Annotated in this window: 54 protein-coding genes, 1 pseudogene and 1 other annotated feature (1 of these 56 running past the window's edge); of the genes and pseudogenes, 43 read left to right on the top strand and 12 right to left on the bottom strand. The window is 50.1% G+C overall.

Annotated features, from left to right (window positions below; genetic code table 11):
* Positions 1 to 177 precede the first annotated feature (177 nt).
* A complete protein-coding gene (locus HMPREF1508_RS00115; RefSeq protein ID WP_044958324.1) occupies positions 178 to 876 on the bottom strand; it encodes an MIP/aquaporin family protein in 699 nt (232 codons plus the stop codon).
* A 200-nt stretch (positions 877 to 1,076) separates the two neighbouring features.
* On the opposite strand from HMPREF1508_RS00115, the gene rlmD reads away from it, so the two are divergent.
* The 16 genes from rlmD (at position 1,077) to rpsI (ending at position 15,006) form a co-directional block, all read left to right on the top strand.
* On the top strand, positions 1,077 to 2,261 hold the full coding sequence (rlmD, locus tag HMPREF1508_RS00120; protein WP_044958326.1) for a 23S rRNA (uracil(1939)-C(5))-methyltransferase RlmD: 1,185 nt from the start codon (positions 1,077 to 1,079) through the stop codon (positions 2,259 to 2,261).
* A gap of 111 nt (positions 2,262 to 2,372) precedes the next feature.
* Positions 2,373 to 4,718: an HAD-IC family P-type ATPase gene (locus HMPREF1508_RS00125; protein ID WP_044958327.1), complete on the top strand. Its 2,346-nt coding sequence runs from the start codon at positions 2,373 to 2,375 to the stop codon at positions 4,716 to 4,718.
* A gap of 10 nt (positions 4,719 to 4,728) precedes the next feature.
* Positions 4,729 to 5,298, top strand: coding sequence for an HdeD family acid-resistance protein (locus HMPREF1508_RS00130; RefSeq protein WP_006907281.1), 570 nt, complete (start codon positions 4,729 to 4,731; stop codon positions 5,296 to 5,298).
* Complete coding sequence (locus HMPREF1508_RS00135) at positions 5,295 to 5,534, top strand: hypothetical protein (RefSeq protein ID WP_006907282.1); 240 nt, start codon at positions 5,295 to 5,297, stop codon at positions 5,532 to 5,534. The genes HMPREF1508_RS00130 and HMPREF1508_RS00135 overlap by 4 nt, the downstream gene beginning before the upstream one ends.
* Position 5,535: 1 nt before the next feature.
* Positions 5,536 to 6,108, top strand: coding sequence for a TetR/AcrR family transcriptional regulator C-terminal domain-containing protein (locus HMPREF1508_RS00140; protein WP_044958329.1), 573 nt, complete (start codon positions 5,536 to 5,538; stop codon positions 6,106 to 6,108).
* Positions 6,109 to 6,305: 197 nt separating this feature from the next.
* Positions 6,306 to 6,896, top strand: coding sequence for a manganese efflux pump (locus tag HMPREF1508_RS00145; protein ID WP_006907284.1), 591 nt, complete (start codon positions 6,306 to 6,308; stop codon positions 6,894 to 6,896).
* A 250-nt stretch (positions 6,897 to 7,146) separates the two neighbouring features.
* Positions 7,147 to 8,154: an AIR synthase family protein gene (locus HMPREF1508_RS00150; RefSeq protein WP_044958330.1), complete on the top strand. Its 1,008-nt coding sequence runs from the start codon at positions 7,147 to 7,149 to the stop codon at positions 8,152 to 8,154.
* Between the two features lies 1 nt (position 8,155).
* Positions 8,156 to 8,638, top strand: coding sequence for an Lrp/AsnC ligand binding domain-containing protein (locus HMPREF1508_RS00155; protein ID WP_044958396.1), 483 nt, complete (start codon positions 8,156 to 8,158; stop codon positions 8,636 to 8,638).
* Positions 8,635 to 9,804, top strand: coding sequence for a pyridoxal phosphate-dependent aminotransferase (locus HMPREF1508_RS00160; RefSeq protein WP_044958333.1), 1,170 nt, complete (start codon positions 8,635 to 8,637; stop codon positions 9,802 to 9,804). Before HMPREF1508_RS00155 ends, HMPREF1508_RS00160 begins: the two co-directional genes overlap by 4 nt.
* Positions 9,805 to 10,314, top strand: coding sequence for a tRNA (cytidine(34)-2'-O)-methyltransferase (locus tag HMPREF1508_RS00165; RefSeq protein WP_044958334.1), 510 nt, complete (start codon positions 9,805 to 9,807; stop codon positions 10,312 to 10,314).
* The gene (locus tag HMPREF1508_RS00170; RefSeq protein ID WP_044958335.1) at positions 10,315 to 11,268 is read left to right on the top strand and encodes an energy-coupling factor transporter ATPase; all 954 of its coding nucleotides are present in this window, start codon (positions 10,315 to 10,317) and stop codon (positions 11,266 to 11,268) included. It abuts the gene before it with no gap.
* A gap of 17 nt (positions 11,269 to 11,285) precedes the next feature.
* Positions 11,286 to 12,164: an energy-coupling factor transporter ATPase gene (locus HMPREF1508_RS00175; RefSeq protein ID WP_044958336.1), complete on the top strand. Its 879-nt coding sequence runs from the start codon at positions 11,286 to 11,288 to the stop codon at positions 12,162 to 12,164.
* The gene (locus HMPREF1508_RS00180; protein ID WP_044958337.1) at positions 12,149 to 12,961 is read left to right on the top strand and encodes an energy-coupling factor transporter transmembrane component T family protein; all 813 of its coding nucleotides are present in this window, start codon (positions 12,149 to 12,151) and stop codon (positions 12,959 to 12,961) included. Before HMPREF1508_RS00175 ends, HMPREF1508_RS00180 begins: the two co-directional genes overlap by 16 nt.
* Positions 12,962 to 13,208: 247 nt before the next feature.
* A complete protein-coding gene (gene truA / locus HMPREF1508_RS00185) occupies positions 13,209 to 14,021 on the top strand; it encodes a tRNA pseudouridine(38-40) synthase TruA (RefSeq protein WP_044958338.1) in 813 nt (270 codons plus the stop codon).
* Between the two features lie 143 nt (positions 14,022 to 14,164).
* Positions 14,165 to 14,593 (top strand): 50S ribosomal protein L13, encoded by a 429-nt coding sequence (rplM, locus tag HMPREF1508_RS00190; RefSeq protein WP_044958339.1) that lies wholly within the window; start codon positions 14,165 to 14,167, stop codon positions 14,591 to 14,593.
* A gap of 20 nt (positions 14,594 to 14,613) precedes the next feature.
* Positions 14,614 to 15,006, top strand: a complete 393-nt coding sequence (rpsI, locus tag HMPREF1508_RS00195; protein ID WP_006907294.1) for a 30S ribosomal protein S9 — start codon at positions 14,614 to 14,616, stop codon at positions 15,004 to 15,006.
* 126 nt (positions 15,007 to 15,132) lie between these two features.
* Here rpsI and HMPREF1508_RS00200 read toward each other — a convergent pair whose 3' ends face one another.
* Positions 15,133 to 15,402, bottom strand: a complete 270-nt coding sequence (locus HMPREF1508_RS00200) for a hypothetical protein (protein WP_156923140.1) — start codon at positions 15,400 to 15,402, stop codon at positions 15,133 to 15,135.
* A 323-nt stretch (positions 15,403 to 15,725) separates the two neighbouring features.
* Between HMPREF1508_RS00200 and HMPREF1508_RS00205 the strand changes: the two genes are divergently transcribed.
* The 4 genes from HMPREF1508_RS00205 to HMPREF1508_RS00220 all read left to right on the top strand — a co-directional run bounded on the left by HMPREF1508_RS00205 (position 15,726) and on the right by HMPREF1508_RS00220 (position 19,985).
* A complete protein-coding gene (locus HMPREF1508_RS00205; RefSeq protein WP_044958341.1) occupies positions 15,726 to 16,613 on the top strand; it encodes an ABC transporter ATP-binding protein in 888 nt (295 codons plus the stop codon).
* A complete protein-coding gene (locus HMPREF1508_RS00210) occupies positions 16,564 to 17,277 on the top strand; it encodes a hypothetical protein (protein WP_156923141.1) in 714 nt (237 codons plus the stop codon). The genes HMPREF1508_RS00205 and HMPREF1508_RS00210 overlap by 50 nt, the downstream gene beginning before the upstream one ends.
* A 395-nt stretch (positions 17,278 to 17,672) precedes the next feature.
* A complete protein-coding gene (locus tag HMPREF1508_RS00215) occupies positions 17,673 to 17,900 on the top strand; it encodes a helix-turn-helix domain-containing protein (RefSeq protein WP_049906763.1) in 228 nt (75 codons plus the stop codon).
* A 267-nt stretch (positions 17,901 to 18,167) separates the two neighbouring features.
* Positions 18,168 to 18,415 (top strand) — a binding site (T-box leader).
* A gap of 193 nt (positions 18,416 to 18,608) precedes the next feature.
* Positions 18,609 to 19,985, top strand: a complete 1,377-nt coding sequence (locus HMPREF1508_RS00220) for a TrpB-like pyridoxal phosphate-dependent enzyme (RefSeq protein ID WP_044958344.1) — start codon at positions 18,609 to 18,611, stop codon at positions 19,983 to 19,985.
* A 6-nt stretch (positions 19,986 to 19,991) separates the two neighbouring features.
* Here HMPREF1508_RS00220 and HMPREF1508_RS00225 read toward each other — a convergent pair whose 3' ends face one another.
* Positions 19,992 to 21,311 (bottom strand): helix-turn-helix transcriptional regulator, encoded by a 1,320-nt coding sequence (locus tag HMPREF1508_RS00225; protein WP_044958346.1) that lies wholly within the window; start codon positions 21,309 to 21,311, stop codon positions 19,992 to 19,994.
* A 217-nt stretch (positions 21,312 to 21,528) separates the two neighbouring features.
* Between HMPREF1508_RS00225 and HMPREF1508_RS00230 the strand changes: the two genes are divergently transcribed.
* The 5 genes from HMPREF1508_RS00230 (at position 21,529) to HMPREF1508_RS00250 (ending at position 30,119) form a co-directional block, all read left to right on the top strand.
* Positions 21,529 to 23,022, top strand: coding sequence for an MFS transporter (locus tag HMPREF1508_RS00230; RefSeq protein WP_044958347.1), 1,494 nt, complete (start codon positions 21,529 to 21,531; stop codon positions 23,020 to 23,022).
* A gap of 1 nt (position 23,023) precedes the next feature.
* Entirely contained in the window at positions 23,024 to 25,324 is a 2,301-nt protein-coding gene (locus HMPREF1508_RS00235; RefSeq protein ID WP_044958348.1) for a glycoside hydrolase family 2 protein, read from the top strand.
* Positions 25,325 to 25,340: 16 nt separating this feature from the next.
* The gene (locus HMPREF1508_RS00240) at positions 25,341 to 26,267 is read left to right on the top strand and encodes a sugar phosphate isomerase/epimerase family protein (protein WP_044958349.1); all 927 of its coding nucleotides are present in this window, start codon (positions 25,341 to 25,343) and stop codon (positions 26,265 to 26,267) included.
* Positions 26,264 to 28,636 (top strand): alpha-L-rhamnosidase, encoded by a 2,373-nt coding sequence (locus HMPREF1508_RS00245; RefSeq protein ID WP_044958350.1) that lies wholly within the window; start codon positions 26,264 to 26,266, stop codon positions 28,634 to 28,636. Before HMPREF1508_RS00240 ends, HMPREF1508_RS00245 begins: the two co-directional genes overlap by 4 nt.
* Before the next feature lie 172 nt (positions 28,637 to 28,808).
* Entirely contained in the window at positions 28,809 to 30,119 is a 1,311-nt protein-coding gene (locus HMPREF1508_RS00250; RefSeq protein ID WP_044958398.1) for a glycoside hydrolase family 1 protein, read from the top strand.
* A gap of 410 nt (positions 30,120 to 30,529) precedes the next feature.
* On the opposite strand, the gene HMPREF1508_RS00255 is transcribed toward HMPREF1508_RS00250, so the two are convergent.
* The 7 genes and pseudogenes from HMPREF1508_RS00255 to HMPREF1508_RS09785 all read right to left on the bottom strand — a co-directional run bounded on the left by HMPREF1508_RS00255 (position 30,530) and on the right by HMPREF1508_RS09785 (position 36,264).
* Complete coding sequence (locus HMPREF1508_RS00255) at positions 30,530 to 30,694, bottom strand: transposon-encoded TnpW family protein (RefSeq protein WP_006906070.1); 165 nt, start codon at positions 30,692 to 30,694, stop codon at positions 30,530 to 30,532.
* A 109-nt stretch (positions 30,695 to 30,803) separates the two neighbouring features.
* Positions 30,804 to 31,421, bottom strand: a complete 618-nt coding sequence (locus tag HMPREF1508_RS00260) for an SAP domain-containing protein (protein ID WP_044958351.1) — start codon at positions 31,419 to 31,421, stop codon at positions 30,804 to 30,806.
* Positions 31,422 to 31,433: 12 nt separating this feature from the next.
* Positions 31,434 to 31,853, bottom strand: a complete 420-nt coding sequence (locus tag HMPREF1508_RS00265) for a nuclear transport factor 2 family protein (protein ID WP_044958353.1) — start codon at positions 31,851 to 31,853, stop codon at positions 31,434 to 31,436.
* Between the two features lie 61 nt (positions 31,854 to 31,914).
* Positions 31,915 to 33,375, bottom strand: coding sequence for a MobQ family relaxase (gene mobQ / locus HMPREF1508_RS00270; protein ID WP_044958354.1), 1,461 nt, complete (start codon positions 33,373 to 33,375; stop codon positions 31,915 to 31,917).
* A 239-nt stretch (positions 33,376 to 33,614) separates the two neighbouring features.
* Positions 33,615 to 33,935 carry a DUF3847 domain-containing protein gene (locus tag HMPREF1508_RS00275; RefSeq protein WP_044958356.1) on the bottom strand — a complete coding sequence of 107 codons (321 nt, stop codon included), beginning with the start codon at positions 33,933 to 33,935 and terminating at the stop codon, positions 33,615 to 33,617.
* Positions 33,936 to 34,117: 182 nt separating this feature from the next.
* Positions 34,118 to 34,486, bottom strand: a complete 369-nt coding sequence (locus HMPREF1508_RS00280; RefSeq protein WP_044958359.1) for an EXLDI protein — start codon at positions 34,484 to 34,486, stop codon at positions 34,118 to 34,120.
* Between the two features lie 107 nt (positions 34,487 to 34,593).
* Positions 34,594 to 36,264, bottom strand: a pseudogene (locus HMPREF1508_RS09785) (recombinase family protein).
* A 241-nt stretch (positions 36,265 to 36,505) separates the two neighbouring features.
* Here HMPREF1508_RS09785 and HMPREF1508_RS00295 point away from each other — a divergent pair.
* The 13 genes from HMPREF1508_RS00295 (at position 36,506) to HMPREF1508_RS09525 (ending at position 50,413) form a co-directional block, all read left to right on the top strand.
* Positions 36,506 to 37,588, top strand: coding sequence for a Cna B-type domain-containing protein (locus HMPREF1508_RS00295; RefSeq protein WP_044958364.1), 1,083 nt, complete (start codon positions 36,506 to 36,508; stop codon positions 37,586 to 37,588).
* Between the two features lie 443 nt (positions 37,589 to 38,031).
* Entirely contained in the window at positions 38,032 to 38,253 is a 222-nt protein-coding gene (locus HMPREF1508_RS00300; RefSeq protein ID WP_049906773.1) for an acyl carrier protein, read from the top strand.
* Positions 38,254 to 38,257: 4 nt separating this feature from the next.
* Positions 38,258 to 39,202 (top strand): enoyl-[acyl-carrier-protein] reductase FabK, encoded by a 945-nt coding sequence (gene fabK / locus HMPREF1508_RS00305; protein ID WP_006905353.1) that lies wholly within the window; start codon positions 38,258 to 38,260, stop codon positions 39,200 to 39,202.
* A complete protein-coding gene (locus HMPREF1508_RS00310) occupies positions 39,190 to 40,188 on the top strand; it encodes an ACP S-malonyltransferase (RefSeq protein ID WP_044958370.1) in 999 nt (332 codons plus the stop codon). The genes fabK and HMPREF1508_RS00310 overlap by 13 nt, the downstream gene beginning before the upstream one ends.
* Positions 40,185 to 40,913, top strand: coding sequence for a beta-ketoacyl-ACP reductase (locus HMPREF1508_RS00315; RefSeq protein ID WP_044958372.1), 729 nt, complete (start codon positions 40,185 to 40,187; stop codon positions 40,911 to 40,913). Before HMPREF1508_RS00310 ends, HMPREF1508_RS00315 begins: the two co-directional genes overlap by 4 nt.
* Before the next feature lie 378 nt (positions 40,914 to 41,291).
* On the top strand, positions 41,292 to 42,533 hold the full coding sequence (fabF, locus tag HMPREF1508_RS00320; protein ID WP_044958374.1) for a beta-ketoacyl-ACP synthase II: 1,242 nt from the start codon (positions 41,292 to 41,294) through the stop codon (positions 42,531 to 42,533).
* A gap of 1 nt (position 42,534) precedes the next feature.
* A complete protein-coding gene (gene accB / locus HMPREF1508_RS00325) occupies positions 42,535 to 42,981 on the top strand; it encodes an acetyl-CoA carboxylase biotin carboxyl carrier protein (RefSeq protein ID WP_044958376.1) in 447 nt (148 codons plus the stop codon).
* 2 nt (positions 42,982 to 42,983) lie between these two features.
* The gene (locus tag HMPREF1508_RS00330; protein WP_044958377.1) at positions 42,984 to 43,403 is read left to right on the top strand and encodes a 3-hydroxyacyl-ACP dehydratase FabZ family protein; all 420 of its coding nucleotides are present in this window, start codon (positions 42,984 to 42,986) and stop codon (positions 43,401 to 43,403) included.
* Entirely contained in the window at positions 43,403 to 44,710 is a 1,308-nt protein-coding gene (locus tag HMPREF1508_RS00335) for an acetyl-CoA carboxylase biotin carboxylase subunit (protein WP_044958379.1), read from the top strand. The genes HMPREF1508_RS00330 and HMPREF1508_RS00335 overlap by 1 nt, the downstream gene beginning before the upstream one ends.
* Positions 44,711 to 44,868: 158 nt before the next feature.
* Positions 44,869 to 45,771 carry an acetyl-CoA carboxylase, carboxyltransferase subunit beta gene (accD, locus tag HMPREF1508_RS00340; protein ID WP_084640134.1) on the top strand — a complete coding sequence of 301 codons (903 nt, stop codon included), beginning with the start codon at positions 44,869 to 44,871 and terminating at the stop codon, positions 45,769 to 45,771.
* Positions 45,772 to 45,909: 138 nt separating this feature from the next.
* Positions 45,910 to 46,719, top strand: coding sequence for an acetyl-CoA carboxylase carboxyl transferase subunit alpha (gene accA / locus HMPREF1508_RS00345; RefSeq protein WP_044958380.1), 810 nt, complete (start codon positions 45,910 to 45,912; stop codon positions 46,717 to 46,719).
* Positions 46,720 to 47,182: 463 nt separating this feature from the next.
* Positions 47,183 to 49,267 (top strand): hypothetical protein, encoded by a 2,085-nt coding sequence (locus tag HMPREF1508_RS09520; protein ID WP_156923143.1) that lies wholly within the window; start codon positions 47,183 to 47,185, stop codon positions 49,265 to 49,267.
* A 27-nt stretch (positions 49,268 to 49,294) separates the two neighbouring features.
* Positions 49,295 to 50,413, top strand: coding sequence for an alpha/beta hydrolase (locus tag HMPREF1508_RS09525; protein ID WP_049906769.1), 1,119 nt, complete (start codon positions 49,295 to 49,297; stop codon positions 50,411 to 50,413).
* Positions 50,414 to 50,425: 12 nt separating this feature from the next.
* Here HMPREF1508_RS09525 and HMPREF1508_RS00360 read toward each other — a convergent pair whose 3' ends face one another.
* A complete protein-coding gene (locus HMPREF1508_RS00360) occupies positions 50,426 to 51,028 on the bottom strand; it encodes a cytidylate kinase-like family protein (protein WP_044958382.1) in 603 nt (200 codons plus the stop codon).
* 149 nt (positions 51,029 to 51,177) lie between these two features.
* Here HMPREF1508_RS00360 and HMPREF1508_RS09530 point away from each other — a divergent pair, with 149 nt between their 5' ends.
* A complete protein-coding gene (locus tag HMPREF1508_RS09530) occupies positions 51,178 to 52,125 on the top strand; it encodes a hypothetical protein (RefSeq protein WP_049906771.1) in 948 nt (315 codons plus the stop codon).
* Between the two features lie 18 nt (positions 52,126 to 52,143).
* Here HMPREF1508_RS09530 and HMPREF1508_RS00370 read toward each other — a convergent pair whose 3' ends face one another.
* Positions 52,144 to 53,529, bottom strand: a complete 1,386-nt coding sequence (locus HMPREF1508_RS00370) for a uracil-xanthine permease family protein (protein WP_044958385.1) — start codon at positions 53,527 to 53,529, stop codon at positions 52,144 to 52,146.
* A 303-nt stretch (positions 53,530 to 53,832) separates the two neighbouring features.
* Between HMPREF1508_RS00370 and upp the strand changes: the two genes are divergently transcribed.
* The 4 genes in view from upp to HMPREF1508_RS00390 are tightly spaced (at most 14 nt apart) and all read left to right on the top strand, a layout consistent with a single transcriptional unit that may run on beyond the window.
* A complete protein-coding gene (gene upp, locus HMPREF1508_RS00375) occupies positions 53,833 to 54,462 on the top strand; it encodes a uracil phosphoribosyltransferase (protein ID WP_044958410.1) in 630 nt (209 codons plus the stop codon).
* Positions 54,462 to 54,992 (top strand): shikimate kinase, encoded by a 531-nt coding sequence (locus HMPREF1508_RS00380; protein ID WP_044958387.1) that lies wholly within the window; start codon positions 54,462 to 54,464, stop codon positions 54,990 to 54,992. Before upp ends, HMPREF1508_RS00380 begins: the two co-directional genes overlap by 1 nt.
* A 4-nt stretch (positions 54,993 to 54,996) precedes the next feature.
* Positions 54,997 to 56,397, top strand: a complete 1,401-nt coding sequence (gene trkA / locus HMPREF1508_RS00385; RefSeq protein WP_006905334.1) for a Trk system potassium transporter TrkA — start codon at positions 54,997 to 54,999, stop codon at positions 56,395 to 56,397.
* Positions 56,398 to 56,411: 14 nt separating this feature from the next.
* Positions 56,412 to 57,671: the 5' portion of a TrkH family potassium uptake protein gene (locus HMPREF1508_RS00390; RefSeq protein ID WP_044958390.1), read on the top strand. Its footprint extends 225 nt past the window's final position; only the first 1,260 of its 1,485 coding nucleotides appear in the window; the start codon lies at positions 56,412 to 56,414; its stop codon lies beyond the right edge, outside the window.

Here is a 57,671-nt window from a genome sequence, read left to right on the forward strand (position 1 = left end):
AGCTTCTATGATCAATGGGATTAGCTATCAACACGTTTTGTCCTATAACCCTCTGATTTCGAGTCTGCTTGCTTTTTAAAATCATTCATAAAAAGACATTCAGAAAAGATCAGGCGATTTCCCCGTCAAGATGATGAATCGCAAAATCACGATCCGCAAGGGCAAGGCGCCCTCAGTTTACTCGTCATCCTTTCCGGCGAGGCCGCGATAGCAGAGGGCGGCGATGGCTCCCCCTGCAAGAGGGGCGACAATGAAGAGCCAGAGAAGGCTGATGGGCTTGGGATTTCCGTTGATGGCAGCCATCAGGGCCGGTCCGATGGAGCGGGCGGGGTTGACAGAGGTGCCGGTCAGGCCGATGCCGAGGATATGAACAAAGGTCAGGGTCAGACCGATGATCAGCCCTCCAAAGGAACCATGATTGGCCTTCCTGGAGGTGACGCCAAGGACAGTGAGAACGAAGACAAAGGTCAGAACCATCTCAACTAAGAATCCGGCTCCGACGGATCCGTTGACACCGGCCAGACCATTGGTCCCGTAGGCTCCGGTCTGGTCCGTGACATTGCCCAGACTGAAGATGGCGCTCAGTAAGGCGCTTCCGCAGATGGCGCCGAGCACCTGAGCGATCAGGTAGCCGATGAAATCCTTGCCGGACATTCTGCCGCTGAGCAGGACCCCAAGAGATACGGCGGGGTTGACATGGCAGCCGGAAATGTTTCCGATGCAGTAGGCTTCGGCGACAATGGACAGGCCGAAGGCGAGCGCGGTCAGCAGATAGCCGGTTCCGGCCGTGGGATCACATCCCACAAGCATAGCGGTACCGCAGCCGAAAGTGACCAGGACGGCTGTTCCGATAAATTCAGCGAAATACTTTTTCATAACATCCTCCAAATTCCTATATTTGTGAATTTTATTTGAACTACAGCTTGCATTGTAACATATTCAGGAAGCATTCAGGCCGGAAGGAGAAAAAATAAATTTGGGGAAAGAGGTCCGGCGTAGTAAAATAGAAAAAGTTTGAGGAGAATGGCTGGAATGTGATTGGGAGACAGACCCGACGCAGATATAGAGGAGTCAAGATGAGTCGACAGGTCAATGCCCTGGAGCGCTGTCCCTATGAGAAGTGGTGCGGCGGCTGCAGCATGCAGAGCTTACCCTATAAAGAGCAGCTGAAAAGGAAGGAAAAAGAAGTAGCTGATCTTCTGAAAGCCTACGGAAGACCGGAGTCGATTCTGGGAATGAATTTTCCCTATTACTATCGCAACAAAGCCCATGCGGTTCTTGGAGGAAGTCTCAAAGGAAAGATTGTCTGCGGTACTTATGAGAGAGGAAGTCATCGGATTGTCAATATTGACCGCTGCCAGATTGAGGACAGGGAGTGCGATCAGCTGATCGCAAGTGTCAGAGAACTCCTCCCCTCCTTTAAGGTGGAACCCTATAATGAGGATACGGGCAGAGGATGCCTGCGGCACATCATCGCGCGCCGGACTGCGGACGGGGGGCAGATCATGCTGATACTGGTGACGGCTCAGGCGGCTTTTCCCTCCTGCAAGAAATTCGTGTCAGCTCTTCGAAAGGCTCACCCCAATATCACAACGATTCTGCAGAATATCAACGGGCAGAGTACATCTGTCGTTTTGGGGGACCGATACGAGGTTCTCTATGGCCCCGGCTATATTGAGGACCGATTGATGGGAGCCAGATTCCGTATTTCTCCGGGCGCCTTCTATCAGGTCAACAGCCAGCAGACCAAAAAGCTCTATCGACTGGCGGTTGATATGGCAGACCTCAAGGGAAAAGAGAGAGTTTTGGACACCTATTGCGGCACCGGGACCATTGGCATTGCGGCGGCAGTCGATCTGGCCAAAAGGACAAAGGAGCCGATGGAACTGATCGGCGTGGAGTGCAATCCTGCGGCCGTCCGGGATGCCAGAATCAATGCCAGGGTAAATGGCCTCAGGCAGGCGCGCTTTGTTGTCGCGGACGCAGGGGCCTTTATGCTGGCGGAGGCTGAGGCCGGGAGAAGCTGTGATCTGGTTTTTATGGATCCGCCCAGAGCCGGCTCCACGGAGGAATTTCTTCTGGCCTTAAGGCGTCTGGCGCCTGAGAAGATCGTCTATATTTCCTGTGATCCGAAGACCCAGGCCAGAGATCTCAAGTATCTGGACAGCGCATACGCGATCAGGAGGATTGCCCCGGTGGATATGTTCCCCTTCACAGACGGGATTGAGAATGTCGTGCTGCTGGAGAAGATTCACTTCTAAGAGCCGGCGCTTTAAGAAAAAATTCAGAAAAAATAATATTCTCTTCAGGGGCGGCAGGCCTGATTCGTGTTAGGATAAGGGGAAAGTAAGCTGCTGAGAGTAGGAGTCATCATGCAAGAAAACAGGCGAGAGGGTCTGACCAGTGCCCAGGTGGCGGAAAGAGTCCGCCAGGGCAAAGTCAATATCCTTACAAGAGAAGCATCCAAGTCTGCCAAAGAGATCGTCAAAGATAATATCTTCACCTATTTCAACCTGATCTTTTTGATCCTGGCTGTTTTGGTTGTGATCGGCGGCTCCCTTCGCAGCCTGACCTTTCTGCCGGTTATCATCGCCAACACGGTGATCGGTATCGTTCAGCAGCTGCACGCGAAGAGGATTCTGGATCGGCTGGCCGTTCTGGCGGAGTCAAATTATGAGGTCATCCGCGATGGACAGAGGAGAAAAATCCCCATGTCCGAGCTTGTGTCAGACGATCTGATCGTTTTAGAGGCCGGGATGCAGATCCCGGCGGACGCCGTTTTGCTGGATGGCAGGCTCATGGCCAACGAGTCTCTTCTGACAGGAGAATCGGACGAGATTGAGAAACTGTCCGGCAGCGAGCTCAAATCGGGTTCCTTCGTTGTCTCCGGCCAATGTCTGGCCCGTCTGACTCAGGTGGGAGACGAGTCCTATATCTCCCGGCTGACGGCAGAGGCCAAGGAGATCAAAGAGAAACAATCCGAGATGGTCAACAGTATTGAGTGGGTCGTCAAGATCGCCGGAATTGCCATTATCCCGATCGGGATCACGCTCTTTCTGGAGTCATTTATCCTGAATGAAAAGGGCTTTTCGGAATCGATTACATCCATGGTCGCCGCGGTGATCGGTATGATCCCGGAGGGGCTCTATCTTCTGGTGACGATTGCCCTGGCCATGTCGGCAGCCCGCCTCGCGGGGAAAAAGGTCCTCCTTCACGACATGCACTCTACGGAGACTTTGGCCAGAGTCGATGTCCTCTGTGTGGATAAAACGGGTACGATCACAGACAATGAGATGCATGTCATCGACGCCTTCGGCCCTCAGGGGAAGCAGCTTACCGCAGAGGCGGAGCAGAGTCTGTCCGCCTATATTGCGACCAGTACAGACAACAATATTACGATGCAGGCCCTGCGGACTTATTACGAGCACGCTGTGCCTATGCCCGAGGCCAGAGTCACCCCCTTTTCCTCCAAGAACAAGTTCTCCTGCATCGACACTCCGCAGGCTGCCTTCCGCTTTGGGGCTCCGGAGTTTCTTCTGTCAGAGCAGGCCATGGAAGAGAACCGAAAGACCTTAGAAGAGAGAACCAAACAGGGGCAGCGTGTGCTTGCTCTGGTACGGGCACAGCAGGGGAGCGATTCCTTTCAGCCGCTGGCATTTGTCGCGCTGGAAAACGGCCTTCGCCCCAATGTAGAGGACACCTTCGCCTATTTCAGGGAGCAGGAGGTCCAGGTGCGGGTGATCTCAGGGGACAATCCGCAGACGGTCTCTTCCATTGCGCAGGGAGTTGGAATCCCAGACGCGGACCGCTATGTCGATGCCAGCCGACTGAACAGCGCGGAGGACATCCGGGACGCTGTCGAGAAATACCGCGTATTCGGCAGGGTTAAGCCCGAGCAGAAGAAGGCAATTATCATGGCCATCAAGGAGACCGGCAAGAAGGTCGCCATGACCGGAGACGGGGTCAATGACATTCTGGCCATGAAGGAGGCGGACTGCTCTATCGCCATGGGATCGGGCTCTGACGCTGCCCGCCAGGCCGCCCAGGTGGTCCTTCTGGATGATGATTTCTCACACATGCGGGAGATTATTTCAGAGGGAAGGCGGGATATTAACAATATCACCCGGTCCGCGACCCTCTTTTTGTACAAGAATATGTTCTCGGCCATGCTGGCTCTCTGTTCCATTATCCTGGTGTTTGCCTATCCCCTGGAACCGGCGCAGATCTCTTTGGTCTCCGCCTTTAATATAGGTCTTCCGGCCTTCCTTCTGGCCTTCGAGCCCAACACCAAAAAGCAGCATGCGCATTTCTTCCGGTCGACCATGTTTCACGCCTTCCCGGCTTCGCTGACTTCCTTTATCGCCATCGCGGGTCTGGTTGGCTTCGCCGACGTCTTCGGGATACGATCGCAGGATGTGGCCACGGCATCCACCTACCTTCTGTCCATTGCGGGCTTTATGGTTCTCTATCGGATCATACATCCCCTGAATATTTACCGGGCCATTGTCCTTGCGGTCTCTATCGCGGGCTTCATTCTTGGAGGGTACTTTTTCAGCGGCCTCTTTAATCTACAGAAGCTCTCTTTTCCGGGATTGCTTCTGGCCGGCCTTTTCGCCATTGCCCAGGAGTCTGTGGTCCGCAACCTGTACGGCCTCTTTGACTGGGTCAAAGGGATTGTAAAGAAACAGAAGGAACAGCGCGCAAGCAAGCAAGTATAAGGAGAAAAAGATGATTGACACACTGAAAAAACTGCACTTTCACGTGACCGCTCAGGCCCTGCTCTTTTTGATTTTGGGTCTGGTCATGGTCTTCTCCCCCGACAGCGTGACCGCCTTTTTAGTCCGGCTTGTCGCGGTCGTGATTCTTCTGATGGGGGCCTTCGTTCTGCTGGGAGGACTTACAACTGGATCGGCCTTCAGCAGCCTGTCGGGGGGACTTTTGGCCATGATCGGGCTCTGGGCCTTTTCCAGACCGAACACGGTCGCGGCCTTCCTGCCCGCGATCTTCGGGGTCGTCATGCTCTATCACGGCGTGCAGGATATTGGTCTCGCGCTGGAGTCCAAGGGCTACCGGGCTTCTTCCTGGGGAGGGATGATTGTGATCGGAATCATTTCTGTGATTTTGGGTCTGGTCTGCATCTTCGGCGCTTTCGGAGTCCTGAAGCTGGTGACCAGGGTCATTGGAATTATGATCATTGCCGATGCCATCGGTGATATGATTCTGGTGAGGCGTACCAATCAGGCATCCAGGGATATTGTGGATGGAGAGGTCGTCTCCGAGGAGGATATCGGGGAATGAGACAGATGGAGTTCAAGATGGAACGGGCAGAACTCCTAGATACGGTCAAGGAGGGAGAACGGCTCTCGGTCAAGGAGAGCGCCTTGCCCAACTCCTATTACTATACCTTAGAGCATGCCTATGGCATGTCAGCGAACTATGGTGTTCTGGAACGGCTGAAATCGACAGAGGGAGTGGTCAGGGACGTCAAGGAGACGGCCAAAGGCTACTTCGTCACAATGGAATTCGAGGAGTAATATGAGCGTCGAGAGCAGCAACGCAATTGATCTGCTTCTGGCGGAGAGCCTGAAAGCACTGGCGGCCCGCCGCCCGATTGAGAAGATCACGATTCGCGAGATCACAGAGAAGGCGGGGGTGATTCGCCCCACCTTCTACAATCACTTTCAGGATAAATATGAATTGCTGGAATGGATTGTCCGCAGAGACCTGATGGATCCGGTCACGGAAATGCTGGAAGGCGGACAGATCAAGGAAGCGGTGATTCGGGTTCTTGGCAAGATACAGGAGGAGAGAGAATTCTATTTGAACGCCTCGCGGCTGGAAGGACAGAATTCCTTTGGGGAGATTTTGAGCTCCTGTATCGCGGAGCGCATCCTGGCAGGAGCCAAGGTGGAAAATATTCATGCTCATCTGGCATATGACTGGCTGACGCCGGAGCTGATCGCGGATTATTACAGTCAGTCGATGACTTATCTGGTCCTGCGCTGGATCAAAAACGGCATGCGCCTGCCAACGGAGGAGTTCGCCGCGGCAGTCCTTCACATCTGGGAATACTCCGCTGTAGACGTCTTCCGAGATATGCGAACATAGCGGAGAATCCGCCAGGACGAGCGAAACATCCACAGCGTGCTTGCACGCGTGGGAGATGTTTCGTGAGGACTGAAAGGTTTGCGGAGCAAACCGACCGAGGGAACGAAGTTCCCGAGGTGCGGATTCGGAGCGTACAAGCGGGGCATCGAAGGCGTGCAAATAAAACATCGCTGTTATGAAATAGAGGAAAGCAGATCATGAGTTTACTGGAAATTGTACTGATTGTGGCAGGCATCAGTCTGGACATCTTTGCCGCCCTGGAGATTGAGGGCGCCATGCTGGCCAAGATCAACCGCAAAACCTTATTCTATGTCACCGGCCTGGTAGTTCTGATGCAGCAGATCTTTTTCTTCTTTGGTTACCTGGTCAGCAACACCATTGTGCACACGCAGACCTGGCATCTGAAGTCGGACCGGTGGGGAGCCTGGACGGCGGTTATTATCTTTGCCTTTTTGGGATTGCGTCTCCTGATCAAAGCGGTGCGAAGGGAACTGGTGCATGAGTCCCGGAGGGAAATCCGGGTCCAGCAGTATGCCAAGATTATCGCGGTGGCGAGTATTTATACAATACTGGCAGGTCTCGCCTGCGGATTTCTGGGGATACATACACTCACTGTATTCGTTGTAATTTTAATCTCGTCTGTTTTGGCGGCGGTTCTGGGAATCTTCGTCGGCTATCGCTTCGGCTACGAGGGGAAGACCCTGGTCTACGCAGCGGGAGGAATCCTTCTCTGGATCGCCGGGCTGGAAATCCTGCTCAGAAGTATTTTACATCTGATTCATTTTTAGAGGAGGACTTGTCATGAATCATCGTTCCAGGAAACAGAGAATCATCTCCGGAGTGATCATCTTGCTTTTGATCGTCACAATGGTTGTCACTCTGGTTGTTCCCTTTCTTTTGAGCTGACGACAACTCTCGCAGGACAGCTTTTTGTCGAGTCGACAGGCTGTCTATGGACTGCGATCCGCCGAACTGCTAGAATCAAGCGGATAGCAGGTTCTTGATCTGCGAAAAGAGTCGCAAAGGAAAGCAATTGCCATGAAAGTCGGGAAAATACCAGAGAGCATCTTAGAGCGCTCGGTCATCAGACAGATTCACAATAAGAGACCGGAGGTCCTCATGGGAAGCGGTGTGGGAGAGGACTGCGCGGCGATACAGCTGGCAGCAGATGAGGTCTTTGTCCTCTCCACAGATCCCATTACGGGGACAGCCAGGGATATCGGTCACCTGGCCATCCGCGTCACGAACAATGACCTGGCATCCGCCGGGGCGGAACCCGTTGGGGTTCTTCTGACCATTCTGCTGCCTGAGCGCACGACGGAGCCTGAACTGAAAGAAATCATTCTTCAAGCGGAGTCCGCCTGCCGAGAGGATGGCATACAGATTGTGGGAGGCCATACGGAGGTGACAGCGCAGGTGAAGCAGCCGATTGTCTCTGTGACCGGTCTTGGCAAGGTTAAAAAGGGACACCTGGTCAGCACCGGAGGGGCAGAGCCTGGCATGGATTTTGTGATGACCAAGGCAATTGCCCTGGAGGGAACGTCCATTCTGGCCAAGGACCTGGAGGAAGACTTAAAGGGGCATTTCCCGGACTGTCTGGTTGAGAGGGCCGCAGCCTTCGATCAGGAACTGTCTGTACTCCCGGAATCGCGCGTCGCGGCAGCGTTTGGAGTGGCGGCCATGCACGATGTCACCGAGGGGGGGATCTATGGGGCGATCTGGGAGATGTGTCAGGCTTCCGGCGTCGGCTGTCGGATCGATCTCAAGAAGATTGCCATTCGGCAGGAGAGTGTAGAGATCTGTGAGTACCTGGGACTCAATCCATACAAATTGATCTCCTCGGGCTGTATGCTTATGGCGGCGGCGGACGGCAACGGGCTGGTCATGGCTCTGGCCAGGGCCGGGATAGAGGCTTGCGTTATCGGCAAGGCAACAGATTCCAACGACAGGATTCTGTTCCATGGAGAGGAAGAGCGTTTTTTAGAGATGCCGCAGACCGATGAGCTCTATCGGCTGGACAGGAAACAGGAGGTGTCAGATGGGTAAGCTGGAAGAGAAGATCTTAAGCTATATGGAGCACAATGCGAGGATCAGCATCCATGATCTGGCGGCTATGATCGGCGCGGATGAGACCAGTGTCAGAAATGCCATCGAGCAATTGCAGGAGGATCACGTCATCGCGGGCTATCTGACTTTGATCGATTGGGAGAGAGCGGGAAATGAGACGGTCTCAGCCATGATTGAGGTCTCCGTGACTCCCCAGCGGGGCATGGGATTTGATTCTGTGGCAGAGCGCATCTACCGCTATCCCGAGGTGAACTCCGTCTATCTTATGTCCGGCGGTTTTGATCTGATGGTCACGATTGAGGGAAAGACCCTGCGGGAGGTTTCTTCCTTCGTTTCTGATAAGCTGTCCACCCTGGATTCGGTGCTCTCGACCAAGACGAATTTTATCCTGAAGAAGTATAAGGACCACGGGGCCATTCTGTCCGAGGAGTCCCATGACAGCAGAATGAAGGTATCCCTATGAGAGAAGCTCTTTCCAGAACCATTACGACGATTCAGCCATCCGGCATTCGCAAGTTCTTCGACATCGTCTCCGAAATGCGGGATGCCATCTCGCTGGGCGTGGGCGAACCGGATTTTGATACGCCCTGGAGGATCCGGGATGAGGCAATCTACTCTTTGGAACAGGGGCGTACCTTCTATACTTCAAATTCCGGTCTCCTGGAACTGAGAGAGGGAATCTGCGGCTATCTGAAGCGCCGCTATGGTATGGATTATGACGCCAGAAGTGAGATCATGGTGACTGTCGGGGGGTCTGAGGCGATCGACCTTGCCCTGCGCGCCATGCTGGATCCCGGGGATGAGGTTCTGATTCCGACCCCCAGCTATGTCTCCTACAGCCCCTGTACCATTCTGGCAAATGGCAGACCTGTTGAGATCCCCCTTAAGGAGAAAAACCGCTTTCGTCTGACAGCGCGGGAGTTGGAGGACGCGATTACGGATAAGACCAAGGTCCTGATTATGCCTTTTCCCAACAACCCGACCGGGGGCATTATGGAGAGAGAGGATCTGGAGGCAGTCTGCAAGGTAGTCATCGAACACGACCTCTTCGTCCTGAGCGATGAGATCTACTCGGAATTGACCTATGGTCTGGATCACGTCTCCATTGCTTCCCTTCCGGGCATGAAAGAGCGCTGTGTTTTAATCAACGGCTTTTCCAAGGCCTTTGCCATGACCGGCTGGAGGCTGGGATATGCCTGCGCGCCGGAGCATATCCTGTCCCAGATGTTAAAGATTCATCAGTTCGCTATTATGTGCGCCCCCACGACCTCTCAGTATGCCGCCGTCCAGGCCATTAACAACTGCGACGAGGAGGTTGCCGGCATGCGGGAGCAGTATGATGCCCGCCGCAAGTATGTCCTGACCAGGTTTGAGGAGATGGGTTTAAAATGCTTTACACCTGAGGGGGCCTTCTACACCTTCCCCAATATATCGGAGTTCGGGATGACTTCTGAGGATTTCGCCACTCGCTTTTTGAATGAGAAGAAGGTGGCCGTGGTTCCCGGATCCGCCTTTGGGGCCTCTGGGGAGGGCTTTATCCGAATTTCCTACGCCTACTCCATCGATGACCTAAGGGAGGCTCTGGGCCGCCTGGAGGCCTTTGTCAAACAGCTGCGGGAGGACCGCTAGATGTCATTACATATTGTCCTGCATGAGCCGGAAATTCCGTCTAACACGGGAAATATCGGTCGTACTTGCGTCGCCATTGGAGCGACCCTGCATCTGATCGAGCCCCTGGGCTTTGTTATCAATGACAAGAATCTGGCCCGCGCCGGCATGGATTACTGGAAGCAGTTGGATGTGAGAACCTATCTGGACTGGGAGGATTTCTGCGCAAAGAATCCGGACGCCAGGATCTGGATGGCCACGACCAAGGGCCGTCATGTCTACTCAGATGTCTCTTATGGCCCGGATGACTACATTATGTTTGGAAAGGAGTCGGCGGGAATTCCGGAAGAGATTCTCATCAGACAGCCGGAGCGCTGTATCCGTATTCCCATGCAGGGGGAGATCCGATCTCTGAACCTGTCTAATTCTGTCGCCATTGTGGCTTATGAGGCTCTGCGCCAGAACCACTTTGACAAGATGACTACCAAGGGGCAGCTGCACCGCCTGCACTGGGCCCCGGAGGATATGTAAATGCCTGAAATAATTGAGGCAAATGCCCTGCAACATGAATATGTACGCCACAATGAGGAGGGAGAGAAGGTCTCTTCCTTCATGGCTTTGGACGGGGTAGATCTGAGGGTCGAAGAGGGAGCATTTATCTCTATCTTAGGTCACAATGGATCGGGCAAGTCGACTCTGGCCAAGCATCTCAACGCCCTTTTGCTTCCAAGCGGGGGGACGCTCTATGTGGGCGGTTATGATACCTCCGATCCCAGGAACACCTATGACGTGCGCCAGACGGCCGGGATGGTCTTTCAGAATCCGGACAATCAGATTATCGCCTCTGTCGTGGAGGAGGATGTGGGTTTCGGCCCGGAGAACATCGGAGTTCCCACGGAAGAGATCTGGCAGCGGGTGGAAAATGCCCTCCGTTCGGTCGGCATGTGGAAGTATCACAGTCACTCTCCCAACCGCCTGTCGGGAGGACAGAAGCAGAGGGTTGCGATCGCCGGGGTTATGGCCATGGAACCCAGGTGTATCATCTTAGATGAGCCGACGGCCATGCTCGATCCCAAGGGGCGGGAGGAAGTCCTGCGGGCGGTCCATGAGCTCAATCGTAAGAAGAGGGTCACAATCATTCTGATTACTCACTATATGGAAGAGGTGGTGGACTCAGATTATGTGTTCGCCATGGACCGGGGTAAGATTGTTCTGCAGGGGACGCCCAGAGAAGTTTTCTCTCATGTCAGGCGACTGCAGACCTATCGGCTGACCGTGCCCCAGATTACGCTGCTGGCCCATGAGTTAAGAGAGGCCGGTCTGGCAATCCCGGAGGGGATTCTGACCAGACAGGAGCTGGTCTCTGCCCTTCTGCAGCTAAAGAGCTGTGACCTGAGTGGTCAGGGCCATGCCATTAGCGATGTTGAGGAGTCAATCCCAGAAGATGGTGATCCGGGCGGACAGGGTCGGAGCGGCACCCTGTGATCAGATAGGAGCATAGAATGCCTTTACGCTTAGAGCATGTGACATATTCATATAGTCCCGGGACCGCCTATGAGATCAAGGCCTTAGACGATGTGAGTCTGACCATTGATGACGATAGCTTCGTAGGGATCATCGGGCACACGGGATCGGGGAAGTCAACGCTGGTACAGCATCTCAATGGACTCTTAAGGGCAACAGAGGGGAAGATTTACTGGGGAGACCAGGATATTTATGCCACGGATTATCAGCTGCGCAAGCTGCGTCTGGAGATCGGCATGGTCTTTCAGTATCCGGAGCATCAGCTCTTTGAGACGACGGTCTTTGAGGATATCTGCTTCGGGCCCAAGAACCAGGGCCTGTCCTTGGAAGACGCGAAAAAAGCGGCAGAAGAGGCCCTGGAGCTGGTGCATTTTCCCAAGCGCCTCTATGAAAACTCCCCCTTTGATCTGTCCGGGGGGCAGAAGCGCCGGGCTGCTATTGCCGGGGTTCTGGCCATGAGGCCCAGGATTCTGATCCTGGATGAGCCCACAGCCGGTCTGGATCCCAGGGGGCGGGATGAGATCCTCGACCTGGTCAAGGAGCTGCATGAGCAGTCGAAGATCACGGTCATTCTGGTCTCCCACTCTATGGAAGACGTGGCCAACTATGTAGACCGGATCATTGTCATGGATGAGGGCAGGGCCAGGTTTGACGGAAGTCCCAAGGAGGTTTTCGCTCACTACAGGGAGCTGGAGGCTATGGGACTGGCAGCACCGCAGGTAACTTATCTGGTTCATGACCTGGCGGAGGCAGGCTTTGATCTGGCGACAGACGCGACGACAGTGGAAGAGGCCAGGGCAGAAATCCTTAAAAACTTTGCAGGGAAAGATCAGGAGGCGTCATGTTCAGACAAATGACCCTGGGTCAGTACTATCCGGCCGATTCCTTCATTCACAAACTGGATCCCCGGGTAAAGCTCTTTGAGACCCTGGTTTTTATCATTGTCCTTTTTTTGGTCAATCATCCGATTGGCTATATCCTCGTGACGGCATGGACTATCTTTATCATTGCCCTCTCCAAAGTGCCGGTTTCCTTCATGTTACGGGGGCTGCGGGGAATTGTGGTGCTTCTGGTCATCGCCGGTCTCTTTAATCTCTTTCTGACCCCCGGCAATGCCCTTCTGACTCTGGGTCCCCTTGTGATTTCCGACGCCGGTCTGCAAAATGCCATTCTCATGACAGTCCGCATGATCTTTCTGATTGTGGGTTCTTCTGTCATGACTTTGACCACGACGCCCAATCAGCTGACGGACGGCCTGGAGAGCGCCCTCCACCCTCTGAGCAAATTGAAGGTGCCGGTTCATGAGATCGCGATGATGATGTCGATTGCCCTGCGCTTCATTCCCATCCTGATTGAGGAGACGGATAAGATCATGAAGGCGCAGATGGCCCGCGGCGCTGATTTTGAACAGGGAAATATCATCCGCAGGGCAAAAAACATGATCCCTCTTCTGGTTCCCCTTTTTGTCTCCGCCTTTCGCAGGGCCAATGATCTGGCCCTGGCTATGGAGGCCCGCTGTTATAACGGGGGAGAGGGCAGAACCAAGATGAAGCCTCTGGTATATGACAGAAGAGACTATATCTCCTATGTCGTCATCTGTCTCTTTCTGGCAGTCCTGATTGCGGTACATTTTATGCCTGGGATCACTTTCTAAAACAGCGGAAGCGGTAAGGAGAAAAGAGTGATACCGGGAGGAGGGGACATGGCCGAATCGCCGGAGGGATGAAGCAAGCGCGGATGTCTTTGATCCGGGAGGATGGGGCGCAGACAGGACTGAATCGCCGGAGAAATGAAGCCAGCACAGCTGGCTTCATTTCAGGGAGACGCAGATATGGATGAATCTCTATGGGATAGAAGACTTCTTTTTGGATAGATTACAGTGTGGACTGTGAGAGGAGACAATTGTGCGGGTGAGAGCGACCATAGCCTACGATGGGACAGAATACTGCGGCTGGCAGGTTCAGCCCAACGGCATTTCTGTGCAGGAAGTAGTGAATGCCGGGCTCTCGAAACTGCTGAGTGAGGAGATTACCTGTGTCGGAGCCAGCCGGACGGACGCTGGAGTTCACTCGATGGGCAATGAGATTCTCTTTGAGACGAAGACTCGGATTCCGGCGGATAAGATTGCCTACGCTCTCAATCAGTACCTGCCGGAGGATATCGTCTGCCAGGGCTCGTCCCAGGCGGCAGACGACTTTCATCCCCGCTTCTCGGAGTCCTATAAGACCTATGAGTACCGGATCCTAAACCGGCGTTTTCCCATGCCGACCATGCGCAGGGATAGCCTCTTCTATCACTATGATCTAGATGAGAAGCGGATGCAGGAAGCCGCCGACTGTCTGCTTGGGGAGCATGATTTCAGCTCTTTCGCTTCCATTCACGCGCAGTCCAAGACCCGGGTTCGGACTATTTATCAGGCCCTTGTCAGCAGAAATGCCGACGATCTCATCACCATTCGTCTCTGCGGCGACGGCTTTCTCTACAATATGGTGCGCATTATTGCGGGAACCCTGATTGAGGTGGGGGCCGGGATAACCAGTCCCAGGGCATTTCAGCAGATTCTCGAGGGGATGAACCGGGAGCTGGCAGGGCCGACGGCTCCGGCGCATGGCCTGACGCAGGTCGGTCTGCACTATCTGACACCGGAGGAGATTGCCTGCCGTAAGGCAGGGGGCAAATGGCCTTTTCTCATTGACAGTGAGAGGCCACTATAGTATGATGGTACGCGCTGACGTAGTGTAGAAACGTGATTTCAACAGCCCCGAAGTTGCGTTTTGACTATAAACAGCGTGTTATCGGTTTTTCGGACATTTACCCGGTGACATGCGCCAGGACATTATTTAGGAGGATTATCCGGATGAAGACGTATATGCCGAACCCGACCAAGATCGAGAGAAAGTGGTATGTAGTTGACGCAGAGGGACAGACCCTTGGCCGTCTGACTTCTGAGATTGCAAGAGTATTAAGAGGCAAGAACAAGGCCATTTATACCCCCCATGCAGACTGTGGGGACTATGTGATCGTCGTTAATGCCGAGAAGGTCAAGGTTACCGGTCATAAGCTGGATCAGAAGATCTATTACAGACATTCCGAGTATGTTGGCGGATTCAAGGAGATCAGTCTCCGCGAGATGCTCGAGAAGCATCCCGAGAGAGTGATTGAACACGCTGTCAAGGGTATGCTCCCCAAGGGACCGCTTGGTTCTGAGATGTACAAGAAGCTTTTCGTATACGCAGGCCCCGACCACAAGCATGCAGCTCAGAAGCCTGAGACGCTCGCATTTTAATCGATAGGGAGGATAAGACATTGGCTAATACAAAGTATTATGGAACCGGCAGAAGGAAGTCATCTGTAGCGAGAGTTTACCTGACTCCCGGCACCGGCAAGATCACCATCAACAAGACAGATATCGACGAGTACTTCGGTCTTGAGACCCTTAAGGTTGTCGTTCGCCAGCCTCTCAGCGCAACCGAGACTCTGGATAAGTTCGACGTTCAGGTTAATGTCAAGGGCGGCGGTTACACCGGACAGGCCGGAGCCATCCGTCACGGCATCGCCCGTGCCCTGCTCGAGGCTGACGCCGAGTACAGACCCGTACTCAAGGCAGCAGGCTATCTGACCAGAGATCCCCGCATGAAGGAGCGTAAGAAGTACGGCCTTAAGTCCGCACGCCGCGCGCCCCAGTTCTCAAAGAGATAAGAAAACGGCCTTTTCAAAGCCCGTGGATTCAAGGAAAAGCTTGGATTTACGGGCTTTTTTCTTTTGCCCGTTTGCCTCTGATTTGGGCACATAGTAACACGTTAGTAACTTATTAGTAACACAGAATCAGGTGTCTTGTGCAAGACTTTTGTTGTCTTGTGCAAGACACTTTCTGATTTCCAGTTTTGTCCTGCAATGAACGGTTTTTCCATCTTTAAAAAGGACATCATATCCATCATGTGTGTTGCCTTTAATGGCCAAAATCTTTTCCCTGGACTTTTCTGCAAGCTGCATATTATCAAACAGGCCTTCCTGATCTTTATTCACCAGGAACAGAAAATATTTATTCAGGGACATTCCCTTGTCTGCTGCAAGGCCTTTAATGACCTGTTTCATTCCCTTTGGAACTGGGAAATTGATGCTGCCTAAATAAAGTTGACATCTTATTCTCAAGGATTTCATTATAATTAAGAGAATAGCCTGCTAATAAAAGTCAGATGACATATATAGAAAAAATAAGTTTTTTATTGCCTTTGCGGGTATGAGAAATAATATTTTCTTGATTGTCTTTGCTGTTTGCTTATCGATATTTTATACTCAATGGAGTACCTTTGCGATTAGAACAGTCCTCTTGAACGTTCTGATAATTATATTAAATATTATCCCAACAGGAGATTCAGATGGGGAAAAATGTTTAGAAGAGATGAGACGATGGAGAAATGAACGATATCATAAGAATGGAGAATGTTAATTTCTCATATAATAACCGAGAAACAGTGCTTCGCAATATTGATATTAATGTCAAAAAAGGAACTATTTTTGGACTTTTGGGACCATCAGGAGCTGGGAAAACTACAATCATTAGGCTTCTGACAGGGCAATTAAGACACGACGAGGAAAATATAAAGGTATTTGGGAATAAGCCGTTCGGTGATGATTTCTATCGTAAAATTGGGATTGTAATAGATTCGATTGGACTATACGGTAGGCTTAACTGTTATGAGAATTTGCGTGTTGTTGCTAAAATCCACTCGGTAGAGCAGGGAAGAATTGATGATGTCCTAAAAATGGTGGGATTAGAAGAAGTTGCTAAACGAGAGGTATATAAATTGTCGAGCGGGATGCAGCAAAGACTGGTGATTGCCCGTGCTATTTTGCATGAACCGGAACTTCTTTTTCTAGACGAACCAACTCGGGGACTTGATCCGGGAACGGCACATGATATTCAAGATTTGCTGATATTCTTAAAAAAAGAAGGCACAACAATCTTTTTGACTACGCACAATATGCAGGAGGCAGAAAAGATGTGTGACTTGATAGGATTTTTATTCGATGGTGAAATGGTTGAGAGTGGAACAATTGCATCAATAAAGAAAAAATATGATATCAGAGCATATATACAGGTTATCGGAAATGACGGGGTGAAAAGGGAATATCATCAGAATAGAGACAAAGAGGCATTTCTCGAATGCATACGGAATGAAGCGTATTGTTCGATACATACACAAGAACCTTCGCTAGAATCAATATTCATAAACTTAAAAGAGGGAAAAGCAGATGTACAGGATCAAAAAAATAGAGAAGAGGATAAGTGCGGTCTCTTATAAACAGTTTATTGATTTTACAAGAAATAAAAAAATGCTCCTGATATTTTTTATCTTTCCGATTCTCTATATCGTCTTAAAAATAGTTGCGGGCAAGGAATTTGGATCGGATGGTTTATCATTTATATTAATGCACTCCATCCTAGTCCCGCTTCTTATCACGGCGACCATTGTGGCAGAAGAAAAAGAAAAAGGGACATTAAAGCTATTAATCATGTCCGGCGTAAAAGCTTATGAATATTTTATAGGGATCGCTTTCTCCATGATGGGATTCATCATTGCAGGTATGCTTTTATTTGAACTTTCAGGGGCAACATCTTCGTTTGATGCGGTATTTGTGGCTTTGTTTACAATTTTAGCGGATATCATCTCGATGTTTATTGGCGCAGTGATTGGAAGAATAACAGCAAATCAGACCAATGTCGGACCGATTGCAGTACCGGTGACACTTCTGATTTTCTTTGCGCCAATGCTTCAACAAATCAAACCGGAGTTCATCTTCCCGTCAAAATATCTGTACAGTGGGATTCTCCTTAAGATCATGAGCACTTGTACATACTCTCATCGGGACATATTTTGGATGGGAGTAAATTTTGCAATGATCTTTATCCTTTTTCTTCTGGTGTTTAACACAAAAAACTTAATAAAAAGTGTCAGTCATTCCTGATAGATGGATGGCGCAGGTATGAGGAGGTCAAGTCAGATGGGTTTCTTCGATGCGGATTAAATCGAAGTCGGAATCGAAGTCGGACGGGCGTCCTGAATTGCGGATAACGTAAAATAAATTTCGCAAATTACACATAAAATGAAAATTAAACGGTAGATTAAATGTTCCATGAAACGATTGGTGTGACGCATGTGAGTTAGGCTTTTTAAGCAAAAGCAATTTTGCTCGAAATTTTAACGATCGGTAGGCGTGACTTTCCGGGAAGAAGCTAGAGAGAACGGCTGTTTTTGCACTTTGATGCAAGAATGGCCGTTTTCTTTGTCTTTCGTAGCTACGTACACCATTGGTCCGACTGATTTCAGATTTTGAAATTTCAGATCAGAGGAAAAGGAAAAATGTATTATGATGCAAAAGAGTGCGGAAAAAGAATCAAAGAGCAGATCAAAGTTATGGGATACACGCAGGAAGCGTTCGCCGGGAGTGTGAATATAAGTGCTCAACATCTAAGGAACATTCTTGGGGGACACAGGAACTGTCCTCATGAACTATTAGTAGAAACTGCTTGTGTATTGGATATCAGTACGGACTATTTATTGACGGGAAAAAGAGAGGGCGCGAATTGATGTGAGAAATCGGTTGTTGTCTGTAATAGGAGATCTTTCTCAGATTGCAAAAAGGATATAAAACATAATTCATTCTTTACGGAAAAAATAATGTTCCGAAATGTCTCGTAATGTTATTGGGATAGCAAAATAGGCATTTGGGGCTTTTTTGAGGAGACAGTGTACAATATCCATTGAAATTCGTAATGCTTCGCAATGGCAAAAAAGTGATAGGGTTGTATGGATGAATATATGTTGACAATCTCGAGACCAAAGGATATAGTAAGCGACAAACCAGTGAGGAAGAAATAGTAGGAATGCCTCGATTCTTTCAAGAGAGCCGCCGATGGTGTGATGGCGACAGGAATTGTATTCTGAATGGGCTTCTGAGGGCGAGCCGAACGGGCAACTCAGTAGGTGAGACGGAGCAGGATCTCCGTGATCAAAATCCCGCATATGTTCGTATGCATGAGTGGGCGCGAAAGGTTCGCGTCAAATAGGGTGGCACCGCAGGAGTACAGGCTCTTGTCCCTACGTATCGTAGTGGACGAGGGCTTTTTTATAATCATTTGATAGCTGTTGTGTGCTTTGCTCCGCGGAAGACTCATGGTTATAAAATGCCTGTGGATTCTCATCGATCCCCTGCATCCGTCCACGCGGTATGACACAGGTTTGCGGACGTAGATGTCCGGCATTCGATCTGATAGCAGATCGAGGAAAGGAGACGCAATGGCAAGGATCAAGACACCCTACAAGACCTATCTGGAAGAAAATGAGATACCTAAGGCATGGTATAACCTGCGTGCCGACATGAAGAATAAGCCGGCGCCCCTTTTGAATCCGGGCACATTAAAGCCCATGACTGCTGATGAGCTCTCCGGTGTCTTCTGCCGGGAGTTAGCCGAGCAGGAGCTAAATAACACGGATCGAGAGATTGCCATTCCGGATGAAATCTATCATTTTTATAAGATGTATCGCCCGTCGCCGCTGGTTCACGCTGAATTTCTGGAGAAGGCTCTGGATACGCCGGCGCATATTTTCTATAAATTCGAGGGAAACAACACATCCGGCAGTCATAAGCTGAATTCCGCAATCGCCCAGGCCTATTATGCCAAGAAGCAGGGACTGAAAGGGGTTACAACAGAAACCGGAGCGGGTCAGTGGGGGACAGCTCTCTCGATGGCATGCGCTTTCTTTGGGCTTGACTGTAAGGTATATATGGTCAAGGTCTCCTATGAGCAGAAGCCCTTCCGAAGAGAGGTCATGCGGACCTATGGTGCAAGCGTTATACCATCCCCCTCTGATCTGACGGAAGTAGGGAGGAAGATCCTTGCAGATCATCCGGGGACAAGCGGCTCTCTTGGCTGCGCAATTTCTGAAGCTGTTGAGGTTGCGGTTCAGTCTGAGGGTTATCGCTATGTGCTGGGATCTGTCTTAAATCAGGTCGTGCTTCATCAGAGTATCATTGGTCTGGAGACCAAGGCGGCACTGGACAAGTTGGGTGTCAAGCCGGATGTGATCATTGGCTGCGCGGGCGGCGGATCGAACCTGGGCGGATTGATTGCTCCCTTTGCGGGAGAGAAGCTGCGAGGAGAGGCGGATTATGATATTGTCGCAGTCGAGCCGGCTTCCTGTCCGTCGCTGACCCGGGGCAGATATGTCTATGATTTCTGTGACACCGGTATGGTGACACCGATTGCCAAGATGTATACTTTGGGGCATGATTTCATTCCATCCCCCAATCATGCGGGGGGCCTGCGCTATCATGGAATGAGTCCCGTTCTGTCTCAGATCTATCATGACGGATATATGAGGGCGGTCTCTGTTGAGCAGACTTCTGTATTTGAGGCCGCAGAGCTCTTTGCCCGTACGGAGGGAATCCTTCCGGCGCCGGAGTCCAGCCATGCCATCCGTGCGGCGATCAATGAGGCGCTTCGCTGCAAAGAGACAGGAGAGGAGAAAAATATTGTATTTGGTCTGACAGGCACCGGTTATTTTGATATGAAGGCATACGAATCCTATAATGACGGGAAGATGGCAGACTATATTCCGACCGATGAGGATCTGCAGAGAGGTTTCGCGTCGATTCCGGCATTTGACCTGTAAGATCCCTTATCTTGTTTTTCGATAGTGAGCCGGTGATATCCCATACTTTCGCTTGAAAGAAACAGAAAAATAGCTTCGGCTTTCCATTCCGACCGCTGCCGCCACTTCTGTGACGGCGGCGGTTGTTTCTTTGAGCATACGGGCGGCTCTTGCCAGTCTTTTCTCACGGATATAGGCACTCAGAGGGATCTTCATTTCCCGCTGGAATTTATCGGAGAAATAGTAAGGGCTGTAGCCGGATATGGGGGCAAGATTCGCAGCAGTCAGGACAGATGAGAGATGGGCTTCAATATAATGACATACTTCCAGGATTTCATGGGAGATCCCGGCAGAGTTTCGGATCAGATAGATTCGCTGCACAAAGTCATCCAGGAAATCGGAGATCGCCGCCTGAACTTCTTCAATATCCTGGCTTTGTTCCAGACTGTCCAGATAACGGTCATTCATATCGTAGGCAATATCTGCCGGGAGTCCACCCTCAATTGCGGCCCGGCTGACCAGAGCCAACAGGGTGATCCCGCTGTCTTGCGCAAGCCGTAAGGGAGGAACATTCATGGATTTGATCCCGCTGCTGAGGCGCATACAGTGGGACAGAAGCTGCTTGTAATCAAGATTCCCGTTTCGAATGCTGTCCAGCAGAAGAAGCTCACTCTGGCGGATTCCGCTGTGACTGGTCTGATAGGAGGATCTGGCCTCTCCCAGAACCATTTGTGTCAGGAGTTCCTTCTCAGAAGCCTTCCGGGAAGCTTCAGGAGAATATTGCTTGCCGGCAGACAGGATGCGGATAGAAGTGGGGGGAAGAGTCTGATGCGTCAGGAGATGGTGAAGCTGGATGGCTAGGGTAAAGAGGGCATCCTGGGAGACGGAGGGAATCTCATCGAAGGCAGTCAGCATCTGTCGCTGGATATGGGGAGACAGGTCATAGGACTGGAGTCCTTTACGCAGGAGCTGCGTCGAGAGATTCCCGCCGAGATAAGGACCTAGAAACCAAATGCGGTTGACGGCGGTCTGTGAAGAGGGGGAGGAGGAGCCCGTCTGCATCCCCGTTGGATTCTCCGGTGCAGGTGAAAGCGGCTCAAAGGCGGCGATCCATCGAATGCCGACGCGGTACTCCAGGATCAGGGGGGACAGCTGTCCCTGGCTTTTGCGAAGAAGGAACTGACTGAGAATGTACTCGTCTGAGAAATAGCGGGGACGGAGAACAGCGTCCGGTGTGAGGGCATTTTCTTCTTCCAGCTGATCGTCATAAGACCAGAGAGAAGCGGGATAACTTGCCTGAACCATATCGTTGAAGAAGGAAATTTTTGCCAGAAGGGGATCATTCATGATTGCCTCCGAACCAGACAGAATATACAAAAAACAGAGCTGAGTTTTGGATAAACCGCCAAATTGATTTTGACGAATATAATAACATTATAGCGAATTTTAGAACGTAGTCTATGAATTGCCTTTCTATAATCTATTTGAAGATGACATCGAGCCGTCCGCAGGGATGCTCCTGATGAGAGCAAAGATACTTTCAAGAAATGAGGGAGGAAAAGCAATGAGTGAAGTATTACAGGCAGAAGGAGAAAAGAGGCCGGTCTATCGAAGGGCCAGGACAGCACAGGTGATTTTGTTTGCCATGAATGCCCTGATGAGTATGGGGATCTATTCCCTGGTCGGACTGGCCAGTTATTCCGCCAACATCGGCTATGGAATTGCAACGCTGACGGTTGGCTATATTCTGACCTTCACCCGTATTTTTGACGCGATTACAGATCCGCTTATGGCATTTGTCTATGACCGGGTCAATACCAGGTACGGGAAGATCCGTGTGCTTGTTATCTGCGGTTGGTGTATTGAGGCTTTTGCCCTGCTTTTTCTGTTCAACTTTGCATCCGGCAAAGGTCATGGAATCCCAATTTTTATTCTTTTGTATATGCTCTATGTAGTCGGCTATACCTGCGTCAACATGACAGTGCAGACCATACCGGCTCTGCTCTCCAATGACCCCAAACAGCGGCCCATGATCGGCGTCTGGCAGGCGGCCTTCCAGTATGTGGTGCCCATGGCTCTGATGGTGGTCTTAAATGTTGTTCTCCTGCCAAGATTTGGAGGAAAATACAATCAGGCTTTCCTGGCGGCAGCCTGCTATGTGTGCCTGGCGGTTACCTTTCTTGGGATGGTGGCGGTTTGCCTCTCGGTTCGCAAGATTGATATCCCGGAGAATTTCGCCGGGCTGACAGAGAAGAGAGAGAAGCTGAAGCTTCGCGACATGGCTGAGGTTTTAGCTCATAACAATCCGCTCAAATGCTATATTGCGGCGGCAGCGTCCGATAAGATCGCCCAGCAGACTTCCTCGCAGGCGATTGTCAGCACGCTGATGTTCGGTATTGTGATTGGCAATATGAGCATGTCCACCATGCTGGGAGTTGTCAGTATGCTCCCCTCTATTATCTTTGGATTCTTCGGGGCCAAATATGCGGGCAAGCATGGCAATAAGGAGGCAACCGTCACCTGGACCAAGATCTGCCTGGCGGTGACGGCTCTGATGATTGTTTTTCTTGCGCTGAGCGATACGCGCCGGATTGCTGTCATGATGAGCATTCCGATGATTCTGTATCTTGCTCTGGATCTGCTGGGAAATGGGTCTAAGATGTGTGTTACGATGGCCAATACGGCATTTATGGCAGATATCATTGACTATGAACTGAATCGCAGCGGCAAGTATATTCCAGCGGTTGTGACAGGAACATACAGTCTGATTGACAAGATCGTATCTTCCTTCAGCGCTGCGATTGCGGCAGGCGGAGTAGCCGTGATCGGGTATACGACTGCAATGCCTCAGCCGGGAGATAAACTGACCTCTTCTGTTTTGTGGATGTGTATTATCCTTCGCTATGGTCTGTCGATGCTTGGTTGGGTCTGCACTTTGATCGCCATGCATTTCTGCAAGCTGGACAAGGCTTCTATGGTTCAGATTCAGAAGGATATTGCAGATAAGAGAGCGGCGCTGGCTAAAAGAAACGCAGTGGGAGCAGCAGGGAGGAATTGATATGTCATCTGTAGAGATTTGTGAGAATTGGAAATTCATTAAGTTCGCTTCCTCAGCACAGGATGCGGCGATCAGAGCAGTCACGCCAGAGGCTGAGACGGTCAGCCTTCCGCATACCTGGAATGCGGTTGACGGACAGGATGGCGGCAATGATTATTATCGCGGCAAGTGCTGGTACGTGCGCGCCCTGCAGGCTGAAGAAATACCGTTATACGAGAATGGCCGCGTCTACCTGGAATTTGAGGGGGCGGCCTATACGGCGGAGGTCTATGTCAATGGGGCGTGCAAATGCCATCATGAGAATGGCTTTTCGACTTTTCGAATTGATATCACGGAGGAGCTTCTGAAGACAGAGACACTGGAAATCGTTGTTTCCTGCGAGAATGGGGACAGTGACCGCGTCTATCCGCAGAAGGCTGATTTTACTTTCTACGGCGGTCTCTATCGGGCAGTGAGGGTTCTTAGCCTGCCTCTGGTTCACTTCGACCGGGACTATTTCGGCTCCTGCGGATTGAAGGTCACTCCCCTGCTGGATCTGGACCTGGGATACGCGGATGTGACTCTGGAGACCTGGGTTAAACAGGGAACATCTGCGGCTTTTGGTCAGAAAGTCTGCTTTCAGATTATGGATGGAGAGGGACAGGCGATTCTGAAAGAGGAAGTCAGAACGGATGAGAGCGGACACGCGATCTGCACGGTGAGGATTGAAAATGCCCGTCGCTGGGAAGGAATCAAAGATCCCTATTTATATACGGTTGTGGCGGCTCTTGCAGATGAGACCCTTTCTGAAAAGTTCGGCTGCCGAACTTTCGATATTGATCCGCAGAAGGGCTTTCTCTTAAATGGCCATCCCTATCCACTGCGAGGTGTCTCTATGCATCAGGACGTCAAGGGAATGGGCAATGCCATTACAAAAGCAGTCCTGGATCAGAATATGGCCTTCGTCAGGGAGATTGGAGCCAATACCCTGCGGCTGGCTCACTATCAGCACGCCCAGTACTTCTATGACCTGTGCGACCGTGAGGGAATTGTGGTCTGGGCTGAGATTCCTTTTATTACCATGTTTATGCCAGAGGGCCGGGAGTGTACCCTGCAGATGATGCGGGAACTGATCGCTCAGAACTACAATCACGCCTCCATTGCTGTCTGGGGTCTGTCCAATGAGATAACGGCGGCAAGTGCCGTGAATGAAGAACTGCTGGACAATCACAGGGCCTTAAATAACCTGGCCCATGCCATGGATCCGACCAGAAAGACGACGATGGCTAATGTCTTCATGTTAGAGACCGATTCTCCCCTGCTTGAGGTGCCGGATGTCAACAGCTACAATCTTTACTTCGGCTGGTACGTGGGAGAGATGGAAGAGGCGGATCATTTCTTCGATGCATTTCACCAGGACCATCCGCAGATGGCGATCGGATATTCCGAGTACGGCGCGGATGCCAACCCGGCCTACCAGGCGGAAGATCCCGTCAGAAGCGATTATACGGAGGGATATCAGGCTCTCTATCACGAACACAACCTGGCGATGATCCAGGCACGTCCCTGGCTCTGGGCGACCCATGTCTGGAACCTCTTTGACTTTGCCGCCGATGGACGTGATGAGGGCGGCAGGCACGGAGAGAACCAGAAGGGGCTGGTGACCTTTGACCGAAGCTATCGAAAGGATGCCTTCTACCTCTACAAGGCAGCCTGGAACAAGAGGGAACCTTTTGTGCATCTCTGTGGCAAAAAATACGAGAATCGCGAGAGCGATGAGACGAAGATTACGGTTTATTCCAACCAACCCCGGGTTGCGCTCTATGTGAATGGGAACAAGGTCGCTGAGCAAAGGGGAAATACTGTTTTTCACTTTGTTATCCCCAATGTCGGGAGTCAGTGGATTGCAGCCAGAGGATTCGGAGACATTGAAGGCGGAGCAGCTTGTGGCCAGCCGACGGTAGACGGGATGCGGATTCATAAGGTGGATGGGAAGGATGCAGACTATATCTTCAATTCTTCTCTCGGATCGGTTGATAACTGGTTTGATACGGAAGAAATCGATCCGGATTTCTGGTCCGTTTGGGATAAGCTGGGTGAGATCCGCGAGGATCCGCAGGCGGGGGCTGCCGTCAATACTATGATGGAGCAGGCCTCTGCCAGCCGGGGAGATGTGGCGGACAGTGTCAAGGATAACCCCGCTTTACAGAAGATGCTGGGGCGAATGACTATGGTTTCCCTCCTGAAGCAGGGCGGAGTTGGTGAGGAAGCGGTGAAGCAGTTAAATCGTGTCCTGCAGGGAATTCCAAAGAAGAAATCTTGAGTTAAGGAAGTGGCGGATGCAAAGAGGAATACAGCAGGTACAGCTGCGAAGTAATGTGAAGACAGAAGAGGAGGCTATGTCTGCCTTGAGAGCGGTGAAGGAGGCCGGCTTTGCAGGAATCGAGTTGAACCGCTTTATGACCCATAAGCTGCCTGTGACCATACGGCTCTTTACAAGACTGTCCGGTATGGCCATGGGAGCTGGCGGGAACCTTCCCTGGAAAGAGATGCTGGCTGAGAGTGGACTCTCTATCATCGCCCTGCACAGTGATCTGGGAACGCTGGAGAAGAATCTGGAGGATGTCTTGAAGGAGGCCGCCTCTTATGGGACGAGGCGGATTGTGCTGACTGGAATGTATCATTTCGACTATTCGGACGATGTGGCCTTAACAGACCTGATCGCCCGTCTTAACCGGGTCGGACAGGCAGCTGCGGATCGGGGCTATGACTTCCTTTATCACAATCATAACTGTGAATTTATCCGAATCAGGGAGAATTCCTGCAAAGCAGAGGAGAAAGATCACACCGGGATGGTTGCCTATGATCGGATCATTGCAGAGACAGACCCAGCGCTGGTTTCATTCGAATTCGACGCTTACTGGCCCGCGGAGACAGGAGCCGATCCCCTGGCCTGGATGGAGAAGCTGGGAAGAAGACAGCGTCTGCTGCACCTGTGTGACCGGGGAACGAGACCGGCAGGCGCCACCGCATCTATCCGCAGATCCGGAGAGATGGAGTTGGGACAGGGGAATATGCCTCTGGGAAAAATTCTGGCACAGGCAAAAGAGAACGCCTGTCAGGCGGTGATTCTGGAGCAGCATGACGGATGGATGAACAAAAATGCCATCTCATCCCTGCAGGTCAGTGGAGCCTGGCTAGAGATCCATCTGGGGGAGATGGCTGCCGAGGCAAAGAGAAAATCAGAAGAGAAAGGAATTTTATGAGTGATTGGAAGGAACTTTGCGAGTGCCTGATCCAGTCGGATACTCCTTATGTGGAGGGGCAGGTGGACGTCTTTGTCCAGGAGATCAGGCTTGCTGCAGACAGACAGCTTATGCAGGCAAAACTTGCGATCACGGCGCTGGGCGTCTATGAAGCCGAACTCAACGGAGAGAAGATTGGAGATATTCTCTTTGCCCCCGGTTTTACTTATTATCCGAGAGAACTGCAGGTCAATGAGTATGATCTGACAGACCTCTTTCAGAAGGCGGATTCAGAGACTGTCAGCCTGCGCGTCTATCTGGGCCAGGGCTGGTACTGCGGGAGATTTACCTTTGAGAATAAGACGCAGATCTACGGCAGTCACGCCGCGGCAGCCTGGATCCTGGAGCTGGTTTATGAGGACGGAAGCAAGGATGTGTTTTCCAGTACGCCGGATACGGTTGTGGGAGAAGAGAGCCCCTATGAATATGCGGGCTTATACGATGGAGAGATCTACCATGCACATGGTCGTCACAGGCTGGCCTCCTGGAAGGTAATTGTCTCAAAGCAGACGCTTCCCGGGAATCTGGATGCTCCCCTTGCACGGACCAGACGTCAGGAGGAGATGCCGCTGCCCACAGTTATTTCACATGGGGAGAATGAGGCCGGGCAGGAGGTGACCATTCTGGATTTCGGACAGAATTTCGCCGGGCAGATCCGGATTGATCCGCGCTATTTGAGCGGTCAGCCGGATGGGGCCAAGATTATTCTGCGCCACGGGGAACTGCTGACAGCGGAGGGGACTCTCTACACGGCCAATCTGCGCAAGGCAAAGCAGGAAACGGTCTATTATAAGGGAGGGGAGACGAGGCCATATCTTCCCAGATTTACTTACATGGGTTTTCGCTATGTGGAGTTGACGGGATGTCCTTACCGGGAAGGGCTTCTGACCGCCTTTGCAGTGTATACGGATATGGAACGGACGGGAAGATTCACCTGTCGGAATCCTCTGGTCGACCGCCTCTACCAAAATCAGCTGTGGAGTCAGAAGAGCAATTACATTGAGGTCCCCACGGACTGCCCCCAGCGGGACGAGAGAGAGGGATATACGGGGGATGGTCAGGCATTTGCCCGCACCGGCATGTATAATTTTAATACGAAGATCTTTTTGGAAAAGTTCCTGCGGGATATCCGTTACACACAGATGGATCATGCAGAGAAGTATGTCTCCCCGGTGGTTCCGGCGGACGGACCCGGCAAGATCGGATTTATGAATATGCTGGGTTGGGGCAATGCAGTGACCATTCTCCCCCAGCTGATCGCTGATCTGTACGGGGACGAGGCAGCTTTAAGGGAACAGTATGACAGCATCAGGGCTCATGTGGACTGTGAGATATCTCATATGGGCGGCTTGCTGGGCAAGAAGAATCTGTGGATTGCCCCAAACCTGGGGGACTGGCTGGCCCTGGGTAGGGATACGGCTTATATGGCTATGCATAATGGGCCGGTCTCCAATGCCTTTTTGATCAATGATCTTCGGATTTTATCTGCACTGGCCAAAAGGCTGGGGAAAAAAGAGGACGCCGACCGTTACGGAAAACAATACCGGGATAGCAGGGAGGCCTATATTCAGGCCTTCATCAAAAAGAACGGACAGATGAAGGATGACTACCAAGGGGCTTATGTCATGGCACTCGCTCTCGTTCTGGGTGATCTGGGAAGTCTCCTGCCAGAAGAGAAGACAGACAGGGATGAGGAACTCTATGGGAAAGTCTTTCAGACTCTGGTTAAGAAGCTGAGAGAAGAGGGGATTGGAACCGGCTTCTACGCAACCCAGTATCTTCTGCCCCTGCTGGCAGAAGGAGGAGAGGAAAAGCTGGCCTATGATCTGCTTTTGTCTGAGAAATGTCCGGGATGGATGTATGAGGTCAAAGCAGGGGCGACCTCCATTTGGGAGCGCTGGGACGGGCTTAAGCCGGACGGAAGCGTTAATGAGACCAAGATGTCCGGTGATAATATGGTCTCCTTTAATCACTATGCCTTCGGCAGTGTGGGACGCTTCTATTACGAGTATATTCTGGGAATTCAGCCCAAGGTGCCGGGCTTTGAGCAAATTCGGATCCGTCCGATTGTCGATGAGCGTCTGGGTAAGGTGAGCGGGAGTTATCGGAGTCCGCGGGGAGAGATCCGGGTAACCTGGGAGATCAGGGATACAGGAGATCAGGAAAGGACTGTTCTGTCAGGAGATATAGAGGGAACTGGATCTGGACGGCGGAAAGCACTATTCCTTGCGGTGACAGTTCCCGCAGAGACAGAGGTGATTTTCCCGTCTGGAGCCACAGAGACACTGGCAGCCGGAAGTTATGAGCGAAGGGAGATCCTGGTAGGATAAGGGTGATCCGGTCTGTCGGGAGAGGGTCTTTTTCAGAGTCAGAGCAGTGGGAAAGATCCTGAAACATAAGGATGTATTCTGTATGGAATAGAGACAGCAGATGGTTCATGGCAATGAAAGGATTGCGGCGCATAAATTCGATTGTTTTGAATCAGGTGAGAAGGAGGAGCAAATGGCGCGATTTTCTGAGAAATTTCTTCTGGGTGCTGCAACAGCGGCCCATCAGGTGGAGGGGAACAACATTCACAGTGATTACTGGATACAGGAGCATTTAAAGCACTCCCAGTTCTCGGAGCCCTCAGGGGCGGCGGTAGATCACTATAACCGCTATCAGGAGGATATTTTGCTCTTAAAGGAAGCGGGATTGAACGCCTATCGTTTCAGTATTGAGTGGGCGCGCATTGAGCCGGACGAGGGAAGTTTTGATCAGGAAGAGCTTGACCACTATATTGAGATGATTGACTTCTGTCTGGCCCAGGGAGTAGAACCGGTTGTGACCCTGCATCATTTCAGTTCTCCTGCTTGGCTGATCCGACAGGGCGGCTGGGAGGATGAGAAGACGGTTGGCTGCTTTGAACGCTATGTGCGCTATGTACTGCCCGCTCTTGCCGGTAAAGTCAGGTATATCTGCACCATTAATGAAGCCAATATGCGTATCCAGCTGGAGGCGCTTATGAAGGACATGATGCAGCGGATGCAGCATGCGGCCATGACCAATAAGGAGAAGGCGGAGAGCATGCAGAAGAAGGCGGGGGATGTACAGGTCGGCATCAACATGCAGTCGGACATGATGGCCGCCGCAATGGACAGCGCTGCCGCATTCGGTTTTCAGGATCCAAGAAAGGTGGCGACTTTCGTCTCACCGGGAAGCACTGCAGGAGATCTGATTGTCATGAAGGCACATTTGGCGGCAAAGAAGGTTATTCGAGAGCTTGCGCCTGAGATCAAGGTTGGACTGACCCTTTCCCTGCACGATCTGCAGGCCTATCCGGGAGGCGAAGCCTATGCCGAGACCGAGTGGGCAGATGAATTCCTACACTATCTTCCCTTTATTGAGGAGGATGATTTCCTGGGATGTCAGTGTTACACCAGAAAGTGCTTCGACGAGAGCGGAAGTGTGGATGCGAAGGACGCGGTTTCCTTTACACAGATGGGTTATGAGAACTATCCGAAGGCAATCGGCAATGTTCTTGCCAGGGTGGCAGAGAAATTTCATGGAGATCTGATTGTCACAGAGAACGGAATCGCCACGGAGGATGATGCGGTCCGCCGCGTCTATATTGACCGCGCGACAGAGAGTGTCGCCGCATGTATCGCCAGGGGCCTGCCGGTGAAGGGATATTTCTACTGGAGCCTTCTGGACAATTTTGAGTGGCAGAGAGGCTTCGCCATGACCTTCGGACTGATTGCTGTGGACCGGGAGAATGGTTTTGCCAGACATCCTAAGGAAAGCCTTGCCTATCTCGGATCTCTCCGCAGTTAGAGGTCGTTCGGAATATATCAGTTTCATGTGTAAAGGACGGGATTCTTCACAGGCTGTACCCCGATTTATCTCTTTGCCTCCAAGTCCGAAGTGCTCTATGATGACAGCCGCCTGATGTTCAAACGCCTGCGTGAGCAGGGAGTGAGATCTGCCCGATCGCGGGCGACCGGTATTGTTACAGTGAGAGCCGTTTCTTTTTAGAGAGGGATTGTGGTGCGGAACCAGATTTTGCGGATGGTATCCTGAAGGCTCAGAAGGTATTTTAGAGAAAATGTGTAGTCAACGCCGAAATCATAACATTTGATTTTGGTGCTTTTTTAATATATTATGTCTTAAATATGTTTTTTTAAAGAACAATTGAACCATTCGGGAAGATTTGTCAAGGACATAAACAAAATTTTTTGACAAATTTATATATTTTCTGTTTCTCTCTTGATTAGTTTTAGTATTTTATCTTTGTATGTTTCGCCTGTTCCTTGCTTGAAATGTAGGTTTACAGTGTATTTTGTCTTTCCAATATCCATAATTAACTGTTTATTAGGTGGTGCTTTTACTTCTCTTTTTTCTTCTTCCATGTGTCCTCCTTTCCGATTTTTGGACAAAGAAAAAACAGTAAATCTTTTTTGATTTACTGTTCCTGTGTTAGTTTTTATTAAATTGTTAGTTTAGCAATCTGAGAATATCTTACTTGCAATACTCTTTTATTTTACCTGCATATTCAGTCAAAAGATTCTTTGAATAAATTTTTTCATTTCTTGAATTTCTAACTTCTTTCCAAAGAATGGAAGCTACTTTTAATTTATTTGAATAGTTGCGACTATTTTCATCTGCACAGAAATCCTTTAAAAATTGATTCCATTGACAAACCGAATTATCATACTTGGCATAATCCGATTTTCCATAATAAACTTTCAGCATATCTCGAATTGTAAAACTCAAATCATTTTCGCTTTTTACTTTTCTCCAAGCAGTAGCCATATCAGCAGTAAATTTAAATGGTGAAACATCTGTTAAAATTGAGAAATATTCTCTAAATTGCATGTTAAAAGAGAACCTACATTTAAGTAATGGCGTGTCTAAAGTAATAGTATTTACTTGTTTCTTTTCATTTTTTGTTGATGACTTTTTAATCAAATTACCCTTAAAATACTGCTCAATAATATAATTGAGTTCTTGTTTTATACCTCTATATTCTAATCCTAATGACTTGCATATCTGTGAAAGTTCTTCACGATACCAATAGTATTTACTAAATTCATCAAACGATGTAATTTTATCAAACTCAGGTCTACTTTCTATCAATATTTTATCTCCTCAAAACCAATTTGCTTTTTCATCTCTAAATAAGGGTGTTTCACTCTCTTTATAAGGATTGTAGTTATTGCAATTACAGCCAAACTCTTTTAATGCTTTTATCTTATTATCGGCTGTCCAAACAATCAAAGAAATACCGTCAAATTCTTCAACTTTCCCCTCATTCATTTTATTTTTGAAGTGCCATTCTACAATAGTTTGATTATCCTTATGAAAAAATTGCTTTATATCCCACGCAAGCACTATTCCTCTTGTATTCCACTCGTTAAACCAGTGCTTTACTGTTTGACGGTTTTCATACTTAGGACACCAACTCTCAATATAAATTACATCATCAGAAAAAATTTCATCTATCCCTAAGTCTTGTTGTGTAAGCCACATATCAAACCATAAACGAATGATTTTCTCTCTTTCATTCATAAATTTAAGCTCCTCCAAAATCAAATAACTACTTATAATTATACCATTTTTTCAATTGGTTTTATATGTCTAATTCATTTCTCTTTACCTGTGATAGTTCCTTTGAATGCTCCTGTAACTGCTCTATACAGGTTTTAACTTTTTCAGCCTGTTCAACTTCTTCTCGTACCTCCAATATTTGATTGTATAAGCTCTTTTTATCTTTTTTCAAAGTAGCAAGTTCTGATTTCCATTTAGAGATATTTAAGGTCTTGCTTTCTCCTAAATGTTCTTTCAAATATTTCTTAGCACTTTCAAATAAAATAAGCTCTGCCGTATGCTCGTTGTAAAAATCTTCCTGTTTGTTTTTCTTTAATTTAGTATAGGCTTTGTAGGTATCCTTGTACTTCAAATATTTTTCTGATTGGTCTATGAGTTGTGTTTTTTCATCAATCTTTTTCTCGGTATCTTTTAAGGCTCTTGTGGTCTTATAATTCTTATCTCGTAAATCGGTAATGCTATCTTTTAATTGATTGATACTTGTAATGTTTTTCTCTTTGAGTAGCTGATAACTTTCAATATATTTCTCTAAGTCTGCATTATTCTTATCTGCGTTTTTACGGATAAGATTTTCCAAAACTGATAACAGATTTTCTTTGGTTGGGAGGGTAGACTTTATATTTTCATTTTCTACTTTTTCTTCTTTTCCAATTCCCCTTATCCAATTTAGCAATACTTTTATTCTTCGTGCAATTTCTCTTAATAGCTTATTCTGATGTTTGATTTCTCGGTTGATATTTCCTCTGTCGGTAGCTATGCCTTTCTTTTCCATTTGACTTGCTGATACTCCTAAATGAATGGTAGGTATTTGCTCTATCCCCTGTCTTTGATAAGAACGGTGGTCGACTTTTTCCTGTATGCTGTTTTCTTCCAAATATTTGTTTGCAATGTCTGCCCATGCTTTTCGCCATTGTTCCGCTTTATCTTGTTCGTTCCAATCAACTGTGTCAATTTTCTTTGTCTTGTAATTATCGTTTTTGAGTTTTATCTTTTCCCCGTTGTTGTCAAGGATATATTCTTTTTTTGATTTTGCTCCCCATGTTTTATCTTCGTTTAGCGGTCGCATAGTAAGTAAGATATGAGCGTGTGGATTTCCGTCATTTTTATCGTGTAAGGCAATATCGGCACACATACCGACTTTTACAAACTTTTCTTTTACATATTCTTGTACAAGTTCAATTTGTTTTTCATTGTCTAATTCTTTTGGTAGGGCAATTTCTATTTCTCTTGCAAGCTGAGAATTTTTACTTTTTTCTATTCTCTCGACGCTATTCCATAATGTTCCTCTGTCTGAAAATTCCTGTGGTGCGTTTTGCGGCAATAAAATTTCTGTATGGGTTATTCCGCCTTTTCTTGTAAAGTCATGTACTATTCCGTCATACTCATTTTTTATTGTTTCGCCACTTCGATAAGCGGAAGCTGCTACTGCACTTTTGCCTTTACTTCTTGAGATAATCTTTATGCAAAGATGATATATCGCCATAAGAGAAAACCTCCTCTCTTTTCTGATATGGGTATGGTGGCGATGGATAAGACTTCCTAAAAAAATCGGATAACTTTTATCCGATTTCTTTTGGGAAGTACATAAGGGGTAGGAAATTTATTTCCGTAGGGGAGTGTACCTCCCCTGTATCAGCTTTAGCTGATATGCTCTCTGCTAAGAGCCTTCGGAGAACGCACACACCCTTTAGGGTGTATAAGTGCGCCCTTGTAAACAAGGGACTATTCTTCTATCTCTGTTTCTTCATCTTGGTTTTCTATATATTGATTTTCTATTTGTTCTCTTTTCTCTATGATTTTTTGTATTTTGAGATTAGCTTCTTCTTTATGAATTAGTGATGTGATTAGCTGATAAAATTCATCTTTGGTTAAGTTCTTGCTTTCTGTAAATATACTTTCAAAGACTGCTCCCTTTTCATATATCCTTTTATCTCTCTTTTTTCTTTCTTCCTGTTTCTGCTGACTAATGAGTTTTTTTCTTTTGTTTTGTAACTTCTTTATTTCTTCTTCTGCCATTAAAATTTTTTCATCTATATTTTTCATTTTCTCTTTTCCTCTCTTTCTAATTTTGAGCAACAAAAAAACAGTAAAACAATTTGATTTACTGTTTTGTAAGTTGCTATATTATTGTTTTTATTTAATTGTTTTACTTCGACAAACGGAGATTTGAATATATGAGTATAAAGATCTTATATTTTAATAATTACTCTAATTAAACCAGTGGATTAAATGTCTAATATTTCTAAAATCTCTCCATTTTTATATTTTAACTCTATTTTTTCAATCAGTTCTTTTCCTAAATGTTTACTAAAGGTGCTTAGTTCTGAAGAAATCTCAAAAATAATATCATGTTCAACATTATCTGGAATAAAATCTGAATTATAACTATCTTTATTTGACCAATAATTCCAATTTGCATCCGTTCTTTCATAATAAACATAATTTTGTTTTCTTGTAACATATACTCTTTTATTAGTTAATTTTCTTCCGTCTTCAGATTTGAAAAAATCAGAATATAATTTCATGCCTTCAAATTGCTTATATTCTCTGATTTTATTATTTGAAACGTTTAATTTTATTTCTTTATATTCCATAAATTACCTCCATATATTCAAAAATTGGACAAAAGTGAAAATCAAGGAACCCAAGGAAAACAAATTCCAATTTTTCTCTCTGAATAATTAATAACATTTTACCATTTTCAAGCCATTTTTTCCATATCAACTTTCTGTGGCACTTGACAGTTGCCTATAAAATTAAAATACACATCGACTTGTTGTTTTCTATCTTTGCCTTTTCTTCCTCCTGTGGCTTCGTATACTACAACTTTTTCTATATACTCATTTATCATTGCTACTGTCAGTTCTTCAATGTCGGTATATTTCTCTATCATTTTTAGGAATTTATCGCTGTCAACTTTTCTCTGATGATAGCTTTCTATTTCCTGTTCAAAATACTGTATTTGTTTTTCTAAGTCTTGTTGCTCCGTATCATAGGTATTAAATAATCTATCAAAGTGTTTTGCGGGAATTTTTCCAAGTGCATGGTCTTCATATAGTTTTGTAATCAGGGTTGTTAGTTCTTCATTCCTTGAGGACAGTTTTTCTAATTTCTCTTTATATCCTTGATATTTTTCTTCTCGTTTTTCATCGGATAATTTGTTCATCACTTTTAGAAATTCTTGCTTTTCTTCTTTGGCAAAGTCTGTGATTTCTTTGATTGATTTTAATAGAATTTCATTCACTGTTTTTACTTTGATATAGTGCATACTACAAGTTCCTTTTCTGTGTCTGTAATGTTGACATACAAAACAATAATCACAATCATATTTCTTTTCTTTGTGTTCTGCCGGCTCTCTGTAACTTCATTTACCCCCACAATCAGCACAGATTAAAAGTCCTGTAAGTGGGTTTGATGTTTTGCCATACTTAGGACTTCTTCTTACTGTTTTTCTTAGCCTCCTCGCATTGTTCCATGTTTCTTCGTCAATGATGGCTTCATGGGTATTTTTGAAGATAATCAGTTCATCTTCTTTTGCCTTTCTGCGTTTCTTGGTTTTGTAATCAAGGCATATTGTTTTACCAAGTACGGTATGTCCCATATATTCTCTTTTTTCTAAGATATAGCCTACTGTAGTTGGTGTCCAAAAATACGGGTCTTCTATTCCTCTTTTCTTGGAGCTATGGTTATTTTCGGGGTAATGTATTTGGGCATAGGCTGATGGGATAAGGACTTTATCTTTGGTTAGTATATCTGCTATCTGTGTTACTCCATATCCCTCTATTACAAGCCTGTAAATGCGTTTTACGACCTTTGCACTCTCTTTATCGACAAGTAGCTCCTGTTTGTTCTTTGGGTTTCTAAAATAGCCGTATGGAACGCTTGGCGATACTCTTTTGCCTTCTTCCATTCTTGCTCTGAAGATGGATTGTATTTTTCTTGAGGTATCTCTTGCATACCATTCATTCATAATATTTAGAAATGGGGTAAAGTCGCTTTCTGCTTGTTTCTCACTGTCTATTCCGTTATTGATTGCAATAAATCTTACACCCTTTTCTTTGAAAAGTATTTCGGTGTAAAAACCTACTTTGAGGTAATCTCTGCCAAACCTACTCATATCTTTTACTATCACAGTAGATACTTTGTTTTCTTCTACTGCTTTTATCATCTTTTGAAATCCCTCTCTATCAAAGGTTGTTCCGCTTACTCCATCATCAGTATAGTGATAGATATTTACAAAGCCGTTTCTTTTGGCATAGCTTTCAAGCAGCTGCTTTTGATTAGTGATGGAATTGCTTTCTCCTTGCATTTCGTCATCACGACTTAAACGCTCATAAAGGGCTGTTTGTCCTGTTCTTTTTGTATTTGACATGAGAATTACCTCCTTTCCAAGTTTTTGTTATTTTCTCTGTCCCTAAAAGGTTAATCCTTTTGGCTGGGTCAGGACAGAGATCCTGCAGATATGAGAAATATCTCATAGGAAAGAGAAGGGGGAAAGAATGAAATTAAGCAAGCTTATAGGGATATTATTGTGCCTGCTTTTGGCAATTGGGAGTATCTTCCCGTCTTCAGGTGCAAGGGTGTATGCCCAGGAAAATACTCCAAGAAAGGCTGTGAACAAAACTTCTGTAGATGTTCAAAAGATCTGGGTGGGACCCAAGAAAGATTCTGCTACAGTTAAGCTTCTTGGCGATGGAAAGGATACCGGCAGAAGACTTGTCCTGAATGAGGCGAACTCATGGAAAAGCAGCTTTAAAGATATTCCTGAAACGGATGATACGGGGTATATCAGATACACCGTGGAAGAGGAGCCGATCCCCGGCTATAAGAGTATCGTTTTGGGGAACAGCAAAGACGGCTTTCAGATTAAGAATACCAATGTCGAGACCTTTTCGGTTCATGTGACCAAGAAATGGATTGGGAAAGAGGCTCGACTAGTTCATGTTATATTGATGGGAGATGATAAGCAGGCAGGCAGTGTAGACCTGATCAGGGATAATGGCTGGACTCATGTCTTTGAAAATGTGCCTAAGTACGATGAGAAGGATGGTCATGAGATTGCCTACAAGCTGAAGGAAGCCTATTATCAACTGGAAGATAACGAGAATGAAGGGGCTACCTATGATACAAAGATTACAGGGGATGCCAAGTCAGGTTTTGTGATTACCAATACCAATAATGAGGAAGTTGGCTTTGAAGTAATTAAGAAATGGGTCGGAAAAGAGGGCGCTTCCGCGACCATTCGGCTGCTGGCGGATGGCCGGGTGAAACAGACTGCAACACTGAGCAGGGCGAATAACTGGAAATATGTAATTGATGGCGGTCTGCGCAGATATGATCCTGTGGATGGTCATGAGATCGACTACAAGGTGGAAGAGGATCCCGTAGAGGGTTACAAAACCAGTTACTCCAGTGAGCTTGGTTACAGGATTCTAATCACCAATACGGAGATCAATTCGAAGACACCGGAGCAGCCTAAGAATCCGGAGCAACCCAAAACACCGGAGCAGCCCGAAACACCGGAGCAGTCCAAGACTCTGGATAAGCCGAATACAGTTGTTAAGGTAAAGACAGGGCAGACCTCCAAGGCACCTAAGACAAGTGATCTGGGAAGCCTTCCGATTTACGGAAGTATTCTGCTTCTGAGTCTGACAGGTATCAGTATCTTGTTCGGAAAGAAAAGAAGAATGAAATAAGACAGGAAGGTGTAATGTAAAAGAGTATTCGTGATATACGTCCTGCATAATGCCCTGCAAGTCATTGCCATGACTTGCAGGGTTATTTTGTTGCGCTTTTTCCAGACTGGGTTAAAATACAACCCTTTTTTCTCTAACTGCGACTTGTAAGACAGAATATTTGGAAGAAAGAGAGGGAGTAAATGGAATGTTATAAGATCAAAAAGCTGTTCAAATTTCACAGAATAGCCCTACTTTTGGAACGCTTTTGGAACAGAAAAGGGGCACGAGGGGAACAGGGAATATCTAAGATAAAGACTGACCGCTGATGAGGCTGTTTGGTGAAAATGCGAGGAATACCCTGCATCGAGAGGATCGTCTCTTTCCCGGCTGATATGGAAATGAGCTGTCAGGAATTTAGTGGTCATCTTACCGAAAACAGATTTCATATGGAGGATTTGAACATGTATTTCGACGTTATTGCTAAAGTAGTTGCCGACCGCATCGGTGTGGATCCGTCTACCATCAAACCGGAGAGTACTTTTGCAGATCTGGGGATTGACTCACTGGATACGGTTGATCTGCTTATGAGTCTTGAGGATGAACTCGGTGTTGAGATTGACTTGGAAGAACCGGTTGCAACGATCGCCGATCTTGATAAGTTCATCCAGTCCAAGAAGGGTTGAGTTCATGAAGCAGTCTAAGATTTGTCAGATTCTTGGCATCGAGTACCCCGTCTTTCAGGGCGGTATGGCCTGGATTGCAGATGGAAAGCTGGCCGCCGCCGTCTCCAATGGCGGTGGGTTGGGCATCATTGCAGCGGGAAATGCTCCGGCAGACTATGTCCGCGAGCAAATTCAAATTGCCAGGGAACTGACGAATAAGCCCTTTGGCGTCAACATCATGCTGATGAGCCCCTTTGCGGCAGACATTGCCGCGCTCGTCATCGAGGAGGAAGTACCTGTTGTCACCACCGGCGCCGGCAACCCCGCCAGGTATATGAAGGCCTGGAAGGAAGCAGACATTAAGGTCGTCCCCGTCGTCGCTTCTGTGGCTATGGCCAGGCTTATGACCCGCATCGGGGCCGCGGCTCTCATCGCTGAGGGGGGAGAGTCCGGCGGTCATGTGGGTGAATTGACAACGATGGTATTAGTTCCGCAGATTGTGGACGCCACAGACCTGCCTGTTCTGGCAGCCGGTGGTATTGCCGATGGCCGGGGCTTTGCGGCCGCTATTATGCTGGGAGCCTGCGGCGTACAGATGGGGACTCGTTTTCTCTCTGCGGAAGAATGCACCATTTCTCCTGTCTACAAGGAGCAAGTCTTAAAGGCCAATGACCTGTGTACTATGGTGACAGGAAAGAAGCTGGGGCATCCCGTCAGGAGTCTTCGCACCAAGTTCGCCCGGGAATATGCCAAAAAAGAGTTCTCCGATCTGCCTGAGGATCAGCTTGAAGCGCTGGGTACCGGCGCCCTGCGCAAGGCTGTACAGGACGGCAACCTCGATGAGGGATCCTTTCTCTGCGGACAGATCGCAGCCATGGTCAAGAGGGAAGAGCCGGCAGCCGACATCATTACCGATGTGGTAACTGGCGCAGAGAAAGTTCTGGAAGGAGCAAGCGCATGGCTAAAGTAGCATTTGTCTTTTCCGGACAGGGGGATCAGTACCCCGGTATGGGAGCAGATCTTGCGCAGACTTCCGAAGCGGCAGAAAAAATCTTCGCTGTCTGTGATGAAATCCGGCCCGGTACCTCGGCTATGTGCTTCGGGGGAAGTGCCGAGGATTTGGGGGTTACCAGCAATACACAGCCCTGTCTATATGTCATGGAGTTAGCGGCGGCCGAGGCCCTTGCCGAGAGAGGCCTGCAGGCCGACTGCGTCGCCGGCTTTTCGTTGGGAGAGGTTGTCGCTGCGGCATTTGCCGGGTATTACTCTGTTCAGGCGGGATTTCGGCTGGTTATGAGGCGCGGGGAACTCATGCAGGCTTGCGCCGACAGGGTCAGGACCTCTATGGTGGCTGTCCTAAAGCTGTCCTCCGAGAAAGTGGAAGAGTTGGCAGGACATTTCGGCCAGGTCTATCCCGTTAACTATAACTGTCCAGGTCAGATTTCTGTTGCGGGCCAGGCGGATCAGATGAGGAAATTTATGGCAGAGGTTCGGGAGAATGGCGGAAGGGCTGTGCCTCTTAAGGTGGCCGGCGCTTTCCACTCTCCTTTTATGGAGGGAGCCAGGGAGCCTTTTGCCAGCGCAATTGATGAGGAATTGTTAAAGAATCCGACAGGGAGAATGGGGAATCGGGCTGCCAGTGCATCCGCGATTTTAGAGAACAAAAGGACTGGAGCAGAGGCAGAAAATGAGCTTGTTCAGGATTCTGTTCGGCGAGTCCTTCCCCTCTATTCGGATGTGACAGCTCAACCCTACGGGGAGAACGTTACTGAGCTTCTCTCGTCCCAGCTCTGCAATCCTGTTCGCTGGGAGCAGCTGGTTCGCAATATGATGGAATCGGGTGTTGACACCTTCGTGGAGATTGGCCCTGGAAGAACGCTGACCAACATGATTCATAGAATTTCCGCTGATGTCAAGGCGGTTCCCTATCGGGAGATGCTGGAGGAGAATGCATGATCAAGGAGAAGACGGCTCTTGTGACAGGAGCTTCCAGAGGACTGGGGGAGGCCATTGCCAAAAGACTGGCCTCGGAAGGGGCCAATATCGCGGCCGTCTATGCAGGAAATGCCGACAAGGCTCAGGCGGTTTGTGATTTCTGCCAGGAAAACTACGGCGTAAAGGCCAGAGCTTATCAGTGTGATGTGGCGGACTTCGCTGCTGCCAAAGAACTGGTAAGCAGGGTCAGAGAGGACTTCGAAGGCTTTCAGATTCTGGTGAATAATGCGGGGATTACGAGAGACGGATTGATTCTTTGCATGAAGGAAGAGGATTTCGACGCGGTTGTGGATACCAATCTCAAGGGCGCTTTTAACATGATCCGACATGCATCCGGTCTTTTCCTGCGCCAGAGAGAAGGAGCCATTGTCAATGTCAGTTCTGTCACGGGTTTGATGGGAAATCCCGGTCAGGCAAACTATGCGGCCTCTAAGGCGGGACTGATCGGCCTGACCAAGACGGTGGCCAAGGAGCTGGCAGCGAAAGGGATTCGCTGTAATGCAGTTGCCCCGGGTTTCATCGCCACAGATATGACACGGGATCAGAAAGAGAATCCTATGGTACAGATGATTCCTATGGGGCGGATGGGAAGGCCTCAGGATGTGGCGGACGCCGTGTCCTATCTGCTTAACGCTCTCTATGTCACAGGAGAAGTACTGCGTGTCGACGGCGGAATCGGGATGTGATGATCAAGCGGAAAGAATCATGAGCGCATGACACGCTTGCGTGCTCAGGTGCTCATGATTCGAGACGTGCCCTACATGAGCATGAAGCCATGCGAAGCAGGGCGAGAATGTGAATGTAGGGAGGATTGCGAGAGCGCGAAGTGCGGAGCAATCCGTGATCATCACGGAGACAGAATCGTTGAAATTTTCCTGCGCATGACACGCTTGCGTGCTCAGGTGCTCATGATTCGAGACGTGCCCTACATGAGCATGAAGCCATGCGAAGCAGGGCGGGAATGCGAATGTAGGGAGGATTGCGAGAGCGCGAAGCGCGGAGCAATCCGTGATCATCACGGAGACAGAAGAGACAGATCAGTTGAAGATATTTTGGAGGAAGCAATGAGCGAAGATAGAAGAGTGGCAGTAACCGGGATGGGAGCCATCACCCCTCTGGGAAACAGTGTCAGCGAGACCTGGGAGGCCATGAAGGCAGGTAAGAATGGTATTGCCAGGATCACCCAGTTCGACCCGGAAGGCTTCAAGGCGACTTTGGCCGCAGAGGTTAAGGATTTTGACCCCGGACAGTATCTAGAGAAGCAGGAGATCTTGAGAACGGATCGCTTCACCCAGTTCGCCGTGGCCGCGGCCCAGCAGGCGGCAGAGGATTCCGCAATCGAGGGCAAGGTCAATCCTGACAGGTTCTCTGTTCTCTTCGGAACCGGAATCGGCGGCATCGAGACCTTCGAGAGGGAGCACAGAAATCTTATGGAGCGAGGCCCCAGGCGTGTCTCCGCCCTCTTTGTTCCTATGATGATCTGCAATATGGCAGCCGGTATGATTGCCATCCGCCACGACTGCAGAGGGACGGCCATGCCGGCAGTGACTGCCTGTGCTTCAGCCTCTAACGCGATCGGAGAGGCCATGCGCCTGATTCGTCATGGCTATGCCGATGCTGTCATCACAGGTGGAACCGAGGCGGCTGTCTGCCCGTCATCTGTTGCTGGTTTTGCCAATATGAAGGCTCTGTCCACTTCCACGGATCCCAATGCAGCCTCTCTGCCATTTGATAAGCGGCGCAATGGTTTTGTCATAGGAGAGGGTGCGGTATCACTGGTGCTTGAGGAATATGAGCACGCCAGAGCCCGCGGAGCAAGAATCTACGGTGAGATCTGTGGATATGGAACCACCTGTGACGCCTACCATATCACTTCCCCGGAGCCCAATGCCCGCGGCGCTGCCAAGGCAATGGAGGATGCCATGCGAGAGGCGGATTATACGGAGGCAGATCATGTCTATCTCAACGCGCACGGCACCGGAACCCCTATGAATGATCTGGTGGAGTGCAAGGCGGTTCACGCGGCATTTGGCGACGCAAATGCCAGAAAGCCCTGGGTCTCCTCTACCAAATCCATGACGGGCCACATGTTGGGGGCCGCCGGTGCTGTGGAGGCATTGGCCTCTCTCTTCGCCCTGGAGGAGGGAATCGTTCCTCCTACTATTAACCTGATGGAGCAGGACGAGAACTGTGATCTCAATTATGTCGCAGGCCAGGCTTTGCAGGAGAATCTGACCCTGGCTCTATCCAACTCTCTTGGTTTTGGAGGCCATAATGTCTGCCTGGCATTCAGAAAGGTGAAATAAGATGAACGAGAAGGAAATCAGAAAGTATGCCGGTCTGATGAAGGAATTGGATCTGACCGGTCTTGAGATCACCAATGATGAGACAAAAGTTCGATTAGAGCGCGGCAGCGAGCTTGTTTCCGTCCTTCCTTCGGCTGGCACTGTCGGTGACCCGGCAGCTTGTGATACAGGGAAAATGCAGAAGAAAGAGGGAGCGGATGCGGCTGCATCCGCAGGCAAGACGATCACTTCTCCTCTGGTAGGTATTTTCTATGCGGCGGCGGAGGAGAACGGCAAGCCCTTCGTTGCCGTTGGAGATCATGTCAAAAAGGGACAGACACTCTGCATCGTCGAAGCCATGAAACTGCTCAACGAGGTGACCGCAGAGGAGGACGGGGTGATCAAACAAATCTGCGCCTCCAATGGACAGCTGGTTGAATATGGAACAGCGCTTTTTGTCATGGAGTGATTATGAATCGTCAAGAAATTATGGAGATGATCCCTCACAGGGACCATATGCTTCTGCTGGATGACGCGGAGCTGATCGATGGGGAAGCCGTCGCTCATTACCATGTGACCGGGGACGAGTTTTTCCTAAAGGGGCATTTCCCGGGAAATCCCATCGTGCCCGGCGTGATTCTCTGCGAGATCCTGGCCCAGTCGGCCTGTGTTCTCATGAAAGAGGGCTTAAAAGAAGGCAAACTGCCGGTTTACACGGGACTGAACAATGTCAGGTTCCGCGCTCCGGTCAGGCCCGGTGATCGAGTCACGGCCAAATGCCATGTCACCAGATCCAGAGGAATGTTCTACTTCTGCAGCGGAACCATCAAGGTGGAAGACCGCCTCTGCGTTTCCGCGGATTTTTCTTTTGCCATCACAGGAGGCGTCTGATGTTTTCGAAGATCCTGATTGCCAACCGCGGTGAGATCGCGGTGCGAATCATCCGCGCCTGCAAGGAGATGGGGATCGCAACGGTCGCGGTCTACTCTACGGCAGACCGGGAGGCCTTCCATGTGGCTCTGGCAGACCAGGCTGTCTGCATCGGCGGGCCCGAAGCGACGGAGTCCTATCTGAATGAGAGCCAGATCATATCGGCTGCCCTTATGACCGGTGCCCAGGCCATACATCCGGGATATGGCTTTCTCTCAGAAAATGCCCATTTCGCCGGACTTTGCCGGGAGAACGGCATTGTCTTTATCGGCCCGGATCCGGAGTCCATGGAGAAGTTCGCCGACAAGGCCATTTTAAAAGAGTTGGTAGACGATGCCGGTCTTCCGGTTATCCCCGGGACCGAGGCAGTGCCGACTCTGGCCGAGGCCATCACTTTGGCCAATAAGATCGGCTATCCGGTGATGCTTAAGGCCTGTTCTGGAGGCGGTGGAAGAGGCATTCGCCTGATCCGAAGTGATGAGGAACTGACCCGCGCCTTCCCTGAGGCCACCCAGGAAGCGGTCACAGCTTTCGGCGACGGGGCCCTCTATTTGGAGAAATATATTTTCCCGGCCCGTCATATTGAGCTTCAGATCTTAGCTGATGAGCAGGGGCATGTGGTCTGTCTGGGAGAGAGGGACTGCTCCCTGCAGCGCCGCAACCAGAAGCTTCTGGAGGAGACCCCATCCCCGGCTGTCTCTGATAAGCAGAGGGCAAAGATGATCAGGCTGGTCACCAGGGCGGCCAAGAAGATCGGTTATGTGGGCGCCGGCACCATGGAGTTCCTCTATGACGCAAAGGGCAGCTTCTGGTTCATGGAGATGAATCTGCGTCTGCAGGTAGAGCACTGCGTGACCGAGATGCTGACCTCTGTCGACATCGTCAAGTGGCAGATCCGCATTGCAGCAGGCATCCCACTGGATTTTGACCAGGAGCAGGTACGTTTGACGGGTTCTTCCATGGAATGCCGTATCAATGCCAGGGGGATCGGACGGCTGAATATGCTGCATGTGCCCGGAGGACTCAATGTTCGTTTTGATACTTGCCTGATTCAGGGAATGACCATGTCTCCCTACTACGACTCCCTCATGGGCAAACTGGTTGTCTATGCGGGAAGCCGGGAGGAGGCCCTGCGCAAGATGCGGGCGGCTCTCTGTGAACTGGTGATTGACGGGATCCCAAGCAACGTAAACGAGCAGCTCAAGATTGTCGAGGATGAGCGCTTTACTTCAGGAAATTATGATCTGACCTTCCTCGGGAACAAGTAAACTGAAGAAACTGATGCCTTGAACCCATGGGTGAGAGACGATGCAAATGGCCTCTTATGACAGGAAAGTGATGCGTAAGATCATGTGGATTGTTTCCTTTGATGGGAACATGGCGCAGACAAGGGAATATCAGCTGATATAAGGAAATGAGATAAAGTATGGCTCTGCATTTTAGAAAACCGAAAAACACACTGGAGTTTGGAGGGAGAACGGCCTATGAGGCAGAGGGAGACAGCGGTGAAGCAGTCAGGAAATGTCCTAATTGTCACAAGGAGATTCCGCTCTCTGTCCTGCAGGAAAACGAGCAGGTCTGTCCCTGTGGCCATCATTTTCGCCTCAGAGCCAGAGCCCGTCTGCGTCTGCTCTTGGACAAGGGGAGCTTTCGGGAACTCTATGGGAATCTGATTTCAGAGAATCCCCTTGCCTTTGAGGGTTATGACGAGAAACTGGAGAAGGTGAGGGCAGACACCGGGGAGACGGAAGCGGTTATCACGGGAGTTGGCAGGATTAAGGGAATTTTCACGGCTGTCTTTGCCATGGATCCCTATTTCATGATGGGGTCTATGGGGTCTATTGTGGGTGAGAAGATCACCCGTCTCTTTGAGTATGCGATTCGGCAGCACCTGCCAGTCATAGGCTTTACGGCCTCCGGAGGAGCCCGTATGCAGGAGGGGCTTCTCTCTCTTATGCAGATGGCCAAGACTTCGGCAGCAGTCAAGTGGCACTCCGACGCGGGACTCCTCTATGTCACAGTTCTGACGGATCCCACTACAGGAGGAGTGACCGCTTCTTTTGCAATGGAGGGAGATTTGATCCTGTCCGAGCCGGACGCTCTGGTCGGTTTCGCCGGAGCCCGCGTCATTGAGCAGACCACCAGAAAACGTCTGCCTCAGGGCTTTCAGAGGGCGGATTTCCTCTTAGAGCACGGTTTCTGCGATGCCATCATGGACCGAAGAGAGCAGAGAGAGGGACTGGCGCAGATCCTTTTGATGCACGGGTGTGGAGTCGAGGCAAAGAAGAGTGCAGAGGAAAGCGCAGAGAAGAGTGCAGAGAGAACATGAAATCTCATCGAGAGGAAAGCGATGCGGGGAAATGTTGGCGGGCTGACCGGGTTGAGAACAAGCTGATTTCAGAGTCTTGCAGGGGCCGGAGATGCCCGGGAGTCAGCTGGAAATCAGGATTGAAAAAGCGAGAAGAAAATGGCAAAAAAAGAGAGCTTAACTCCATATGATCGCGTGCGGAGGGCCAGAGACGCCAGGCGCCCCACCAGCCTGGATTACATCGGTGGGCTCCTGGACAGCTTTATAGAGCTTCACGGAGACCGCAGGTATGCCGATGATCCAGCCATTATCGGTGGTGTCGGTTTCCTGGGGGAGCAGCCGGTAACCGTGGTCGCCATTGAGAAAGGGCACAATCTGAAAGAGCGTAAGTTCCGCAACTTCGGAGGCCCGAAGCCGGAGGGATACCGCAAGGCCCTTCGTCTCATGAAACAGGCGGAGAAGTTCGGACGACCAGTCATCTGTCTGATCGATACCGCCGGAGCCTTCTGCGGGATTGGAGCCGAAGAGCGCGGCCAGGGGCTGGCAATCGCCGAAAACATGATGGAAATGTCCACCCTGTCTGTCCCGATCATCTCTGTTTTGATCGGCGAGGGCGGTTCCGGCGGCGCACTGGGTCTGGGACTGGCAGACCGGGTCTGGATGCTGCAGAATAGCTATTATTCCGCCATCTCTCCTGAAGGCTGCGCTTCCATCCTCTGGAAGGATGCCAAGCGGGCCGACCAGGCGGCGGCAAACCTGCGTCTGACCGCAGAGGACGCCAGAGATCTGGGCGTTGCGGACCGCATTATTTTAGAGAGGGAGCTCGGCAGCGATAAATTCTATGCGAGGATGAAGAGGGCTCTTCTGGAGGAGATCAAGCGCCTGGAAGCGGATCCGGATTTGCTGAATCATCGCTATATGCGATTTCGCGGGATCGGGCAGCAGGCGCAGGATAAGAAAAATATTTGATCAATGAAAACGATCAGTAAACTCAATCAGACTATGGAACAAAACGGATTGGCCTAATCTCAACATTTCAGATATTGTTCTGCCAGCCGTCTCACTTCATTCTGTATTTGACAAACGACTTTGCCATATTGAAGCTTTTGAAGGTTTCCTGTCCCTCATGCACAGCATCGACAACGTACAGATCTTTCATCTTATCCACACGATAATGCTTGATCCTGTCCGCAGAAACATCATAAGAATCCAGTTTTTTGATGATTTCCTGCATTGTCAGCGAATGCTGGTCAGCTGTTGCCCGATTGACAGGATGATCCGTATATGAGATTTGTGTTAAAGTAAGGGAGAACACAGGCGGTTTGAATGGGAGATTTGAATGCCGGATTTACAGGGGCAGGGTCAATGCGATCAGAAGATGAAGGAGATCAGCGGATCTCGAAGCTACTTGTTTTCGGGAGACAAAGAGGAAATGAAAGCTATACCTGACCGGGATGACTCGATCAAGGGAAACCCCGATCGGGTTTATTCAATCGATCTGAACTCAGATCTGAGTTCAGATTTGACTTCAAAAGAGAAAACTCTTGACCATGTGAGGGTCCTGGAGCAGGAGGAGGCCCTTGCGCGGACAGGTATTTTCCCGGAGGACCTGGCTAAGTATCAGGACTTTCTGGCCAGGGCAGGGCAAATGCCGGGTCGAATGCTTCATTTGGACTATCGCCTGATTACAGATACCGGACAGACCCATTATGTCCGCGAAAGCCTGTGGACCTGCGAGAGAGAGGGCAAAATCAGGGGAGAGGCTTTCATCACGGATATTTCAGATCTCATGCGGGCAAACGAGGATCTGCGCTTTCTCAATGAGACCATACCCTGCGGCTTCCTCAAGTACACCTGCGAGAAACAGCCTAGGGTGACCTATGTGAATCGCCGTATGTTAGAGATAATGCATATTGATCCGGACGACAGGAGCTTAAGGAAAGAAGTCGCCCCTTATATGAATGACATTCTGCTGACGGTTCCCATGAAGGAAAGGAAGCGCTTCTCCTCCTATCTGAATCTGGTTCGCCGCCTCAACAGCCCGGTGGCGGGGGAGATGACCCTCCTGGCCCCTGACGGCAGCAGGATCCGGGTCTATGGCTGGGTCACCAGGATCCATTTAGCTGATGGAACCGAGGAGTTTCAGTCTGTTTGCATGGATATCACGGCGCAATATCGCCGCAAGAGAAAGCAGGAGGATATCCGCTATCTGCGCGCCCTCTCCGATGTCTACGAGGAGATCTTCAAGTATGATCTGAGTGAGAACACCGTGACCTGCCTGCACTCCGGTCCGGGTTCCGCCTTTACGAGCTTCGAGAATATCGCCATGCAGACCACAGACGCCGCTGACCGCTGGCTGAGACAGACGGTCGCGGAGGAGGATCAGGATGCGGTCAGAAGCTTTCTGCTCAGAGAGTCCCGTGAGAAGATGCTCCTTCCGGGAGAACTGCCTCCTCAGATCAGCTTTCACGGCAGGAGTGAGGGGAAGGCGCCGTATAAGGCGATTTTTATCAAGTTCAACGAGACCAGCAATTTCCTCTGTGTCCGCCGCAGCCCCGACGAGGAGACCAAGGCCAGCCTGGTCAGCCAGAATGAGCGCCTGCGCAAGAATATGAAGGGCTTGATTCAGAACTTCACGGATGGGGTGGCGGCCTTTGAGGTCATGCCAAATAATTATGTCCGCCCCCTCTATGCCTCTGAAAATGTGGCGGAATTCTTCGGAGTCAGCGAGGAGCGATGGATGAAGCTGGTTGAGGACGGAATCCCCCTGGAGGATCTGGCAATTTATTCCGAGGCGTCTCTGGAGGATTTTGAGAAGCTTCTGGAGGACGGCGAGGGTGAGTTTACCTACTTCGACTTCAATCGGGGAGAGGACCGGCGGATCAAGGCGATCTGCTCCCAGAGAGACAAGGACGGAAAGAAGCCCCGCTATATCATGCTCTATCGTATGAACGAGCCCGGAAGAGGATTTGCGGGAGGCAGAGGAAGGGCAGGAGAGGACGCGGCCCCTTTGGACCGGCAGAGTGCCAATGACGGGACTCTCGCGATAGATAAGGGGCAGGATAGGGAAGCGTCAGAGGTTTTCATCCGCACCTTCGGTTATTTTGACGTCTTTGTGGGCGGCAAGCCCATCGCATTTCGAAACAAGAAATCCAAGGAGCTTCTGGCCCTTTTGGTGGATCGACGCGGAGGCTTTATCTCCTCAGACGAGGCCGTCTCCTTTCTCTGGGAGGATGAATTTGTCACAGCGGTAACACTTTCCCGCTATCGGAAGGTGGCCCTGCGCCTGAAGAATCTCCTGGAGGAGTATGGAATTGCTGATATTGTGGAGAGCGTCGATGGAAAACGGCGAATCGTCCCCGAGCGCGTTTCCTGTGATCTCTACGAGTATCTGGAGGGGGAGCAGGAGCATAAGAGTCTCTTTACAGGCTCTTATCTGAGCAATTATTCCTGGGGAGAGGCGACTTTGGCGGGACTTTTAGCCCAGAGGAGCGAGATCGGAGATATTTTTGTCTGAGCGCTCAGAAGGCAGGAGGGAAACTTGATGCAATGGAGGAATCAGGGGAAACTGAAAAAACTCATCCTGACTTACCTGGCCGGATCAGCCCTCCTGACAGTGGGATCAGGGCTGCGCATGGAGTGGATCAACCGCAGGGGAAATGACACGGAGCGCGGGCGAAAGCGGATCAGAGCGCTTATGAGCCAGGGACGCTTTCAGCAGTTTCCCCTTTTCTCTTTAGATGAAATTGCCAGAGAGAGAAAGCTGGGACAGGTGCGCCTGTCTGTCTTTTTGAGAGATACAGAAGAAGATTGGGAAGACAAGAGCCGGATTCGACAGAATCGCCGAGTGACTTCTGAAAACAGCGAGAACTCCGGGGCGAAGAATAAATCAGCTGAGGAGATAAAATGCATAAATAAATTCAGCAAATCAGATCGGCGCAAGTTCGCCATCATTTGTCCGGGCGGGGGATACGCGCACTTGTGTACGGACAAGGAGGGATATGCCATCGCGGCCCGCCTGAACGAGCTGGGTTACAGCTGCTTTGTCCTGGAATATCGAACCGGTTTTGCCGCCCGCTCCTATGCGCCGACACAGGATTTGGCCCGGGCGGTCTCCTATGTGACAGAGCACGCGGATCAATTTGATGTGGATCCCGAGGATTACGCCCTGATCGGATTCTCCGCCGGAGGGAACCTGGTGGGGCTCTACGGAACGGAGAAATACGGATGGAAGGCCTATGGGACAGCCAAACCCGGAGCCATCATCATGGGCTATCCCTGGACCAATATCAATCACTGGATGGATCATCCCTATTGGAACATATGGAAGGGACTGATCGGGCTCTATTTCACAGAGCGGTCCAACCTGTATTACTTTGGCATAAGGCAGTCTAAGGCCAAGCGGGATTCTGTGTGCGTGCAGAAGTGGATCACAGAGAGTTTTCCGCCCACCTATATGTTCTCCGGGGCCATGGACGTGTTGACTCCGGCCAGCCATCACGCGGACGTGATGGCCCAGGCCCTGGAGGAGAAACATATCCCCTGTCTCTATCACAAGTACTTTCGCCTGCCGCACGGGATCGGACTGGGCATAGGAACCCAGGCCCAGGGCTGGCTTGAGGAGGCGACAGAATTCTGGGAGAAGGAGACCGGGCAGACGTAGAACAGACGCCTTTTACCTGTCCATGGCCTTTGCCATATCGCAGATGATGTTAACGCAGTTATCCTCGCCCAGGCTGCCGCTGTCCAGATTGATATCGTAGTTGTGATAGTCACCCCAGATCTGGTCCGTGTAGTAGCGATAGTAGGTCTTGCGCTGCTTGTCTTTTTTCTCCAGCCGCTTCTTGGGATTGACGTTCTCAATCACCTCATAGCGGTCCTTGATCCGCTCGATCCGGTGCTCCATATCGGAGTGGATAAAGACGTTCAGAGACCGGATATCGGTGTTGCGCAGAATGTAGTCGGAGCAGCGGCCGACGATGACGCAGGGGCCCTTGGCCGCGTAGTCTAAAATGACTCTGCGCTGGGCCAGGAAGATCTCATCCTGAGGACTCTGGAAGTACATAGCACTGGCCGCAGACACGTCAAACCAGTTGTTGCTGCCACTGGAATACTCCCCCTGATCCTCAATCATGGTCTCGGCATAGCCGCTGTCCTGAGCGACACGGGTGACAATCTGTCCGTCGTAAAAAGGGATCCCAAGTTTCTCGGCGACCTTCTTTCCAATCGTGTGTCCGCCACTGCCGAATTCACGGGAAATGGTAATTACAGGATACATAGATGCCCCCTTTCGAGAATGCTTTTTCTGTACTTTTATTTTAATCTGACCGAAAATAATGTCAAACAAGATCGGGTAGAGAGCGGTGACAACAAGATCAGGGTGGGAGTCAAGAAGAGAGCGGTGACAACAAAATCAGGGAGAGAACAATGACAGCAGATTTTACAGTCATGAGTATGTCCGGTGTCTATGAGGGCCAGGAGTTCTGTCTGGGGGCAAATGCCAACTTCCTTGACATGACCGATATTCCCGGGACCAACTGCTACTGTGATGAGGGCGCCAAGATAGAGATCAAGAGACGTCTGGAGGAGAGCAATGCATATGAGACACCGGTGCACTTTTTGGACTCAGGCAACTATCACTATTTGAGCCTCTTCTATTTAGAGAGAATTGAGGAGGACTTCGAGCTCCTGCTCCTGGATAATCATCCGGATATGCAGGCACCCTCCTTTGGGGAGGTGACTTCCTGCGGCGGTTGGGTCAGAGAGGCCCTTTATCGCCTGCCCCATCTGAAAAAGCTTTATCTATATGGAATCGAGGACATTCTCCTCCGGCAGATCGCTCAAGAGGAGCCGGTCGACCCCCGCGTTGTCCTCCTGCGCTCCTGGCAGGCTGTGAATGATAAGGGAAATTCCATAAATGATAACGGAAATTCCATAAAAGAAGGCGCCCAAGCCCCGGGGGACTTCGACGCCAGAAGAGATCCATGGAAATTGGTCGTGGAGGAAGACGTAAGAGAGCATTTGAAGGCGGATTCCAAAGTCGAGTCCTGCAGACAGGCGAAGGAAGAGAACTCTGGCAGGCAAAGGGAAAAAGAGAGGAAGCGGCCGGACGGAAAGCAGGAGGGACGTCCCCTCTACATCTCCCTGGATAAGGACGTACTGCGCCCTGGAGATGCCTTTTGCAACTGGAGCCAGGGGGTGACGAGTATCGGGGAAATAGAGGAACTGCTCGCCTTCTGTTACGCCAGCCGCCGTCTTCTTGGGCTGGATATCTGCGGGGAAATCAGCGTCTTAGAGCAGAGTCTGGGTGATGATATCGGGGCGCGGGCCAGAAATGACGCGCTCAATGCCAAGCTGGCGGAACTCTGCTCATGAATCTGAATAAGAGAGGAATCAGCGGATGTGTTCCCGGTTCTCTTCGTCCAGCATGATGTCATTCTTGACCTCAGACATATCGCCCTCCATGAAGACGTAGTCATTGCCGGGGAGGATGGCGTTCATGACAATGCCGAGGATAGAGGCGATGGCCAGGGAGGTAAGCGTGATGTGGGCGCTGCCGACCTGGAAGGTCAGGCCACTGGAGAAGCCCAGACCGGACACCAGGATCACTGCCGCGATAATCAGGTTTCTGGTGCGGGTGAAGTCGACCCGATTCTCGACGACATTTCTCACGCCAATGGCAGAGATCATCCCGTAGAGGATGAAGGAAATGCCTCCGATGATGGCGGCAGGCATGGTGGTGATTACCTCAGCGAACTTCGGGGAGAAGGAGAGGATAATGGCGTAGAGGGCGGCGAGGCGGATGACCTTTGGGTCATGTACCTTGGAGAGCTCTAACACGCCGGTGTTCTCGCCGTAGGTGGTGTTGGCGGGACCTCCGATGATGGCGGAGAAGGCGGTGGCCAGTCCGTCGCCGACCAGGGTCCGGTTTAGGCCGGGATCAGTGATGAAATTCTGGCCGACGGTCGCGGAAATGGCGGATATATCGCCGATATGCTCCATCATGGAGGCAATGGCGATGGGGGCCATTACCAGGATGGCTGTGATATCGAACTTGCAGAGGTAAAAGGGCTGCAAGGCAACAGGGGAGGCGGAGCTGACCCTGGCAAAGTCAAGAATGGCGGAGCCATCGGCATTGGTCATGCCAAAGGCGTTGAAAGCAAGAGCGAAGAAATAAGCGATGACGACTCCCATCAGGATGGGAATGATCTTGAACATACCCCGTCCCCAGATCTCGAAGAAGACGACGACAAGAAAGGCGATAACGGCCAGAAGCCAGTTGGTGGACGCGTTGCTGATGGCGGAAGGGGCGAGGCTTAAGCCGATGCAGATGATGATCGGGCCTGTGACAACGGGAGGAAGGAAGCGCATGACCTTCTCGACGCCTGCGACCTTGATGACAGCGGCCAGAACCAGGTAGAGAAGGCCGGCGACAACGACGCCGCCGTTGGCATAAGCCAGTTTCTCGTGCATGGGCATAGAGGCATACATGCCGGTATTTAAGGCTGCCACAGCGGCATAACCGCCCAGAAAGGCGAAGGAGGAGCCCAGGAAGGCTGGAACCTTGCGCTTGGTGATCAGGTGGAAGAGCAGGGTCCCTGCCCCGGCGGCAAAGAGGGTGACCTGCACGCTCATCCCCTGTCCCTGAAAATAGTTGTTGACCAGGATGGGAACCAGAACGGTGGCTCCGAACATGGCAAACATGTGTTGCAGACCCAGGATGAGCATCTTGGGAATGCCCAGCTGTCTTGCGTCCTTGATAGCGCTTTTTTGGTTCATAATGTGTCCCCTTTCATAAGCTGAGGCCGAAAGAATTCCAAATCTTCTACAGTATATGCATTTTGAGCAGAAGTCACAATCACAAAATGATGTGACTGACTCAGGTGGGGCGAAGATTGATTTATATAATAATGTGACAGAATGCTCACGCATGGGCGAAGAGTGACTGATATAGGGTTACTATAATAATGAAATGATGTGGCGGAATATTCAGCGCGGAGTACAGATTGACTTATAAGACACTTAAACTTAAAATTTGTTGGAACATGCAACAGGCAATTGGAGGCTTAGAAAATGGCAGATATGGATCATGTAATTATCATGGATCACCCCCTCATCAAGCATAAGATTTCCATGCTTCGCGATATCCACACCGGCACCAATGAGTTTCGCACTCTGGTCGGGGAGATCGCCATGCTGGAGGCATTCGAGGCCCTGCGGGACCTGCCCATGGAGAACAGGGAGGTAGAGACGCCCCTGGAGAAGGCTATGGTACCCTATATTTCCGGTAAAAAGATGGCGATTGTTCCCATCCTGAGGGCCGGTCTTGGAATGGTAGACGGGGTCCTGACCCTGGTTCCCACGGCAAAGGTGGGCCATATCGGTCTTTACAGAGATCCCAAGACCCATGAGCCCCATGAGTATTACTGCAAGCTGCCGGCGCCCATTGAGCAGAGGACAATTCTGGTTGTGGATCCCATGCTGGCTACCGGCGGGTCCGGCGTTGAGGCCGTTGATTTCATTAAGCAGCACGGGGGGAAGAAGATCAAGTTCATGTGCATTTTGGCAGCTCCCGAGGGGATCAAGCGCCTGCATGAAGCGCATCCTGATGTGCAGATTTATGTCGGCTGCGTAGACCGCGAACTGAATGAAGACGCCTATATCTGCCCCGGTCTCGGCGATGCCGGCGACCGCATCTTCGGAACCAAGTAATGACGAAAAGCAATATTGTCTTAATCGGGATGCCGGGCTGCGGGAAGAGCACCGTCGGCGTTATTTTGGCAAAGGTGCTCAAAAAGCGCTTCGTCGATACGGATCTGGTGATTCAGGAGAAGACAGGAAAGCTTCTCAGGGAAACGATTGCGGAGGAGGGCATCGAGGGATTTAACGCGATCGAAGACCGCATACTTGCCTCCCTCCAGGCAGAGGACGCGGTCATTGCTACCGGGGGGTCCGCGGTATATGGCGCAAATGCCATGGCTCATTTGAGAGAGATCGGGCACGTTGTTTACCTGCGGTTGTCTTATGCCGGAGTTGAGGCCCGTCTGGGGAGCCTGGAAGCACGAGGTGTTGTACATCGGCCAGGGCAGACCCTTCGGGATCTCTATGAGGAGCGGACTCGGCTCTATGAGAGATATGCGGATCTTATCATTGACGAGGATGGCCTTAGTATTGAAGCTACCGTCAAGCGTGCCGTTCAACAGATTACACAGGTACTCGCCGAAGAGGGCAGGAGTAAATAGTTCCATGTTTCGAAATCAAATGCAGGAGATTGCCGTCAAGGCGGCGGCTTTAAAGATTATCATTGTCGGAGCCGGCAAGGTGGGGTCAACCCTGGCGGAACAGCTGTCCAAGGAAGGCAATGACATTACGATTATTGATTCCAATCGCAACAAGGTGCAGGATCTGACCAACCGCCTGGACATTATGGGAATTGTCGGCAATGGAGCTTCTTTCTCAAAACTGGATGACGCGGGAATTCAGGAGGCGGATCTCTTTATCGCGGTGACCAGGTCTGACGAGCTCAATCTGCTCTGTTGTACGATTGCAAAGAGGTCTTCCGATGTCGCCTCTATTGCCCGCGTCCGTTCTCCCGAGTACTCCGCGGAAATCGCTTTTCTTCGCGAGCGTCTGGGACTTGCCATGGTGATCAATCCTGATCTGGAACTGGCCAGGGAGGCCTCCCGCATTCTCTATCTGCCCAGCGCCCTGGAGGTCAACTCCTTCGCCCGCGGGCAGGCGGAATTGATCAAGCTGCGCATTCCGGCAGGCTCCTCCCTGGACGGGCAGTCGCTGGCTGATTTCGGAAAGAATCACCTGGGAAATGTTGTTCTGGGAGCAGTTGAGCGCCACGGGGATGTGATGATTCCCAGAGGCGATACCATCATGTCTGCGGGAGACACCCTGACCTTCGTAGCTTCTCCCAGGGGTGCGAGGAGCTTCATGAAGAGCGTTGGCGTGGAGAACAAGCCCATTCGCAACTGCATGATCGTAGGGGGAGGAAGAGCAGCCTATTACCTTGCTTCGCAGCTGCTCAATATGGGCATTGAGGTCAAGATTATCGAGAAGGATCTGGACCGCTGCAACGAGCTGACAGAACTTCTTCCCGAGGCCGTCATTATTCACGGAGACGGAACGGATGAGGACCTTCTTCTTGAGGAGCAATTAAGGGGAACGGAGGCATTTGTCCCCCTGACCGGGATGGATGAGGAGAATATCATGCTCACTCTTCATGCCAGGAAGGAGACCAGGGCCAAGGTGGTCACGAAGATCAACCGGACTACCTTCGATGCGGTGGTCGAGGATCTGGATCTGGGATCTGTCTTAAGTCCCCGCTATCTGACTTCCGACGCGATTATCGCTTATGTCAGGGCCAAGAGGGCTTCCGGCACATCCAACATAGAGACCCTCTATCATCTTTTTGACAACCGGGTGGAGGCCCTGGAGTTCCGGGTCGATGACGATAAGCGCATCACCAATATTCCTCTGCGCGATCTTCAACTGCAGCCCAATACTCTGGTCTGCTTTATCAATCATAAGGGACATCTGATTTTTCCATCCGGAGATGATATGATCCATGCAGGAGACACGGTCATGATTATTACGACCAATGTCGGCTACACGGAAATCTGTGATATCTTGGCATAAGGGGGCATGATGTAATGAATGGTTCAATGATTCGCTATGTCCTCAGCCATATTGTGCGGATAGAAGGGCTCCTTCTTTTTTTACCCTGTCTGGTAGCTCTGATTTACCGGGAACAGCAGGGGGTTATCTATGCGGGTCTGGGGCTGATCTGTATTTTACTGGGCAGTTTCTTAGGTATGAGAAGACCTCAGAACAATACCTTTTACCTGAAGGAGGGCTGCATTACAACGGCTCTAAGCTGGCTTGTCCTCTCCGCGATCGGAGCGCTCCCCTTCGTTATCACCGGAGAGATCCCGGATTATACCAACGCTCTTTTTGAGACGATTTCCGGATTTACAACAACCGGATCCTCGATCCTGAGTGATGTGGAAGCCCTGTCACATACTTCACTTTTCTGGAGAAGCTTCACCCATTGGGTAGGCGGTATGGGAATCCTGGTCTTCATGCTGGCAATCATCCCCATGGTGGGCGGTTCTCCCATCAACCTGATGCGGGCGGAGAGCCCGGGACCGGAGGTGGACAAGACCATGCCGAAAATGCGCCAGTCCGCGGGACTGCTCTACATTATCTATGCGGTCTTAACCCTTGCGCAGATCATTCTTTTGGTTCTCTCCCGTATGCCTGTTTTTGATGCCATTTGCCTGTCCCTGGGTACGGCCGGAACCGGCGGTTTCGGGATCCTGAATTCCTCTGTGGGAAGCTACCATGTCCTGTCCCAGTGGATCATTACGATTTTTATGATTCTCTTCGGAATCAACTTCAATTTCTACTACTTTCTGGCGGATAAGAAGGCCAGAAAGGCTCTGGCCATGGAAGAAGTGCGGGTCTATCTGGGAATTGTTCTGCTGGCGGTTCTCGTGGTCACTGTCAATATTCTTCCTATGACAGCCGGTTTCTTCGATGCTCTGACGAAATCGGCCTTCCAGGTGGGATCCATTATCACGACAACAGGATATTCCACAACGGACTTTGACCTCTGGCCCAAGCTCTCTCAGGCGATTTTAGTTCTGCTCATGTTCATCGGAGCATGTGCCGGATCGACCGGAGGCGGAATCAAGGTCTCCCGCATATGGATCCTCTTTAAGTCCATCAAGAAGGAGATGCACCTCTACCTGCATCCCAGGAATGTGGAGAAGGTCTATATGGACCGACATCCGGTGGAGCATGACACCATGCGGTCTGTCAATATATATCTGGCGGTCTACATCGTGATCTTTTTGGCTTCTCTTTTGGGAATCTGCGCGATTGAGAACACGGATCTGGTCACGGCCTTC

This window comes from Shuttleworthella sp. MSX8B (genome assembly GCF_000524295.1).
In the GTDB taxonomy this organism is placed as follows: Bacteria; Bacillota; Clostridia; order Lachnospirales; family Lachnospiraceae; genus Shuttleworthia; species Shuttleworthia satelles.

Coding starts and splice junctions, on each gene's coding strand:
- HMPREF1508_RS00115 (WP_044958324.1), bottom strand. CDS start 876: ATGAAAAAGTATTTCGCTGAATTTATCGGAACAGCCGTCCTGGTCACT.
- rlmD (WP_044958326.1), top strand. CDS start 1,077: ATGAGTCGACAGGTCAATGCCCTGGAGCGCTGTCCCTATGAGAAGTGG.
- HMPREF1508_RS00125 (WP_044958327.1), top strand. CDS start 2,373: ATGCAAGAAAACAGGCGAGAGGGTCTGACCAGTGCCCAGGTGGCGGAA.
- HMPREF1508_RS00130 (WP_006907281.1), top strand. CDS start 4,729: ATGATTGACACACTGAAAAAACTGCACTTTCACGTGACCGCTCAGGCC.
- HMPREF1508_RS00135 (WP_006907282.1), top strand. CDS start 5,295: ATGAGACAGATGGAGTTCAAGATGGAACGGGCAGAACTCCTAGATACG.
- HMPREF1508_RS00140 (WP_044958329.1), top strand. CDS start 5,536: ATGAGCGTCGAGAGCAGCAACGCAATTGATCTGCTTCTGGCGGAGAGC.
- HMPREF1508_RS00145 (WP_006907284.1), top strand. CDS start 6,306: ATGAGTTTACTGGAAATTGTACTGATTGTGGCAGGCATCAGTCTGGAC.
- HMPREF1508_RS00150 (WP_044958330.1), top strand. CDS start 7,147: ATGAAAGTCGGGAAAATACCAGAGAGCATCTTAGAGCGCTCGGTCATC.
- HMPREF1508_RS00160 (WP_044958333.1), top strand. CDS start 8,635: ATGAGAGAAGCTCTTTCCAGAACCATTACGACGATTCAGCCATCCGGC.
- HMPREF1508_RS00165 (WP_044958334.1), top strand. CDS start 9,805: ATGTCATTACATATTGTCCTGCATGAGCCGGAAATTCCGTCTAACACG.
- HMPREF1508_RS00170 (WP_044958335.1), top strand. CDS start 10,315: ATGCCTGAAATAATTGAGGCAAATGCCCTGCAACATGAATATGTACGC.
- HMPREF1508_RS00175 (WP_044958336.1), top strand. CDS start 11,286: ATGCCTTTACGCTTAGAGCATGTGACATATTCATATAGTCCCGGGACC.
- HMPREF1508_RS00180 (WP_044958337.1), top strand. CDS start 12,149: ATGTTCAGACAAATGACCCTGGGTCAGTACTATCCGGCCGATTCCTTC.
- rplM (WP_044958339.1), top strand. CDS start 14,165: ATGAAGACGTATATGCCGAACCCGACCAAGATCGAGAGAAAGTGGTAT.
- HMPREF1508_RS00200 (WP_156923140.1), bottom strand. CDS start 15,402: ATGAAACAGGTCATTAAAGGCCTTGCAGCAGACAAGGGAATGTCCCTG.
- HMPREF1508_RS00205 (WP_044958341.1), top strand. CDS start 15,726: ATGAACGATATCATAAGAATGGAGAATGTTAATTTCTCATATAATAAC.
- HMPREF1508_RS00210 (WP_156923141.1), top strand. CDS start 16,564: ATGTACAGGATCAAAAAAATAGAGAAGAGGATAAGTGCGGTCTCTTAT.
- HMPREF1508_RS00215 (WP_049906763.1), top strand. CDS start 17,673: ATGTATTATGATGCAAAAGAGTGCGGAAAAAGAATCAAAGAGCAGATC.
- HMPREF1508_RS00220 (WP_044958344.1), top strand. CDS start 18,609: ATGGCAAGGATCAAGACACCCTACAAGACCTATCTGGAAGAAAATGAG.
- HMPREF1508_RS00225 (WP_044958346.1), bottom strand. CDS start 21,311: ATGAATGATCCCCTTCTGGCAAAAATTTCCTTCTTCAACGATATGGTT.
- HMPREF1508_RS00230 (WP_044958347.1), top strand. CDS start 21,529: ATGAGTGAAGTATTACAGGCAGAAGGAGAAAAGAGGCCGGTCTATCGA.
- HMPREF1508_RS00235 (WP_044958348.1), top strand. CDS start 23,024: ATGTCATCTGTAGAGATTTGTGAGAATTGGAAATTCATTAAGTTCGCT.
- HMPREF1508_RS00240 (WP_044958349.1), top strand. CDS start 25,341: ATGCAAAGAGGAATACAGCAGGTACAGCTGCGAAGTAATGTGAAGACA.
- HMPREF1508_RS00245 (WP_044958350.1), top strand. CDS start 26,264: ATGAGTGATTGGAAGGAACTTTGCGAGTGCCTGATCCAGTCGGATACT.
- HMPREF1508_RS00250 (WP_044958398.1), top strand. CDS start 28,809: ATGGCGCGATTTTCTGAGAAATTTCTTCTGGGTGCTGCAACAGCGGCC.
- HMPREF1508_RS00255 (WP_006906070.1), bottom strand. CDS start 30,694: ATGGAAGAAGAAAAAAGAGAAGTAAAAGCACCACCTAATAAACAGTTA.
- HMPREF1508_RS00265 (WP_044958353.1), bottom strand. CDS start 31,853: ATGAATGAAAGAGAGAAAATCATTCGTTTATGGTTTGATATGTGGCTT.
- mobQ (WP_044958354.1), bottom strand. CDS start 33,375: ATGGCGATATATCATCTTTGCATAAAGATTATCTCAAGAAGTAAAGGC.
- HMPREF1508_RS00275 (WP_044958356.1), bottom strand. CDS start 33,935: ATGAAAAATATAGATGAAAAAATTTTAATGGCAGAAGAAGAAATAAAG.
- HMPREF1508_RS00280 (WP_044958359.1), bottom strand. CDS start 34,486: ATGGAATATAAAGAAATAAAATTAAACGTTTCAAATAATAAAATCAGA.
- HMPREF1508_RS00300 (WP_049906773.1), top strand. CDS start 38,032: ATGTATTTCGACGTTATTGCTAAAGTAGTTGCCGACCGCATCGGTGTG.
- fabK (WP_006905353.1), top strand. CDS start 38,258: ATGAAGCAGTCTAAGATTTGTCAGATTCTTGGCATCGAGTACCCCGTC.
- HMPREF1508_RS00310 (WP_044958370.1), top strand. CDS start 39,190: ATGGCTAAAGTAGCATTTGTCTTTTCCGGACAGGGGGATCAGTACCCC.
- HMPREF1508_RS00315 (WP_044958372.1), top strand. CDS start 40,185: ATGATCAAGGAGAAGACGGCTCTTGTGACAGGAGCTTCCAGAGGACTG.
- fabF (WP_044958374.1), top strand. CDS start 41,292: ATGAGCGAAGATAGAAGAGTGGCAGTAACCGGGATGGGAGCCATCACC.
- accB (WP_044958376.1), top strand. CDS start 42,535: ATGAACGAGAAGGAAATCAGAAAGTATGCCGGTCTGATGAAGGAATTG.
- HMPREF1508_RS00330 (WP_044958377.1), top strand. CDS start 42,984: ATGAATCGTCAAGAAATTATGGAGATGATCCCTCACAGGGACCATATG.
- HMPREF1508_RS00335 (WP_044958379.1), top strand. CDS start 43,403: ATGTTTTCGAAGATCCTGATTGCCAACCGCGGTGAGATCGCGGTGCGA.
- accD (WP_084640134.1), top strand. CDS start 44,869: ATGGCTCTGCATTTTAGAAAACCGAAAAACACACTGGAGTTTGGAGGG.
- accA (WP_044958380.1), top strand. CDS start 45,910: ATGGCAAAAAAAGAGAGCTTAACTCCATATGATCGCGTGCGGAGGGCC.
- HMPREF1508_RS09520 (WP_156923143.1), top strand. CDS start 47,183: ATGAAAGCTATACCTGACCGGGATGACTCGATCAAGGGAAACCCCGAT.
- HMPREF1508_RS09525 (WP_049906769.1), top strand. CDS start 49,295: ATGCAATGGAGGAATCAGGGGAAACTGAAAAAACTCATCCTGACTTAC.
- HMPREF1508_RS00360 (WP_044958382.1), bottom strand. CDS start 51,028: ATGTATCCTGTAATTACCATTTCCCGTGAATTCGGCAGTGGCGGACAC.
- HMPREF1508_RS09530 (WP_049906771.1), top strand. CDS start 51,178: ATGACAGCAGATTTTACAGTCATGAGTATGTCCGGTGTCTATGAGGGC.
- HMPREF1508_RS00370 (WP_044958385.1), bottom strand. CDS start 53,529: ATGAACCAAAAAAGCGCTATCAAGGACGCAAGACAGCTGGGCATTCCC.
- upp (WP_044958410.1), top strand. CDS start 53,833: ATGGATCATGTAATTATCATGGATCACCCCCTCATCAAGCATAAGATT.
- HMPREF1508_RS00380 (WP_044958387.1), top strand. CDS start 54,462: ATGACGAAAAGCAATATTGTCTTAATCGGGATGCCGGGCTGCGGGAAG.
- trkA (WP_006905334.1), top strand. CDS start 54,997: ATGTTTCGAAATCAAATGCAGGAGATTGCCGTCAAGGCGGCGGCTTTA.